The sequence below is a fragment of the Ruminococcoides sp. genome (assembly GCF_057037865.1).
In genome coordinates, this window is sequence record NZ_DBLZMS010000002.1 from 1 (window position 1) to 57671 (window position 57671).

Sequence of the window (57671 nt, forward strand, 5' to 3'; positions counted from 1 at the left end):
AAAACAGCTCCTTCATTTGCTATTTTCTTGCCATTTATTTTATCATAAAACTGTATACTATGTCTTTGCACTGTTGTATACTATGTTACTACACTGCACAATTAGACCAGCCCTTGATTTCATTATAATGGATAAAAAGATATTGAATATATGCACGGTAAAATGACTATTCTCAATAACGATGTTGAAAAAAGTAACTTTAGTGCTGTTGAAAAAATCACCATAGTTCTAATGAATCTTCTGCATCAACCCATATCTGCATTGTTCCATCAAGATATAATTTTGCATATTCCAGCGGTTTATCAATAGCAAGTGCATTTAATGCACAATCTGATCCGGGTGTTGTTTTTAAATTCTTTTCTGTTTCCCACAGTCAATGCGGAGCATATAGCCAGCACTGGTATATACATCAATGCTGTTTCTGTGTGGATTGTATTCTGCAAATATCGTTCTCATCGTATCAAATCTCCTTATCGTTCTGTCAATCATTTGCAATAAAATTAGAAGCATTTTAATCAGTTCACCATGTCACTTTTATTTTGTGTTATACTGTTTTATAGATTTTTCTTGCCCTTGTATTTGCCCTTACCAGAGTTCGTAAACACTGGTGGGACGATATAACACAAGGGAAACAATAAGGGAAAACTCACCTGTGACAAATCCAGTGTTTTCAAGGGTTTGCGGAGAATTTAATAACAAAATATAACAGTTATTAAATCTCTTAAAACAGGTGAAATCTCAATTTGAATTTTTCACAAGCAACTAAACAGAAAAGTAAAACGATTTTGCTAAAATTTTTTTGCCTTTTATGGAAGAAATTTTCCATAAAAGTATTGATAAAACCCGATTAAAGCTAAGGTGTTTAATTTTAGTGTTCAAACAGTCTTTACGGGGAGCCGAACTGCACTCAAAAAAGCTGAGAAAGTAAAAATCGTCCTCAACTTTTAGTTATTATCAGGGGTACTTTTTTGTGATTTTTAGGTGACTTTTAAATATTATGCATTGGCAGTTTTCTACTAAAGTTCATTTAAAAAGTGCGGATATCTAAAAAAGCCAACCTATGAAAGGTCGGCTTTTTGTAAATAATTTAGCATCACAAATATAATCATTCATCTTCCGCAAGTTCTCGGCGGATTTCGCTTCCTAAGAAGCCGTAGTCGGGGGCGCATCCATCTGTATATGATTGTCGGCAATCTTCACCTTCATAGCCTTGTGCGTCAATATCAGACACATTAATTACGAAGCCGTTTTCATCGAATGTGATCCACAGGCTGTAGTTAATTATTTCTTCATCGTAATCCTGAAATTCAAAATAATGACTTCCGGAATTTTCGCCTGAATATCTCTTGCACTGAACATCGCTTAGACATTTTGCGAATCTCGTTGCCTCGCCGGGATCATCAAAAGTGAAATCCTCGTATAAATCATCCTCTATATGCCATTTGCATGCCTCTCTGAATTCCTGAAGATGTTCTTCGTATTCTTCTTCGGTGGCATCAGGATCATCCTCAAAAAAGTACTTGCGATCCTCTTCAAGTGCCTTTTCATATGCCTCATCGCTGTCATAATCACCACGCCACGGCATACATCACAAGCAAATTGTGTCACATAGTTCTCATAATGCTTTTGTGCAAGCTTTTCAAGCTCCTCACCGACTTCACCGCTATGGACAGGAATACCGTTTTCTATGTTTTCCTGAATTTTCTCGTAAAGTTCATCGGTAATCTCCAAATCAGCTGAAACATAATCGACTAATTCATACCTCTGAACCTGATAATACACACACCATTTTTTCATAAATTTTCCTCATGACATTTTGATATTTTGATAAAATTTTATTTTTGCCCGATGTTCCCATCTGTCAACTATATTATACCAAAAACCACTGTCCCATTATCTACCCTGTGGTTGATGAATTTTGTTTTTTGTAGCTAAATTAAAATAACAGGACGGTTTCATTGAACATTTCCGCCTTTTTGGGCTATAATTTTCAATGAAAGTATTGATGACAAACAGCGTTATATAAATTATTCTGTATTTCAAAATCGTTTGTTTTTGCATCTAAAACCGTGATTTCCGTTTTTATCCTTGAATAATTGCATTTATAGTGGTATAATACACTTATAAAAACATATATTGCGTAATTAGTAGGAGTAATTCACATGAAAATTTTAAAAATAGCAGCCAAAGATCTTCCTTTATTTAACGGAATATGCGAAATTGATTTTTTACCTCAACAAAGAGTTAATAGTGAAAATGCAGAAAACATGAGCGAACTATTTTCTACACCATCTAACACTTTTTATAAAAATAATGTTATTTCATTTACCGGAATCAATGCTTCCGGTAAAACTTCTGTGCTAAAATTAATAACTTTTGTTTTTGGTATGTTAAACAATACCCCGATAAACAGTATTACATGTTCAGAAGTTTTAGATGGTATAGCCGATAATAATACAGTTTCTTTCGAAACTTTCTTTTTCTCTGAAACTCAAAACAACAAATCGATAAATCTTCTAAATACTGTTATTGCCAAGGAAGATAATAAGTTAAAAATTGTTTCCGAAACACTGAAATCAAAGGATGTATCCAAAATTAGGACAAAAAAAGCCTTATATGATTTCTCAGATATAGAAACTAATTTTACTCGCGATGTTAATTCTGAATTTCTTTTAGATGATGTTAGTATTATGGTTGCCTTCAATAAAAGAAACAAAGAATCTATTAATTATACAGATATGCTCCGTTATACTAACATTAATGAATTAGATATATCTGAAGACTGTCCTGTTGAATTAATTTCTTTTTTTGATCCGAGCATAGAATATTTAAAAATAAATAAAGAAAAAAATAAATCAAATATTCATTTAAAGTTTAAGTCAAAAAACGAGATGATTTTGAATCAATTTTCTGAATTAAATCGTTATCTCTCTTCCGGTACGATAAAGGGCATCAATACATTTTTATACGCTATTCGCATATTTAATAACGGAGGATATCTAATAATAGATGAATTAGAAAACCACTTTAACAGAGAAATCGTATCAACTTTAATTCGTTTTTATATGGATAAAAAGGTTAACAAAAAAGGCGCTACCCTTATTTTTTCAACCCACTATTCTGAATTGCTTGACGAATTTGAGCGCAACGACAATATATATATTGTCAGAAATCGTCAAGGAATAACTATAGAAAACTTATCGAAAATTTTAAAAAGAAATGATATAAAAAAGAGTGAAGCATATCAAAGCGGTCTTTTGGGAGGTACACTTCCCATGTACGATGCATATATGGATTTGAAAAATGCTATTATCAGCGATAGCATTTAGGAGGAAACGATGGATTTTTCTAAATATATAGCATGTATATGTGAAGGCACTGCAGAACAAGTTATTATCAACATTTTGCTGGATAACAATAAACTTATTTTTGACAGAAAAGATTTACTCGAAGAAGATGTACTTAGAAGTCGTAGTGGTCAAAAATTTGAACAGCAATATCTGAGAAAAGGTTTTGATGACAAAATAACGGTATTAAGAATCCTGGATTCACGAAACGAAAACTTCAAAATCAGCAGAGCCTACCAACATAAGATTGATGTAATAAATATAATTACTGCGCCTGAAATTGAAATGTTAATTATCTGTAACGAAAACAAATATGAGGATTACAAAAAATCTAAAAAGAAACCAAGTAGCTATTGTAAAGAAGATTTATCTTATAAAAATGTGAAAAGTAAAACTTTTATAACGGAATATTTTGAAGATGTTGACTCTTTAATTAATGCAATTAAAGAATATAAACGAGTATCAAATATTCCTAATCATGAATCCTCCCTTTTTGATTTATTAAAAAAAGAATAAACAGAAAAAATAAAGCTGAGGATATGAAAATTGTCCTCAGCTTTTGGTTGTTTTAGGGGTTATTTTTCGATGATTTTTGGGGTTGATTTTGAATATTATGCATTGGCAGTTTTTTGACTGATGAAATCTTGTAAGGGTTTTCTAAAAATTTTTCTAAAAAACTTTCTGAATTTTAGAAAATAAAGAACAATATATTAAATATTGTTTAATGCTGCAAAATCCTGAGATTGCTGGTAGTTACTGCATTTTTTGGACTTTGTGGCATTATGTGATACAAGATAATACCACTTCTGAGCCGCTCCAAAACCGCGTGCCGAGGGTTCAAGTCCTTCTGCCCCTGCCAAGGTATGATGTCTCAAAAATGGCTTAGATAAGCCGTTTTTGAGACTTTTTCTTTTTGCAGAAATTTTCTCTGTCGGCAACTTTTTTCGGATTTTCTAAAAATTGTGATTTTCGACTTGAAAATTAACGGCACAAGATATCAGTAATCATCAGGATTTTCGCACCTTTTTTACCGCAAAATCCGTTCTAAAAATACAGTAAATTTTCCGAAAAATGAAAATTTATTCACGGAATTACAAATCAATTTTCAGCTTTGTATCAAGAGTGCGTGAAATGTTCAGTTTGCTTGTTTTATCAACATGAGCATAAAAGTTCAAGCACTGTTTGCCTGAGTGTGTCAATCTCTTTTATCCTAAAGGCATATTTTGGATGGAGCTTGATAATTTCGCAGGTATCGAGTCCGTTCTCGATTTCTTCAATCAGAGCAGACATATCGGGAGAATTTTCATCAACAGGCTTTGGAACATTACCAATCTCTTCAAAAGTATCAATAAGGTTTGTCTGTTCCTTATCAGAACCCTGCCACTTGCCCTCCTTGCGGAGATAGTCACGATTTTCCATTACACTGCCGTTAGCTTTATCAATATGTGCAACAGGGAATCTGTTCTTCAATGTTGAAAAGCGAATCGGCGATTTTGAGTAAATGAAAATGTGCATATGCTTTGTGCCTGTGGTTGCAATTTCATCCACAAAAAACTGTTTTAACTTGCTATTGCAATTTGCAAATTTATAATTCTTTCAACCTGTTATCAACATTATACCAAAAGCCACTGTACCATTATCTACCCTTTGCTTGCAAAAACAGCCCTGCAAATGGGTACAGGGCTGTAAATTTAAAGATTTATTCATTGCTTATCAGATTTAATCGTCTGTAGCTTTGAAATTTATTTTATTTTCGGTCGCAAAGGTGTGTGCATAGGAATCTGTCGGGGCGTGGATTGTTAGGTCTTTTGAGTCTTTGAAGGCAGATTTTCCTATGTAGGACACATTTTTGGTCAGGTAGATATCCTCAAGGGAGTAGGATTCTTTGAACGCATTATCTGCTATGAATTTTACTGTGTCGGGAACGACTGTTTCCTTTGCACCGCCGTAATTTATTGCGTCATCTGCAATTGAAATCACATCCAAGCCGTCAATATGTGCAGGAATTTCAAGCTTTTCCTCTGATGACATTGTGTTATAGTTAGTTATTACGCACACGGGCTTGCCGTCATCATAGATAACATCATAATTATAATATTCGCCGTAATACGCACCGTTTCTGATTTTTGAATAATCGGTATTTTTAGCCTCCGGATTTTCAGGCTCGGTCGTATAGTTTTTATAATTGATTTTATTTTCAACCGCAAATTTTTCAGCATAAGAACCCTTTTCGGCATATATCGTAAGGTTGTCAATGCCGTCAAAAGCGGTTTTTGCAATCTTATTTACGGAGGGCGCAATATAAATTTCCGTTATATTTTTTGAATCCTTAAATGCGTCATCCTTGATTTCACAAATGCCGTTGGGGATAACAACTTTTTTCAGACAATCAAATTCGCTGAAAGCTTCCTTTTCAATAGCGGTTATTTTTGTATTTTCATCATATGAAGTAGGAATATACGCATCGTCCAAGCCGTAATATCCGCCCTGAAACAAGCCGACAGTGGCATAAAAATTTCCGTTTTCATCGTCTTGAAACTGAATTACAAACTGACCGTCAGCTGAAGCCTTTAGGCGATATTTTTCATCAACAGCCATTTGTTCAAATCTGTTATTTACAATTGTCGCCCTGGCAAGGAAAGACAATCCGAGCAAAGCGGCAACCGAGATGCAAAGAACAATGAAAAATTTATGAATAAACAGTTTACTTTTCATGCAGCTCACCTTCTGTCATTTCCAAAACAACATCACAAACTTCTTCCAAATCCTCTTTGTGATGAGTTGTGATAACTACGAGCGCACCTCTTTCTTTTTCTTCTTTAAGAAGCTTGTAAATCAGCTGTACACCGTCATTATCAAGTGCATTTGTCGGTTCATCAAGCAGGATGATTTTCTGCTTTTCAAACACAGCCTGAGCAATATTCAGCCTCTGTTTCATACCAAGCGAAAACTTTTTCACCTTTAAATCGGACTTTAATCCAACACGCTCAAGCGCTGTTTTAATATCCTCATCGGTGGCGGTTTTCTTGATTTTGCCGAGGATTTTCAGATTGTCAAAAGCATTGTACTGGGGCAACAGGTTCATATTTTCAATCACGATGCCTATGCTCGGAGGGAACGACATATCCTTGTGCAAAACCTTTCCGTCAATCACAACAGAGCCGCTGTCGGGAACAAGCAAGCCTGCAATTGCTCTCAAAAGCATAGTTTTGCCCGAACCGTTGTGTCCGTAAAGTCCGTAGATTTTGCCGTACTCAAAATTGTAACTTACATTATTTAAAATTGGTCTTGATTTGATACTTTTACAATAATTTTTTATTTCTACCATAATATCACCTCAAAAAATATCGGTTTTCTTAAATCTCAAATTCAGAATGAAAATGCACAAAGCATTTAACGCAACTATGAATAACAGGTATCCGTAGTAAATGCTCTCGCCCGACACAGCACCGTTCTGCATTCCGAACATCAAACTCGGGAAGAGAATCATTTTCCAAATCGGTGCGTCAACAAAATTCTGAACCAAATAGTACGCAATAAAGCAATAGATGAAAATTCCTATGTTCACAACGTGTGCAGGAATACTGATTTCAAGCAAAGACTGAATAACTATCAGCGAAAAAATTGTCAGAAAGTACATAATCAAAGATTTAAGAGTTCCGCTTTCAACGGGAGTCATACTTTCTCTTGCAACAAAAAAGATTATGAACTGGAACAAAACAATGCAAATCAATGCTATAAAATTGTTAAGACAACGCTTTAAAATCAGCACTGTTTTTGAATAATTGCGTACAATCAACATCTTGCCGTAGCCTTGTTTAAGGTTCTCAATTGAGCCGCTTGTAAAGAAGAGAATAAAACATAGGGGCAACAAAAGCAGCATAAATTTTGTAATTTCAAAGCCGTAATTGTTTGGGGCTAAACCAATCATAAAGGCATTTTGAAAGTTCCCCTGAAATACACAACTGAACAATTGAGCAAGGCACGCAACAATTAGTATTATCGACAAAACAAGCTTACTTTTTAACATTACTCAAAACATCCTTTTTCTGATACAAAAAGTAGGAAGAGAAGATAAGCAAAAACATCATAAGCAATGCTCTTAATATAATGCCCCACATATCCGACAGAACCATTTCACCGTTCATAAGTCTTGACACCACTATGGCATCTCTGAACGGAAGCCACACCCTGCTTATCATAAAAGCTACATCTGCAAAAAACTCTGTAAAAATCAGAGATATGGTGATAATTGGAGCAACTTTCGGAGAAATGATTATTCCGAATGAGAGCATAACGAGTCCTGCTCTGAAATAAAACAAAAACAAAGTCAAAAGTTCAAGTGCCGAATATTGCAAAAAATTCGATTCTAAAATCAGGTTAATGTCAAAGCAGATGAGTGCCGCAACTACGCTGACTGCTTCTATAAAAAACGAAAACAGAAAAGCAAATACCGCACAATCAGCAATTCTTCCTGTCACAAAAGAGGCTCTCGATTTCAGTCTTACAATGTAGCTTACATTCTCATCGGTAAATATGTAAAACAAAAGCAGAACAAACACTACTATGAAAATGCAAACAACATTACCTGATGCAGTAAAATCTCCGTTACCTGCAACTCTGTAAAAAACACCTTTTGGGCTTAACTTCTCAGCATAATCCGAATTAAAATAATTATAAAATCGTAAATATGTGTATGTGCATAGCAGAGTAAAAAACACTGCACAAAGCGGAAGTATGATTGCATACTTTTTTAATTTACACCTGATCATACTTAGTCACCTTAAAGAACGAAAACAGAACAGCAATCACATTTATGGCTAACACTAAAATAACTCCGGGGAAATATTTTGACAGGGGATATTCGGTAAATGGTTGAAAAGCACCTCTGACCGACGATTCCATAATACACGGTATATACCACAATATGAAATCTAACGGATAAAGGATAAATCTGTTAGGAAACGCCATTGCAAGTGCCGTTGCACCGCTTCCCAAAAAAGCACCAACAAATGAAAATAGGAAAATACAAAGCAGATTATAAAACATCGGGTGACTGAACTGCTCAGCCATACTTGGTATTACCTTTATAGATTCCGGATCCATAAATAAATATGTACCTCCTGCAAAAACGATATGCACCATAAGAAGATTAAGCAAAAGAGGGATTACAAGTATCAAAAATGAAACAGTAAAACTTTTAAGCATATTTAATGCAAAATACTTATTCTTGCCTCTTTTGGTGACAAGAATATTTTTGTATCCTATTCTGTAATCTTCAATGCAATCGTCCGCAACAATAATTGCCAAGAACAACGGTAAATACCCTTTCAACACGCCTTGAAGTCCTGTCGTCATAAAAGACCCCAAGAAAGCAGCCAATGCCGGAAAAGGAACAGCCGCTCCTTTGCTCACATCTATAAGAGCCTTCAATACATCTAAAATCGGAGCTACAAAAATAAAAAGTATAACTCCTAATTTAAGTTTGTTATTAAATATTCGGGTAATGTAATATGACATATTTTTCACCTCAATTTTTACTAAACACATTTTTTGATTTGAACAATTACAATGAATATGCCGATTTTTTAATTTATTTGCTATTTGTTTTAATCAACCGATTCCTTTTATATTCAAATTATACAAATGCAAAGTGACTGTAAAATGACTATAGCCCTTTTACAAAATAAAACAGGAAAACAAAGTGACAAATACGCATTTTGTTTTCCTGTTTAAATTATTTGATATTTTATTGTATTGTTAAAAGTTTCCGCACATCAGAGCATTTTCCAATTTTCCGCATCAAACACACCTTTGGTGGTTATTCTCAAGCTTGGGATAACGGGCAGACTTAGAAACGAGAGAGTCATAAACGGATCAATGCTTTTATCCGCACCGAGTTCATATGCAGATGACTTTGCATTTTCAAGCTTTTCGTTTACGGTTGTCAGCGGTTCATCGGACATCAAGCCTGCAATCGGGAGTTCAAGCAGAGCCTTAATTTTGCCGTTTTCAACAACTGCGATACCGCCCTTGCTGTCCTTGATTGCGTTCACGGCAACGGCAATATCATCATCATTACAGCCGACTGTGATAATGTTGTGCGAATCGTGGGCAACCGAGGTTGCGACTGCACCCGATTTCAGCGAATAGCCTTTAACATAGCCGACACCGATATGATTTGTGCCTTTGTGACGCTCAATGCAAGCAATTTTCAAAATATCGTTTTCCACATCAATTTTATCTGCTGTGCCGAGATTGCGTGTGAGCAATTCACCGCCGACAAGACCGATAAGCCCGAGTTTTCCGTCAACCTTGAAACTGCTCGGCGTTACGCTGTCAAGGTGGAAAGTGTCAAAGCATTTTTCGGCAAGCTTTTCATCTACTGTGGGAGCAGAAAAGTCCTTAACTTCGCCGTCAAAAACAAGCTTGCCACACTTGAAAACAGTTTCAACATTGAAATCTTCAAGATTATCGACAACAACAATATCGGCAAGATAACCCGAAGCAATCGCACCTTTGTTATTGAGCAAAAAGTATCTTGCGGCATGGTGGGTTGCTGTTTTGAGAGCAACAATCGGATCTGCACCGTTTTTCAGCGCCTGTTTTACGATGTAGTCAATATGACCGCCGTAGAGCAAATCGTTTGGATGCTTATCATCTGTTGCAAACATACACCTTGAGTAATACTGCTGAGTCAAAAGCGGCATAAGCGCCTTGAGATTATGAGCGGCAGTACCCTCTCGTATCATAATAAACTGACCTTTTCTCAGCTTTTCAAGGGCATTTTCAAAGGTGGAACACTCATGGTCGGAATAGACTCCTGCGGCAATGTATGCGTTGAGGTCATTGCCCGAAAGCTCAGGAGCGTGACCGTCAATTTTCTTGTGATGAGCCTGCGAGGTAACAATTTTTGAAAGCACATTTTTATCGCCGTTGATAACACCGACATAGTTCATCATCTCTGCAAGTCCGAGTACCTTTTTATTATCCAAGTACAAGTCAATATCCTTGCAGTCAAGCTCCGCACCGCTCTCGTCAATTTCTGTGGCAGGCACACATGACGGCATCATAAAATGAACATCAATCGGCAAATTTTGTGATGCCTGAATCATATATTCAACTCCGTCAATGCCCATTACATTTGTGATTTCGTGAGGGTCGGTTATGACTGTGGTTGTACCGTGGGCAACAACTGCCTTTGCAAATTCAGCAGGAGTCACCATTGAACTTTCAAGGTGAATATGTGCGTCGATAAAGCCCGGGAGAACGAGTTTTCCGCTGACATCAATCTCTGTTTTACCGTCATATTTTCCGACACCGGCAATCAGTCCGTTTGCAACGGCTATGTCACCGCACAAAAATTCATTAGAAAACACGTTAAGATACTTTGCGTTTTTCAAAACGAGGTCTGCCTTTTCTCTGCCTGCCGCAACTGCAATTATTCTCTGCTTTGCTGCAAGCTGTCTGTCTGTTTTCTGTCCGTATATTTCCTGCATAAAAGCACCGCCCTTCTTATATATATTTACAAGATTATAGCACTTTGCAAAAGCCATTTCCATAAGTATTTTTCACGAATATTCTTCGCAATTTTTTGCTAAATTGCATAAGATGTGTGCATATTTTCATCTGTCAGGCAATAATAATTTTAACAATTTATTGTGATAATGTATTGAAATGCACAGACTGCGGTGATATAATTTATTTATAAGTATTATTTTCGGAGGGATAAATTATGTCACACACATACAGCGAATTTTTACCGAGTTACAGCGTGGGAGTTGATTGCTACAAGGCAATTCCCGAAATTGTGAAGCCGTACGGCAAAAAGGCGGTTGCAGTCGGCGGTAAAACAGCTATGGAAAAATCAAAAAAGGCTTTGCTTGAAGGCATCAAAGCCTCTGACATTGAAATCATTGATTTTGTATGGTACGGCGGTGACTCCAGCTATGAAAATGTTGAAAAAATAAAGAACAATCCGTCTGTGCAAAAGGCTGATATGGTGTTCGGTATCGGAGGCGGACGAGCTGTTGACACGGCAAAAACCTATTGTGCTTTATATAACAAACCGTTGTTCACATTCCCGACAATTGCATCAAACTGTGCGTCATGCACCTCGCTTTCGGTAATGTACAATCCCGACGGTACTTTCAAGGAATATTCGTACCACAAAGCCCCTGCAATTCACACATTCATCAACACAAAAATTATTGCCGAATCACCCGAAAAGCTCATGTGGGCAGGAATCGGTGACGCACTTTCAAAGGAATATGAAGTAATTTTTGCGTGTCGTGAAAAGAATATGATTCACACACCGTTGCTTGGCAAGGCAATTGCCTCCGCAAGTACCGAACCGCTCATAAGCTTTGGCAAAAAAGCTCTTGAGGACTGCAAAAACAATGTGCCGACAGAGGCAATTGAGCAGGTTGCGCTTGACATTATTATCACGGCGGGACTTGTTTCAAATTTTACCGTACACGAAAACAATCCTAATCCCGAGGAGGATTATTACTACAATTCATCGCTCGCACATTGTGTTTATTACGGTGCGTCACTCTTTCCGCAATGTGAACGGCAGCATCTGCACGGCGAAATTGTTTCATTCGGTGTGCTGTGTCTGCTGACATATGACGGACAATTTGAGGAGCGAAACAGAATTTTTGAATTTAACCACAGTATCGGACTACCTTGCACTCTCGGCGAAATTGCACTTACTCCGGATGATGTGCCTGCAATTGCGCACAAAGCCGCAAGCGTTGTTGAGTGGAAGTATGTCCCGGGTAATCCGACCGAGGACGCATTCATCAATGCAATTCTTGCAACCGATAAAGCCGGCAAGGAATTTTTAGCTGATAAATAATGAAGTTTAATTGTAACTGACTGCTACATCATTTAGGTAAATGTATCCCATTTATACAGTTTATTTTCATCATAAATTTTCTGCAATTACTTAGCGGGCGGATGATATCCGCCCATACGGAATTGTGCGAACGGTTGCAATGTTAGGCTCGGGCATAATATGTCATTTTTTATACCATACTATCTTCACGAACTGGGAACGGTGGTTCACCGTAAAACTAAGCCGCCCTCGGCAGTGCATGCGCTGTCGAGGGCGGTTTGGTTTTACAAGGGGTTTCCGGAAGTTATCTTACTGAAATCAGTTGTTTTTAGGGGTTTTGCTGTTATAGATTTCTTTGTTAAGGCAATGTTCTTTTGCACAAACTATAACATTGGTAGCGGCGTCACCGATAACATTAAGTGTGATAACAGCCATACCAGGGAGGTAGTTCATGGCAAGGATGAGTGAGTAGCCAATCATACAAAGATCTGAGTTCAAGCCAAGTCCCATCATTACAACATAAACCATTGTTGTGCCTGCAACAGGGATTGCCGGAGTACCGACTGCCGTGCAGATTGAGAGGAATGCTGTAAGACAAAGGGTTGCAGGAGTAATGTTGACGCCTGCGGCTGTGGCGATGAATGTAATGGCGATCATATGCATTGCGGTTGTACCGTTCATATTGATTGTCATACCTGTTGGAAGAACAAAGCTGCTGATTTCTTCGGAACAGCCGAGTTCGTTAATACAGGTTTCCTTATTAAGCGGAAGCGTTGCGGCAGACGAGTTTGTTGCTGCTGCAAACATACCGATTTTTGCCGCCTTTTTAAGGAAGATAAACGGATTAAGTCCTGTTGTAATGAAAATGCCGATTGGGTAAATTGTGCAAACAAGAACGAGGCTTACAACAATTGTTACAACAATCCACATCATTGTCGGTGAAATGTACTCAATTCCGTAAACGGCGAGTGCTCTTACGATCATACAGAAAATTGCGATAGGAGCAATCTTGTTGATAAGGAAGTTGAGGAACATCTGAACGATATCGTTGATGTTTTCAAAAACTTTCTTGAGCGGATCTGCTTTTTCGCCCATCTTTGTCATACAAAGACCAAAGATAATTGCGATAACAACAACGCAAAGAATTGTGTTGTTAGATGACATTGCGTTAATCATATTGCTCGGAACAGCGTTTACAATTGTAACGAGCGGGTTGTAACCCTCCATTGTAACGATGTCCTGAGCCTGTTGTGCCGGAAGATTGACTGTGAACCAACCAAGACTCTTTGCAAGATAAGCTGCTGCGCCTGCAAGAGCTGCTGCTACGATATAGAAGCAAAGGTAGGACACAAATGTTTTACCTGCGATTCGACCGAGCTTTTTTGGGTTTGCAAGGCTGCAAAGTGCAAGTGTCAGCGAACAAAGGACGAGAGGAACAATCATCATCTGAAGTCCCTTCATAAACAGCTGACCTACGATGTAGAACAAGCCGAGTCCTTCGATATCTTTTGTTGCGGTGATATCCTGGAATAAAATTGCCTCAACAACTTTCCAGGCTCCTTCGCCGTCTGTTCCCATTACCGCACTTTTAATCAGCAGACATATAAAGCCGACTACAAAACCTGCGACAACGGCAATCATCATTTTCTTGACAATTGAAGCTTTCTTCTTCTCCTTTTGTTTTGTCATTTTTACATCTCCTTATCTGTGAATTTGGGTAACCCCTTTATTGCGGAACTGCCGAATAAACTGTATCAAGGAATATTTGCACATCCTATCCTCATATTTAATCGGTGTGTCCTTAATGTGACGGGAACCGTCTCCGATTGGTCTCCCGTCTGCAAAAATAACCGTAATTAATAGAATTTCCATAGTGATATATAAAATAATTACTATGTTTAAAATTCAACTCAGATTTAACAACACTATCCAATAATAACAAAAATATTTTCGATGCGTTCTCAAAACTGTTAAATCTGCTAAAGTTTTGACAGCGCAAAAGCTCCTGCTGTTTTTGATTAAAAAGAACAGGAGCTTTAATGGGTAAAATTATAAAAAGCACTGACTCAAACTATGTACCGGACAAGGTAAATCAGTACATGAGTTTTATTTTCATCTGCTCACAAAACTCAAGCCATTCCTGTGACGGCTTTTCGTCGGTAATCAGATAATCGATCCTATCCCAATCCAAAAAATTGACAAACGCAGTATGGTTGAATTTTGAATGGTCTGCAAGTAATACCACACATTCGGCACGGCTTGCCATCTCAGACTTCAAATCAGCCTCACCTTCGGAAGAATCAGTTATGCCTCTTTCCATATCAAGCCCTTTGCATCCGAGGAGAACAAGGTCAACATTGTACTTTTTCATAGCCTCTTTTGCAGGTTTTCCGTAGAAAGAACGGGTTTTTTCATCATAAAGTCCGCCGGTTGAAACCAGCTTCATTTTACAAGTGTCGAGTTCCTGAAAAATCTGTGCAGAAAATGTAATTGCGGTAAGATTTTCATTGTCCTTAAAAAGCTTAACAGCCTCAAGAACAGTTGTGCTGTTATCAATCATCATCGTGTTCACACCGATAAATTTATCAACAAGCAGCTTAGCAATTTTCTTTTTGCCCTCAAGGTTAATTCCCTTGCGTTTAAAGAAATGCACTCTGTCATTCTGAGAAGTTGTATTAAGAACAGCTCCGCCGAAAGTTCTGGTAATGATACCGTCATTCTTCAGCTTTTCAAGATCACGCCTGATAGTTTCTTCGGTTACATTATATATTCTGCTTAAATCCGAGACGAAAACCTCGCCTTCGGTTTCAACCTTTTGTCTGATTTCGTCAATTCTCTTTGCCATAAACATTTCCCTCAACTTTTATTACATACTAACATAATTATCAACAAAAGTAAAGGGAATTCGACTGTTTTTACAATAATTTTAACAATCGGGAGCGGATTTCTTCACCCTATACACAAAGGTGTATTAAGCAACCCTTAATTATTTGTCGATAGCCTCAACCATATCACGCATCATTGCAACATCAGCGGAATCAAGTTCAAGTTCGGCTGACTTAACATTCTCGGCAATCTGATCTACAGTAGTAGAACCGCTGAGAAGGTTGATAAAGTCACCCTGAGCAAGAATCCATGCAAGAGCAAGGTTAGCAATTGTACAGTTATATTTTTTACAAAGAGGCTTCCACTGATCCATAACATCCATAGCCTTCTGCATATTTTCGGGCTGGAACCATTTCTTTGGAATCTGTGCGCCTACAGGCTTGTAATCTCTTGGGAATGTACCCGAGAGAAGTCCCATTTCGAGCGGTGAGTAAGCCTGAATTGTAACACCGTTTTCACGACAGCAAGGAATGATTTCATCCTCAATGCCACGGTCAAGAATTGAATACTTAGCCTGAACGATATCAAGCTCGCCCCACTTGAGGTACTCCTGAATCTGCTTGATATCTACATTTGCAGCACCGATAGCCTTGATTTTGCCCTGAGCCTTGAGATCGTTGAGAACCTCCATAGTCTTCTGAATCGGAACATAATACTCGCTACCCTCAATTGACTGCCAGTGTGTCATATATACATCAACATAGTCTGTGCCCATTCTCTTGAGTGATTCTTCAATTTCTCTCTTGATTGAAGCACTGTTGAGGTTCTTATAAAGCTGAATGCCGTTTACCTTGTTGAAAAGGTCGCCCTTCATCTCCTGATCCCATGTAACACCGCACTTTGTAATGATTACAACATCTTCACGGTTCATGCTCTCAAGAGCCTTGCCGAGGATTTTCTCGCTGTTGCCAAAGTTGTAACCGGGAGCTGTGTCGATAAGGTTTACACCGAGCTTTGGAGCTTCACGGATTGTATCTACAACAACCTGAAGGTCGTGGTCGCCGCCCCATGCCGAGCCGCCGCCGATTGACCAGGTGCCGAGTCCCATTCTTGAAATATCAATGCCTGTTTTGCCAAGCTTCATCGTCTTCATTTTGCATCTGCCCTTTCTTTAATAATATATTGGTGGGGGGTTGCCCTGCATTCTTACGAACACAGGGCGTAATGTCACAGATTTATTACTATTACAGGATATAATCTTTTTTATACTTTTCAAGCATTTCTTCAACCATTTCTTTGTTCCGAACGCCTGTTGTTGCACCGACATACTGAACCGAAATAGCCGCTGTGCAGTTAGCATAGATACCGCAGTCACGGATATCCTTGCCCTGAAGAAGTGCCGAAATAAAGCCTGATGCAAAGTTGTCGCCTGCACCGATTGTGTCGATTGCGGTTACACCCTTGCAGGCAGGAACAATCATTGCTCCTGCGGCATTGCGGATGTAACATCCACGCTTGCCTATCTTCATGATTACATTCTTAACGCCGCATTCAAAGAGCTTGTCCGCAACCTTTGATTCTTCGGTTTCGCCTGTCATAAGGCAAGCCTCGTCAAAGTTCGGGAAGAAGTAATCCACATAGCTTAATGCTTCTCTGATATCGTCAAGCGTTTCACCGAGTCTTGGCTTTATCATATCGGCGGTAATTGTCATACCTGCCGCCTTTGCCTCTTTAAAAATCTTTACAAGCGTCTTGCCGTCAAGAAGAGGACAGTTAAAGATACTTGCGAGGGAAAGGATTTTTGCCTGCTTCATTTTTTCAAAGTCAACATGCTCAATGTTTTCTTTCCACAAGCTGCCATTGCGGTTTGTAACAAAGGTTCTTTCACCGTCATCGGTTACAAGACCAATGTTCATTGAGGTGTCGATTGTCGGATCAATCTTGATGCCTTCAACATCTATGTTGTCCTTCTCGCAGGAGCGAAGGATAAACTGACCTGCAGCGTCATCACCGATACAAGCGATAATGCCTGTTTTAAAGCCTAAACGGCTGATGATTGTTGCCTCGTTCATTGCGTCACCGCCGACAGACATTGCAATTCTGTCAACCGGATATGACTCGATATCAAAAATATCTCTTGATACCGGACGAAGTGGAATGTCAACTACCGCTGCGCCAAGACAGATAACATCAAGTTTTTTCTCTGTATTACTCATATTACTCATCTGCTCTGCCGTCATCGCCAAAGAGTTTAATCTTGTACATTGCACGCTCTTTAACAGCCTTTCTTACTTCACGCTCAACAGCAAGGAATGGCTCGTCCTTGTGAGCATTAATAGCTTCCATAGCAGCCTGGCAAAGCTCTGTGTGAATGTTGATTTTAGCGATACCGAGTGAGATGGCCTTTTTAATGTCCTCGTCACCGATACCCGATGCACCGTGGAGTACGAGCGGAACATCTACTTCTTTGGCAACTTCCTCGAGTACATCGAAAGCAAGCTTTGGCTCTGAAGAATATACGCCGTGAACATTACCGATTGCAACTGCAAGTGAGTCACAGCCTGTTCTCTCAACAAATTCCTTAGCCTTTGAAGGATCTGTGTACTGGTATTCTGAAAGTGCCTCTTCATATACTGTTTCGTTACCTACATGACCAAGCTCAGCCTCAACAGGAATGTTGTAAGCGTGGAAGTAGTCAACGCATCTCTTGATTTCAGCAACATTTTCTTCATAAGGAAGAGCTGATGCGTCACGCATTACCGAATTCATGCAGTGATTAACAGCGTTCTGAAGAATTGTCATGTTTCTGCCGTGATCCCAATGCTCAATTACAGGAACAGTAGCCTTCTTTGCCATTGAATCCATCATGTAGCAGAAGTCTTCAAAAGAAGTGTTGCCTGTGAAACCTGTACCGAATGAAATAATGATTGGAGCACGGAGCTCTTCGGCTGCGTCAATAACACCCATGAGCATTTCTGCATTCCATACATTGAAGTGAGGAATAGCGTAGTGTCCCTCTGTTGCCTTCTTTTCCCAATATCTGATATCTGATAACATTTTAATCACCTTTCCTTATGAAAATTTTTAATAAATCTGTGTATATCAGTCGGCTACCTTGATAACGCCCTTAACCATATTGGCTTTCTTTTCGGGGTCGATAGCGTCCATAAATGCCTGCTGAACATCTTTGTAATCATAGATGTTTGTAACCATATCCTTAACATTGAACTTACCGCTTGCGATTGCCTCGATTGTCTGCGGGAAGTTGTTGCAGTAACGGAATGATGTCTGAATCATAACCTCACGGTTAATCTTGAGGAAGTCAATCGGAACAGGCTTTGACTGTGTGCCGACCATCATAATCTTACCGCCTCTTGCAACGATCTGAACAGCCTGCTGAGCTGTGAATACAGAACCCGCTGCCTCGAATACGAGTTCACAACCGTGATCGCCGAAATATTCGGGTGAACGGAGAAGTGCAACCGTATCCTGCTCCTTGCCGTTGATAACTCTGCTTGCACCAAGCTTTAATGCAAGGTCAAGACGATTCTGCATAATATCAACAACGGTGATGTCTGTTGCACCGAGGCTCTTACAAGCCTGAAGTACCATAAGACCGATTGTACCGCCGCCGAGGATAACAATGCTCTTACCAAGCTGTGCGCCGCCGAGGATTGCTGCGTGCATACCGACTGCTGCCGGCTCAACGAGAGCTGCTTCCATTGTTGTCATACCCTCGGGAATGTGGTATGTCCACTCCTCCGGATGTGTCATATACTGTGTGAGTGCGCCCTTGTAGTTAGGCTGTGTAGCCATAAAGTCAACATCAGGGCAGATGTTGTATCTGCCTGTACGGCAGTATTCGCATTTGTCATCCGGAACACCGGGTTCGATGAGAACCTTGTCGCCTGCTTTGAATCTTGTAACCTTTGAGCCAACCTTTACAACCTCGCCTGCAACCTCATGACCAAGACCGATTTTCTGGTTAGGATCCTTAGGTGGGATGAAAGGACCGAATTCAAAGCCGTGGATATCGGAACCGCACATTCCGACATATTCAACCTTCATAAGAATCTCGTGATCCTTTGGCTCGGGAACGGGACATTCCTGAATTTCAAACTGCTTTGGAGTAACTAAGATAGCTTCTGAATTTTTCATAATAATCTCCTGCACTTTCCTTATAATAATTATTTAAGCATTTGCACCCGATGTGCTTTCTGCGTATATTCAAATTTATTTGCCTGTGATTAAAAAATTGATGGTTTAGCTGTTAAAAATTTAAAGATAAGTTTTGAATGTTTTAAAATTGCTGTATTTCGTTTTCCATTACTAATGATTTTAGTTTGCGGTGCCAGATGCACTCAGGCACCGCATCTAAAATTTTTGGTTGTATGTATTAGAGGGTTTTGCAGAATTACTCTACATCACCGATGTTCTCAACGGATTCGCCTCTGGTTTCAACACCGAGGAAGATAACTGCAACAGCGATGATTGCTGCAACAATTGCGATAAGAATGAATACACCGCCTGAGCCCATGCTGCTTGCAGCAACATTTGTAACGAGGAATGGGAAGAAGATGTTACTTACACGACCCATTGCGTTACTGAAGCCCGAACCTGAAAGTTTTGCCGATGTAGGCCACATCTCAGGAACATAAACTGCTGATGCGTAGCAAACATACATATAGATGATTGTGTTAAGAAGGAATGTCATAACAATGAGTCCTGTCATTCCGAGTGTCGGAGCAAGAAGACCTGTTGCAACACCAAGACCTGCCATGCCTGCAAGGAGGATAACGCCCATTACACGGCGAGGAATCTTATCCATAATAAGAGATGCGATAAAGATACCAAACGGAGCACCGAAGAGTCCGAACATTGTCATAAACTGTGACTTTGATGTATCATAGCCAAGACCTGAAAGCATTGACGGCATCCAGTTCATAAGTGTGTACTGGATTGTGTTCATACCGATGAGTACGAGAGAACCAACGATAGTTCTTCTGAGGAGTTTGCCTTTGAAGAGAGCTGTGAATGGGAGCTTCTTAACAGGCTTTGGATTTGTAACTTCAACGGGTGGGAGTGGTTTGCCTGTTGATTTTTCAATTTCTTTCTCAATGCTTGTCATAATTTTATCAGCTTCATCAAGTCTGCCCTGTGATTCGAGCCATCTCGGTGATTCAGGGAACTTAACATAGATGAAGATACAAGCGATGATTGAAAGGATTGAAGGAATCATAAACTGGATTCTCCAGTTCATATTCATGCTTACGCCTGTTGAAACGATAAGAAGAGCAATACCGTTGCAGATTGGGTGAGCCCAGTTGCCGATGAATGATGTACGGCTTGACCATGTACCACGGTTCTTACCGGGAACATACTCTGTGAAGCCTGCGAAAAGAACTACAAGGAGAGCGCCGAGTGCAAGACCCTGGAGGAGTCTGAACACATAAAGAACTGCGATGTTCGGTGAAAGAGCGCCGCCGATCATAGCGATGATATGGATAATTTCGTAAAGAAGGATACTCTTTTTACGGCCGATTTTATCGCCGATAGGACCGCCGATGAGTGCGCCGAAGAGCTGTCCTGCTGTGTAAGTTGTACCCCACATTGCGAGAAGTGTTGAACCGGGTTCGAGCCAATGAAGTTCGTTCAAAAGAATGTTCTGAACGGAACCGCCGATACCGTTTGACCAGCATACCAAGAGTGCAAAAGCTGTAACCAGCCAGATCTTAACATGCCATTTTGATTGAGGCAAGCGGTCAAGTCTTGCGCCAATGTTGACAGAAGTTTTGTTAGCCATTTTTCTTCTCCTTTTAATTTCCTCTTTGACTTTTTATTTAAATCAGATTTTTCTCTCAGCACCGTCAAGCTCTCGCTCAAGCTCACTTTCCATTATGTCCCAAGCCTTATTGAAATCCGTGTCCTTGTTCCATAATGCCGGAGGTCCCAGAATTACGAGATCTGCACCTGCCTCGTAAAGCGGACGGTAAAGACTGCTGTTCATTGAACCGTCGGCTTCAATTAAGAAGTTAAGACCTCTTTCCTTTCTGATCTTAGCGAGTTGGTTGATTTTTACGAACATTTGCGGATCAACCGGCTGACCTGCGATGCCCGGATCAACAATCATGATTGTAACCTTATCAAGCAACGGGAGGTAATATTCAATAGTAGAAAGCGGAACCGAGGGACTTAATGCAACGCCTGCCTTACATCCAAGCTCTTTGATCTTGTGAATCGTTACAAATGCGTCACCTTCGATGCAGTCTGTGTGAGGTGTTATGTAAGCAGCTCCTGCCTTTGCAAAGGTTTCAAGATACTGCTGAGGATGTTTTACCATAAGGTGAGCATCCATTGGTTTGAGATTCTCAACATGCTTGTTAAGGTAGTCGAGATAATCAGGACCGATTCCGTAACTCGGAACATAAACACCGTCTTTAATGTCCATGTGGAGGTAATCTGATTTTTCGTTAATCAGCTTAACCTGTTCTTCAACATGGAACAAATCACAGCAACCCACTGACGGGGCAATCATAAGCTTTCTCATTAGAAAATCCTCCCTGATGCATATTTTCTTTAATTAATCTTCGTAATCGTAGTGGAAGATAACCTTGATAGCCTCTTTCTTAGCCATCTTGTCGAAACCTTCCTGCCACTGTGAAAGACCGAGGCGATGAGTAATCATCGGCTGAACCTTAATCTGACCTGACTGGAGAAGTCTGATGCAATTTCTCCATGATGTTGAGTCATAAGCCATGTGACCGATAATGCTCTTGTTCCAAGCTGTAATGTCGTTGATTGAGAATTCAAGAGGTTTGAAGCCCATACCTACACGAACGATTTCAGCGTTTGGTCTTGTCATTTCGATTGCCTGCTTGAGAGCTATGTTAGCACCTGAACATTCAATTACGAGTCCGAGGTTATCTCTGCCGCAGATTTCTGTACATCTTGCAACTACATCTTCCTTAGAACCGTTTACACAGTGTGTAGCGCCAAGCTCTTTTGCAACGCCGAATCTTACTTTTACATCATCGTCAAGACCAACCATTACGATGTTTACGGCACCCATAAGCTTTGCAACCTGTACCGAGAAGAGTCCGAGAGGACCTGTACCGAATACTACAACATCCTGTCCGGGGATAAGATGTGACTGCTGAGCAACTGCCTTGTATGCGTTACAGATAGGATCGAGTACACAAGCTTCTTCGTACTTGATGCCCTCAGGAATTTCCCAGATTGCGTGTTTGTGAATTGCGAGGATTTCGCCCGGTACTTTACAATACTTTGAGAAGCCGCCGCCCCATGTGTTGTTGTCAAGTCCAAGGTTTACTTTATGTTCGCAACAGAGGAAGTCGCCCTGCTCACAAGCCGGACATACGCCGCAAACATGTGCGCTGTTGTCTGAAACAACTCTCTGACCGATATGCCAGTCTTTTACATTTTCGCCGACCTTAACGATTTCGCCTGCGAACTCGTGACCACGAACCGACTGCTGCTGATCGGGAGTGATGTTTGTGTCATCGTAACCGTTGTCAACACCCCAGTGTTTCATGTCGGCACCGCAGATAGCGGCTGCCTTGATTTCAAGAATAATGTCGTCCGGACCGCATTCGGGAACGGGGTAGTTTTCCATCATTTTATATCCGCCGAAAGCTGTACCAAATCTTTTTAAAGCATGCATAATATTTTCTCCTTTTCTTTATTAAATAAGATTTAATGTTTCCGATTCGTTTGTTTGATTTCCGTTTTCCGAATCGGTTATTTCCTTTGACACCTATATAATACAACACAAAAATGTGGATTTCAAGCATTATTTTCTGTTTTTCGCAGATTTGTAGCAATGCCTAAAAAACAACACCGTTCTTTGTGCAATTAGCACATATACATATTTTTATTTCACATATCTGTTATTTTTATCAAGATTGAACAGTTGAATAGCAATAATCAGCCCATATTCCGACCTATAACCGCTAAACGGGCGTGCTTCTGTACAAATTTTGCTACATATCGTACGAAACGGATAATTTGGATTTCGGAAGAAATGTTCTTTATTTCACAGATTTTACTTTTAAAGCGGACAATTCTGCGTTTTGACTTTTCCTGACCGTTTCGGATGTTATTTTTGTTCATGGAGCAAACCATAGTTACGGATATTTTGTAGCGGCGAACCGTGTTCGCCATTTGTTTTGGTTGTAAAACCAAAACAATTGGGAAACAATGCGTTGCATTTTGCAAACTGTCTTCCCGACTATAATTTTCCATTTTCAATTTTCAACTTTCAATTTAAAAAGCTTACTCTCTCCCTATTAATACTATCTGCACAAACATAAAAAGGCTGAAAGAACAACTATGCTCTTTCAGCCTTTGATTATAATTTTATTCTGTTTTATCGGATTGCCGAATTATTTGAGTGCGGCAATTGCGGCTTCGATAAGAGCAATCTGCTCTCTTTCCTTTGCGGCCTGTCCCTTAACCTTTTCAATTACAGCCTCGGGAGCTTTTGCAACAAAGCCCTGATTGTTAAGCTTGCCCTCGCTCTGTGCAAGACGCTTTTTAACCTGTTCAAGCTCTTTGTTGAGTCTTGCAAGCTCCTTTTCCCTGTCAACAAGCTCGTCCATAGGAATGTAAATCTTTGCATCTGCCGTTACAATGTTTACAGCACCCTCAATTTCAAAGCTTTCTGCAACTTCAACCTCGCTTGCTGATGCAAGCTTCTGAATGAACTGTGTGCCGTCTCTGAATGTGTCGGCAAACTTTGTTGCAACATAAACCTTTGCTTTTCTTGACGGCGGAACATTCATCTCTGCACGGCGGTTACGGATTGCACGGATTGCAGCCATAATTTTTTTCATTTCATCCGATGCCTCGGGATAATCAAGCTCTGCGTTGTATTCAGGGTACTTTGCGAGCATTACTGTTTCGCCCTCGTGAGGAATTGTCTGCCAGATTTCTTCTGTGATGTACGGCATAAACGGATGGAGAAGTCTAAGAATCTGATCAAGCACATAAAGAAGTACCTGTCTTGCATTCTGAGCGTCCTCACCGTCACTTGAAAGTCTTGTTTTAACAAGCTCAATGTACCAGTCGCAGTAGCAGTCCCAGATAAATTCATAAATCTTCTGAACTGCAATGCCGAGTTCAAACTTCTCAAGATTTTCGTTTACTTCTTTTGCAACTGTGTTGAGAGTTGAAACAATCCACTTGTCCTCTGTTGTGAGAGTTTTCGGAAGTTCATTCTTAACATCGTGGTCGTCAATGTTCATGTGAACATAACGGGATGCGTTCCAGAGCTTGTTTGCAAAGTTAGCGCAAGCCTCAACACGCTTGTCGGAATAACGCATATCGTTACCGGGTGTGTTGCCTGTTGCAAGGAAGAAACGGAGTGCGTCTGCACCGTATTTGTCAATAACTTCAAGCGGATCAATACCGTTACCGAGAGATTTTGACATCTTGATACCGTTTTCATCTCTTACAATACCGTGCATAAATACGGTCTTGAACGGAGCAGAACCCATATTTTCACAAGCTGAGAAAATCATTCTTGCAACCCAGAAGAAGATGATATCATAACCTGTTACAAGAGTGCTTGTGGGATAGAAATACTCAAGTTCGGGAGTTTTGTCGGGCCAGCCGAGTGTTGAGAACGGCCAAAGTGCCGAACTGAACCATGTGTCGAGAGTGTCCTCGTCCTGATGAATGTGTGTACTGCCGCACTTACAACACTTTTCGGGTGCGTCTTTGGCAACCATAACTTCGCCGCAGTCATCGCAGTACCACGCCGGGATTCTGTGTCCCCACCAAAGCTGACGAGAAATACACCAATCCTTGATATTCTCCATCCAATGGAAGTAAACCTTTTCAAATCTTTCGGGGATGAACTTTGTGTCGCCCTTGCGGACAACATCAATTGCAGGCTTTGCAAGCGGAGCCATTTTTACAAACCACTGCTTTGAAACCATAGGCTCAATTGTTGTGTGACAACGGTAGCAAGTGCCGACATCGTGAGTAAGCTCTTCAACCTCTTTGAGAGCGCCGATTTCTTTAAGGTCGGCAACAATAGCCTCTCTTGCCTCCATTGTTGTCATGCCTGCGTATTTTCCGCAGTCGAGAACCTCGGGTTCGTTTTCGGCAAGCTGTCCCTTTGCCTTTAATTCGTTGTATTCTTCAACATCCTTTGCACCTGTAAGGTGACCGTCATATGTAAAGCAACGGACAATCGGAAGATTGCAACGCTGACCGACTTCAAAGTCGTTAGGATCGTGTGCAGGAGTGATTTTAACAACACCCGTTCCCTTTTCCATATCTGCGTGTTCATCACAAACAATCGGGATTTCCTTGTTAAGAAGCGGAAGGATTACATGACAGCCGTGGAGGTGCTTGTAACGCTCATCGTCCTTGTTGACGGCAACAGCAGTATCACCGAGCATTGTTTCGGGACGGGTTGTTGCGATTTCAAGGTACTCGCCTGTCTCCTTAACCTGATAGAGCAAGTGCCAGAAATGACCGTTCTGCTCCTTGTATTCAACCTCGGCATCCGAAATTGATGTACAGCAATGAGGGCACCAGTTTACCATACGGTTGCCACGGTAGATTTTTCCGTCATTATAAAGGCGAACAAAAACTTCTTTAACAGCCTTTGAACAGCCCTCGTCCATTGTGAAGCGCTCACGCTCCCAGTCACAGCTTGAACCGAGCTTTTTAAGCTGACTTGTGATTCTTCCGCCGTACACCTTTTTCCATTCCCATGCACGCTTTAAGAATTCTTCTCTGCCGATATCCTCTTTAGTGATACCCTCTTTACGCATTGCCTCAACGATTTTAGCCTCTGTAGCAATTGACGCATGGTCTGTACCGGGGAGCCAAAGTGCGCTGTAGCCCTGCATTCTTCTCCAACGGATAAGAATGTCCTGAAGTGTTTCGTCAAGTGCGTGTCCCATATGCAGCTGACCTGTGATGTTTGGCGGCGGCATTACGATTGTATAAGGTTTTTTATCTTTGTCAACCTCTGCATGAAAGTAGTTACCTTTCAGCCAGAAGTCGTAAATTCTGTCCTCAAACTCTGACGGGTTGTAGGATTTAGCAAGTTCCTTTGCCATAGTCATTACTCCTCTTGATTTATTGTTCGGATAAACCGAGTTCATATACCTTTTTATTATCTCATTTATGTGTCGATTTGTCAATTATCAGCAAATAAAATGTGGCATATAATTTCAATTTTATAACATTTAAAGTTTGACGAATAAAGCGTAAAATGGTAAAATATACTGCGTAAGAGGAACAAACAAATTCAAGGGTGTGTATTATATGAAAGTCAGGGTTATGTGCCTTGTGCTGTGCGTGTTTGTTTTCGCATCAATTTTCTGCGGATGCGGAAGCAACGGAAATACCGAAATAATCGGCAAATGGGTACCGACAACAGCAAAGACAGACGGCGAAACAATTTCATACAGCGAGCTTGGAATTGACGAGGATCAGTTTGGTCTTGATTTCAAGGACAGTAGTAACTGCACGGTTACCCTTGCAGGAATTTCGTGTGATTCAGCCTACACATTCAACGGAACCTCCGTTGACCTGACAGTAAACGGTACGGCATACAAGCTGAGCTATGACAGCGGTGTGCTGACAATGGTGCTTAATTACGACAACAACAGAATTGAGTTTTCATTCACAAAACAAAGATAGTTTTACAAATTAAAAATTGAAAATGTAAAATAAAAAATTTCGGTCGGGCAGTTGCTTTGCAAAACGCATAGTTATGTTGCCCGACCGTTTTTTATATATGAAATTTTCGGTTCGTTTGCAACATTACTTATTTGCCAAAGCATAAACCTTAATCGGCACATTTTTTCTTTTGCAATTCTCTATAACAAACCGTGTTCCGTGTGACATACCGTCCCAAAATGCAATAACTTCATCGGCATAATCAATTATTTGCAAATTTCTTTTCAAAGGTGCTGACCGCCCGTATCGTTCGTATTCGGGTAAAAATTCTTTTAGTTTTATATTATGTGTCTTAGCGTAATTTCTCGCACTTCTGTCAACTCCAATAGCACCACCGCTTACTATTTCAGTTGTATTCTCAGGTAAATAATCGCCTAAATTATTCACTGTAATACTTCTTGAGCCTACTATCGCAATTTTCATTTTTTCACACTCCTAAAATTATGACACCATTATGACATCATAATAGCACCATTTTCGTTTTGACGCAATAATTACATTAAAATAGTGTCATAATAACATTTAGGAGTACCGATTATGGATGATAATATTTTACGATACACTCTGAGAGTTAACCGCACGCTTTTTCAGAAATTCAGATATGTTGCCGACTATGAAGGTCGTTCCGCAAATCGTGAAATTGAGCAGTATATAAAGCAAAGGGTTAAGTCCTTTGAAGAAGAACACGGCGAAATTGAAGTAAAAAAAGATTAAACATACGCATAGATTAACCCCCTTTCGGAGTATTTCCGAAAGGGGGTTTTTAATCAAACAAAACAATTTTCAACTTTCAATTTTCCATTTTCAATTTACACAAGAAACTTTCCTATCACCGCAACTGCATCGGCATGACACAACAGGTTTGCGTTTTCACGCACTCTTGCCGCTGCGTTGCGGGATTTTTGCCTTTCACCGTATTCCGACAACACCCGTATCATATGCTTCGGCAATGAAAAATAATCAAACACAAGGTAATAATTTCCCGACATTTCGTATGCGGAGCTTTTTCTGCAACATATGTTACTGCGGTACAAAGCCTCTACTGCATTCAGAAAATCCGACGCATTCGCCATTTTCCAGCACAGACCGCTGTCGGACTTTTTCAGCCTGTATTTTCGTTTTTTCGGATTTGCCGTAACAAGGATACAACATTCATCGCCGAGCAGAAAAGCCTCTATTCTCACATTTTTACCGTTCGTGTCAAGTCCCGCCCTGCAACAGGCAAGTCGCATAAGTCCGATAATCACCTTTTGATTATCCTCGTTTTTAAAGCTCATCTTTCCGAAATCAAGCTCAAAATTCTCCATATCCGATTCATCAAGCTTAATCAGCAGTTTATTATCGCCGAGTTTGTCAACAGTCAAAATACTCCCTCCCCTAAATTCCGATACACATACATCTGTTTACATATTATGATGAACGAAGCACTTTTGCAAGTAAATATTAATGGAATAAAATTTGGCTGTTTTTTCACACATAATTCTCAGATTTTGTGTGTGCAATACAAAAAGGTTGCCAACATAACAATTTAATGCTACAATGATGCCGTAAGATACAGCCACAGAAAATAAAAAGCAAAAGGAATGATTTTTATGCCAAACTGGCTTAATGACGCTGTTTTCTATGAAATTTATCCGCAGAGTTTTTGTGACACCAACGGTGACGGAATCGGTGACATCGAGGGTATCATCAGCAAGCTTGATTATGTAAAAAGCCTCGGTTGCAACGCAATCTGGCTCAACCCGATTTACGATTCACCTTTTATGGATGCAGGCTATGATGTTCGCAACTACAAGAAGGTTGCAGAGCGTTACGGCACAAATGATGACCTTGTTCGTCTTTTTGACGAGGCTCACAAAAAGGGAATCAAGATTCTTCTTGACCTCGTTCCCGGTCACACATCAGACCAGCACGAATGGTTTTTAGAGGCTAAAAAAGCCGCAAAGAGCGAATATTCAAACCGTTACATCTTTACAAAGAGCGTATGGGACGCACCGCCGCAGTACCGTATGATGTGCGGACTTTGCGAGCGTGACGGCAACTATATGGTAAACTACTTCAGCTCACAGCCTGCTCTTAACTACGGTTTCCACGAAATCACACATCCCGAATGGCAGTTGCCGTGTGATCATCCCGACTGTCTTGCAACGGCAGAGGCTATGAAGGATGTTATGCGTTTCTGGCTTGACAAGGGTGCTGACGGTTTCAGAGTTGACATGGCTGACTCACTTGTTAAGAACGATGACGATAAAATTGCAACGGCAAAAATCTGGCGTGGGGTGCGTGATATGCTCGACACGGAATATCCGAATGCCGCAATGGTTGCAGAGTGGTGTAATCCCGAAAGAGCAATCAACAATGCAGGTTTCCACATGGACTTTTATCTTGACCACTACGGAAACGGCTACAGCAGACTTTTCCGCTACGGTGAATTTGGCGATCAGGCTGTTTTCAATCCTAATGGCAAGGGTGATATCAAAGCATTTGCAGACGAATATCTTCCAAACTACGAAAAGACAAAGGACAACGGCTACATCAGCTTTATGACAAACAACCACGATATGCCGAGAGTTACGGCATATCTTGACAAAGAGGCTATCAAGCTTGTGAACGCATTCATTTTCACAATGCCGGGTGTTCCGTTCCTCTACTACGGTGATGAAATCGGCATGAGATATCAGAAAGGCATCGTAAGCAAGGAGGGCGGTTATTCAAGAACAGGCTCCCGTACCCCTATGCAGTGGAACAGCGGTAAGAACCTCGGTTTCTCAACAAGTGACGAGCCGTATCTTGCAGTTGATAAGAGTGCCGACGCTCCGACTGTTGAGGATCAGAAGGACGACCCCGACAGCATCTACAAGGTTGTAACAGACATCATTGCACTTCGTCACAAGTATGATGACCTTAAAGGCAACGGTGAGCTTGAATTTATGTATGAAGAAGGCAAAATTCCGTTTGCATACAAGAGAGGCAACCTCGTTATGTACTTCAACCCCCTCGGTGAAAGTGCAGTAATGAACGCAAAATATACAGGCAAAACAGTATATGCCCTCGGCAACGCTGAATTTGCAGACGGCAAGGTAACAATGTCACCGCAAAGCTTCGCCCTCGTAGAAATTGACGGCTGATTAAATATAATTTTATAGTTTAAGCATAAAAACACCCTTTCGGAATTTACCGAAAGGGTGTAATTTTTTGAAATTGAACAAATCAATTGTAACATTGTGCGAGCGGTTGCAATGTTACGCTCGACCATAATTTTCCATTTTCAATTTTCAATTTTAATTTAATTAAGCAACTATTTCTCCATATTATGCGACAAGACCGACAATATATTTCTGAATAAGAGTTGCATCGACAACAGAAATTTCGTTGTCATCGTTTACATCTGCCGATTTTTTCTGCAAATCTTTGAGATTTTCCAGACCAACGATATATTTCTGAATAAGAGTTGCATCGACAACCGAAATATCACCGTCACTGTTTACATCGCCAATCGCAAAAATTTTAGCATTCCGTATTACATCGGAATTTGCAACTATGACCGTGTATTCTCTGTCTGCATGGGCATTTTTTGAAACCTTCATCGTGTATGTTCCGCTTGCAACACCCGAAATTGAATATTTGGCGTTGTTGCCTTTTACGGTTGTTTCATATGCTACCTCACCCGATTTTATAAGCTGAATTGTAACCGTATCACTTTCGGACAGATAGCTTTTTACAGTACCTTTTACAGTTCTCAGCTTTGCCGTAGTGGGTTCTACAGTTGTGGGTTCCTCTGTAGTAGGTGCTACAGTAGTAGGCTCAGTAGTTGTTGGAGCTACTGTTGTAGGCTCAGTAGGCTTTTCACCCCTTGATGTGATTTTTACATCATAAGAAAGGTATGAATAATCATTATTGTAATTATTATCTTTGTTGTCATAAAGCTGAAGCTCAGTAAATGAAAAATCAAGATCACTTACCTTTGTTTCTTTTATTACTTCATACGTAATAGAAACAATTTTTTCACCTGCTTTTACTTCAGGGCCATAGGCTGTAAAAGCTGAAGCTGTTACATCATAATAGTATCCATCATCTGCAGTAACCATAGGCCACAATACCCAATGATTTTCAAAAGAACTGTATTTTACCATTTGAAACGGATAATTCGTTCTAAACAGATAGCAAGGACAACCCGCCGGGATATCTTTTGCAAAGCTGTAAGTAATGGTTATTTGATCCCCAGGATAAACCGTATCGTCTTCTGTGTCAAGTGCCTGACAAACCGTTGTCAAACCCGACAGGCTTGCTATAATAAGCAAAGCCGATAATAAAATGCTTGTGATTTTTTTCATTTGAATTTCCCCTTTTTGTTTTATTTTATTTGATATATAAACAAATAATTTTTCTGCCGTAAATTCACTATTAGAAAACTTTTATATAATTTAGTTTTTGTTTTGTGAACACTTGTATTATACAGTTTTTGTTTACAAAACGCAAGTGTTTTAAAATATTCTTATCAAAAACTTTTTTTGAGGTGAATATAATGTTTGATTTCGGATTAAGAATACGAGAGCTGAGGGAGTCAAGACATATGTCGCAGGAAAGCTTGGGCAGGAGAATCGGCAGAAGCAAGCCTGTCATAAGCAATTATGAAAACAACATCAAATATCCTCCGCTTGAAGTTTTGATTTCAATTGCAAATGTGTTCAATGTTTCGCTTGATTACCTTGTTGGCATAGAAAAGAAAGATGCTCTCTATATAAATAATCTGAATGAAATGCAGACAAATATAATGAAACTGCTCTACGAAGAATTTACCGATTGCAATCTTAAAGGCAAAGAGCTTTCATCACGCCAACAAAAAATATTAAGCCTGCTCTTAATTGAGTTTTTGAAATGAAAACCAAATCAACATTTTGACATATAAAAACACCCTTTCGATAAATTCCGAAAGGGTGTAATTTTTTGAAATTGAACAAAACAATTGTAACATTGTAGTCGTTCGCCGTGCGGTTTATTTAATCGGGAACTCGGGTTCTGCGTAGTTGCCCAAAAAGCTGAATTCGGGCATCTCTTCGCTAAGCTGACTTACAAGTTCAATAACATTTTCACTTCTGACATTTCCCGAAAAGTCGAGGTAGAACAGATATTCAAACTGTCTGCCCTGACGGGGACGGGATTCGATTTTTGTGAGGTTAAGACCGAGCGAATTGAATCTGCACAAAAGGCTGTACAGCGATCCCGTAACATGAGGAAGCGAGAAACAAAGGCTGATTCTGTTCGCATCTTCGGGAATGTACAGCTTTTTGGAGATGACAATAAACCTTGTTGTGTTCTCGTCATTGTCCTGAAGATGATTGTCAAGAACCTTCAAGCCGTATTCCTCACACGCTTTGTATGAACAGATTGCCGCAACATTGAGGCGCTTTTCCTTTGCAACATCACGGGCGGCAATTGCCGTGTTGGAGAATGGAACAGAATCAAAGCCGTGGTCGGCAATATACTGCGCACATTGTGAAAGTGACTGCGGATGCGACCACACAATTTCAATGTCCTCAAAAGCAGATTGTTTAAGACCTGCAAGGCAGTAGTCAATAGGCAAATCAAGTGCCTTTACAATGTAAAAACGGTGCTTGAGAATAAGGTCATAAACTGCCGAAACAGAGCCTGCGCTTGAGTTTTCAACAGGAAGAACACCGAATGCAACCTCACCGTTGTCAACGGCAGAAAATACATCTGCAAAGCTTTTGTAATTGACAGCCTCGCCGTTCGGGAAAAGTCTTAAAGTTGCCTCATGACCGTTAGCACCCTTGATTCCCTGATACGCAACCTTGATTCCGCTTGACGGAATATCCGTGCTTGCATTGTTGATAACGCTTTTAAGCTCTTTGCCGCTGCCGACAATGTTGTGCTGGAGCGCCCTTGAAAGCTCCATAATGTTTGAGTAGAGAAGTCTTGCAGATGCGCCGTATTCGCCTCCCTTTTCTTCAACGGCATCAAGAATTTCATTCTCTCTGCCCTCGTTAAGAACGGGAATGTTGTTTGCCTGCTTGTAGATGCCGACATCCCTTGCGCAATCCATTCTCTGCTTAAAAAGCTCAATAAGCTGATTGTCTATTTTGTCAATATCTTTTCTGATTTCTTTTAAATCTCTCATAAAGGCCTCACATAAGGTTAATAATTGCAACAGCCGTAACAGCCTCAATAACGGGGACTGCTCTCGGCACAATACACGGATCGTGTCTGCCGTGAATAACAAGCTCTGCATTTTCTTTTGTCTGAAGATTTACAGTCCTTTGCGGTTGTGAAATTGACGGTGTAGGCTTTACGGCGGCACGGAAAATAATCGGCATTCCGTTTGTAATTCCGCCCAAAATACCGCCGCAGTTGTTTGTTGTTGTAACGACCTTGCCGTCTTTGTATTCAAACGGATCGTTCGACTGCGAGCCTCTCATTGTTGAAAGCTCAAAGCCTTTGCCGAACTCAATGCCCTTAATTGCTGGAACACCGAAAACAGCCTTGGCAATAACGCCCTCAACACCTTCAAACATCGGCTCACCGTAGCCTGCGTCAATGCCCGTTACGCAACATTCAATTGTTCCGCCGATGCTGTCCTGTGCCATTCTGGCATCTTCAACGGCGTCTCTCATAGGTTTTTCGGCAGTTTCGTCAATGAGTGCAAACGATGAGCTGTTCAGCTTTTCAATGAGTGCGTCATCAATTTCCGTCGGAGAGAAGGAGCTGTCAGAAACATTGCCTATACTGCTGATATGGGCGGCAATTTTAACGCCCTTTGATTCAAGAATCTGACGGCAGACAGCACCTGCAAAAACAATCGGTGCAGTAAGTCTGCCCGAAAAATGACCGCCGCCGCGAATATCGTTTGACGCATTATATTTTACAAAGGCTGTGTAGTCGCTGTGACCCGGACGGGGGCAGTCGAGAAGATTGCCGTAGTCACCGCTTTTTGTGTTGGTGTTTTCAATTACGGCACAAAGCGGAGCACCTGTCAGCTTGTTGCCGAGCATACCCGAAAGAACCTTTGGGAGGTCTTTTTCTTTTCGGGGAGTTGCTGTTCTATCCTTGCCCGGAGCACGGCGTGCCATTTGAGCGAGAACCCTGTCAAAGTCAACCTCAAATCCTGCCGGAAGTCCGTCAATTACAACTCCGATTCCGTTGCCGTGGCTTTCGCCGAAAACGGAAATTTTTATCTTATCACCGTAGGTCGAGGACATTCGCCTTACCTCCAATATTATTATAATCTATGTAAAAATCAGGGTAACTTTTGTTGATTGAAAGCGCATAGCTTGACTCAATTTCACCGCCAAGTCTTACTGCGCAGACACCTGCCGACATTACAATTCTGTGGTCATTAAAGCCCTCACAGAATCCGCCCTTGAGGGTGTCAATTCCCTCTATGACAAGTCCGTCAGGCAACTCAGTCACCTTACCGCCGAGATCGTTTATCAGCTTAGCGGTTGCCATAAGACGGTCACATTCCTTTATGCGAAGTCTTTCGGCATTGTAAATTCTGGTTGTTCCCTTTGCAAATGCGGCACAAACCGTCAGCACGGGTACAAGGTCGGGAATCTGCGAAGCATCAATGTCAATTGCATTAAGCTCTGCCTTTTCAACGGTTACGGAAGTATCCGTCTGCGTTACCTTTGCACCAAACCGTGCAAGCAACTCGGCAATCTTCCTGTCACCCTGTGCGGAATTTCTGTTGACGCCGTTCACAGTCACCTTTCCGCCGAGTGCGCCTGCAACCATAAAGAAAGCCGCCTGCGACCAGTCGCCGTCTGTTGTGTAATCATGCGGAATGTATGACTGACCGCCCTTGATGTGCCAGCCGTTGTCGGTTGTTTCAATTTCAACACCAAACTGTGCCATAGTGTGAATTGTCATATTTATGTAGCCGACGCTCTCAATCGGAGATGTCAGCACAATGTCGCTGTCGCCCTCAACAAGCGGAAGAGCAAGCAGAAGTCCCGTAATGAACTGCGAACTTACATTACCGGGAATTTCAAAAGTTCCGCTTTCAAGCCGACCGCTGATTTTGAGCGGCAGACCGCCCTCGGTTTCACACTTTACTCCTGCTTTTGGCAGAGCCTCCGTAAAAATTCCGATAGGTCTTTCGGGAAGCTTTCCGTGACCGACAAAGGTGGCATTAATACCGCCGGCTGCGGCTACGGGTATGAAAAATCGCAAAGCACTGCCGCTTTCGCCGCAGTCAAGCGTTACATTATCTGTTTTAAAAATATTTGTACCGTCAACAGTCAGCACTCCGTCCTTTATTGAGGCGGTACATCCCATATCCTCAATCACGCCGATTGTCGCCTTGATGTCATTTGACAGAGCAACGGGTGCAATTGTGCATTTGCTCCTTGTGAGGGCGGCGCAGATTATTGCACGGTGAACATCGCTCTTTGACGGGGGAATGTTCACCTCGCCGTTTGGTACAAACGGAAGATACCGTACATACGGCTTACTGCTTTTGTCGGTTGACAAAGCCATACTTCCACAGCCTTTCATTAAAATATGTTTACCGTGTTACGGTGTGATGAAGTCGAGCAAATCGGAGATTGCAACTTTCTTGGTAAAGCTTGTGCCGATTTTCTCAAGCAAAACAACATTGATTGACGAGCCCGAAGTTTTCTTGTCTGTCTGAGCCGCCTCGGCAATTTTTTCAAGGCTTGCGTCATCGGTAGTCGGCAAGCCGTAGGTTGCACAAACTTCTTCAATCTTGTATGCAGTTCCTGCCTCGGTAAGTCCGTGCTTTTCGCTTGCCTTTGTCATCATTACCATACCGACGGCAACTGCCATACCGTGTGTGATACCTGTATAGTTGTAGATTTTTTCGATTGCGTGACCGAGTGTGTGACCGAAGTTTAAAAGCATTCTTTCCCCTGCTTCCTTTTCGTCACGGTTTACTACATCACGCTTAATTTTTACACAGGTTTCAATTACATCGTCAATGTGTTCAAGAGCGTCACCGTTTGCAAGCATTTCAAAAAATTCGCTGTCCTTGATACAGCCGTACTTGATAATCTCAGCCATACCGTCTGTGATGAACTGGTCGGGAAGAGTTGAAAGAGTGTCGGGATCAATCAAAACAGCCTTTGGCTGATAGAATGCACCGACAAGGTTCTTGCCCTGTGCAATGTCAACGCCTGTTTTTCCTCCTACGGATGAGTCAACCTGTGCAAGCAGAGATGTCGGAATCTGAACAAAGTCGATTCCTCTCAGATATGTTGCGGCGGCAAAGCCTGCCATATCGCCCGTAACACCGCCGCCGAGCGCAACGATAAGGTCTTTTCTTGTCATCTTAAAATCTGCAAGTGTGTCATAGATATCTGCGATTGTGTTAAGATTCTTTGACTGCTCGCCCGCCTGAAAAACATGGGCGGTAGTCTGGTAACCCTGCTGTGAAAGAGAGTTGAGAACTCTCCATTTGTACAGCGGAGCAACATTTGTATCTGTTACAATAGTGATTTTTTCTGCATTTGAAAGCTTTTTGATAATCTCGCCGCAATTATCAAGGATACCTCTTTCAATCATAATGTCATAGGGACTTCCCGTGGAAACATGAATAGTTTTCATAAAAGTTCTCCTTCCTCTTTATTCTCCGAGTGCCTGTTTGACCTCTCTGCCCTTTTCAAGAAGTGCCTTGAGAGTGTCGGCATCTTCGGCACTTATTGCATCTTTAATTTTTGTAATATTATCTATAAGTATATCAAGCTCGGAAATAAGCGGATCCTTGTTTTCAAGGAAAAGCTCGCTCCAAAGCGTTGAATTTATATTTGCAACTCTCGAAACATCTCGGTAACTTCCTGCCGAAAAGCCTTTGTGGTTCGGACAGCACGGACTTAAAACATATGAACACGCAAGCACATGCGGAAGCTGTGATGTGAAAGCAATCATTCTGTCGTGTTCTTCGGGAGTTGTGATTTTTACTGTGCCAAAGCCGATTGATTTTGCAAAGTCAGACAACATATTTACAACGCTGTTATCAGCCTTGCACGGAACGATAATGTAGCTTGCGTTTTTGTAAAGGTCGGCGTCTGAAACATCAAAACCGTTTGTTTCCTTGCCTGCCATCGGATGACTGCCGGCAAAAACAAAGCCGAATTTTTCGGAAAGCTTTGTCATCTGCGGACAAATTGCCCTCTTGATGCCTGAAACATCGGTTACAACCGCACCTTTTTTTATGTGTTCTCCGTACCTTGAAACATAGTCAACAACCGCCTGCGGATACATTGAAAGGATAATTAGGTCTGCGTTTTCAAGGCTTTCATGTGTGCCGATTTCATCAATCGCACCTTCTTTTAAAGCCTTTTCGGCAGTAGATTTTGTTCTGTTGATACCGATTACACGGTGGTCGGTGTACTTTTTTATCGCCTTGCAAAAACTGCCGCCGATAATTCCGAGTCCTACAACTGCAATATTCACTGCATTAGCCTCCGTTTGTGTATTCTTTAGTAAAGTTAATTAAAGTCCAAATCGGTACGGCTGAAAAACCGTACCGAAAGTAAAAATCTTAATTTAATTTGTCAACAGCCTTTTTTAAGCCGAAAACCTTCTTTGCAACTCCGTCAAACTGCTTTGGAGTAAGTGACTGCGCACCGTCAGAAAGTGCGTGCGGCGGATCGTTGTGAACCTCTATGATAAGACCGTCTGCACCTGCGGCAACTGCTGCCATTGCAAGCGGTTCAACAAGCCATGACTTGCCCGATGCATGGCTCGGATCAACAATAACAGGAAGGTGGGAAAGCTTTTTGATAATCGGGATAGCCGAAATATCAAGAGTGTTTCTTGTAAATGTTTCGTATGTGCGGATACCTCTTTCGCAGAGCATAACCTTATCGTTACCGCCTGCCATAATATATTCGGCACTCATGAGCCATTCTTCGATTGTTGCGGAAAGACCTCTCTTGAGAAGGATAGGCTTGTCAATTTTGCCGAGCTCCTTGAGAAGCTCAAAGTTCTGCATATTTCTTGCACCAACCTGAATAATGTCAACATTCTCGAACATATCAATGTGTGATGCTCTCATAATTTCTGTTACAATCGGCAGACCTGTTTCTCTTCTTGCTGTTTTGAGAAGGTCAAGTCCTTCTGCCTTGAGTCCCTGGAAAGCGTATGGTGAAGTACGGGGCTTGAATGCGCCGCCTCTGAGAAGTGTTGCGCCCGATGCCTTAACATCCTTTGCAATCTGAACAATCTGCTCCTCGCTTTCAACAGAGCAGGGACCTGCCATAATGTGCAGACTGCCGTCACCGATTGTTACATTGTCATTGATTTTAATGACTGTATTGTCGGGGTGGAACTTTCTGTTAGCCTTTTTGTATGGCTCCTGAACTCTCTTTACATTTTCAACAATATCCTGAGCGTCAATATACTCAATGTCAATCTTTGTTGTATCGCCGATAAGACCGAGTACGGTTGAATGAACACCGTCCCACTTATTAACCTTTACATCATAGCTCTCTTTGAGCATATTTGTGAATTTTGTAATCTGCTCCTCTGTTGCAGACGGTTTTAATACTATAATCATTGCTTTAATTTCCTTTCAATTCACTTTTGACGAAACGAATCGAAGTTCGTCATATTTCTTTAGTCATTTTAGCACTTTAAAGCGTGATAGTCAATAGAATAAATGCAGAATCAAGCGTTTTTATGCGGTTTTTCAGCCACATCTGTTCCGCTTACTGCGTCGATTATCGCAAAAGCGGTTTTTAACGGCGTATTTTTGCCCTTTACCACAATGTCGGCAGCGGCATGATAAATCGGATATCTGCTGTCATAAAGGTCTTTCATAACCCTGTCCCTGTCCGGACGCTGAAGCAGTGGTCTTGTTGTGTCATTTTTAAGACGGCTTTTGATGATTCCCAGCGGAACATCAAGAAAAACAATCTTGTCCTTGCCCTTGAAGGCCTCAACATTTCTCTTGAATGTAAACGCACCGCCGCCTGATGCAATTACAAGACCTTCAAGCCCTGCAAGCTCAACACAGGCATCATGTTCCATATCACGAAACTTTTCTTCGCCGTATTTTTCAAATATTTTGGAAACTGTCATTCCTGCTTTTTCTTCAATGTATGAGTCCATATCAAGGAATTTTCTTCCCGATTTTCTTGCAATATTTTTGCCTACGGTTGATTTTCCGCAACCCATAAATCCGCATAAAACTATGTTGTTCACTTTAAATTTCTCCGTTCATCAGAAATTCTTTTCAAGCTCTTTTGCAGAGTCGATACAAAGCTGAGCAATGTCGCCCTTGTCATAAACAGAGCCGTCCCAATGTTCGTGAGAAACAACTGCCTGCCATACGAGCATTGCCATTCCGCTTTCGGCTGTTGCACCGTTTGCCCTTGCCTTTTTAACAAGCATTGTTTCAAGCGGATTGTAAACAGCGTCAAATACATTTGTACAACGGTTTATTACACTGTCGCTTACAGGCTGATTTTCAATCTTAGGAAACATTCCGATAGGAGTTGCGTTGATAAGCACATCAATGTCACCCGAAAGTTCGTCAATAAGGCAGAAGCTTACATCGCAACCTGCAACTGTTTTTCTGATTTCATCGCATAAAGCCTCGGCAATTTTCAAATCCTCTTTTCTTACGGCAAAGAGGAGGGGCCGTTTTTTGAGAACAACCTCATACGCCATTGTTCTTGCAACGCCGCCGCAACCGATGATTACGATTCTGCCGTTAAGCATAATTCCTGCCGCATCAAGAGCCTTTAAAAATCCGTCCGGATCTGTTGTGTAACCCTTTGAAATGCCGTTTTTGTTTGAAACCGTGTTCACACTGCCGTACATCTCGGCCTTTGCGTCAATTTCGTCAAGAAACGGAATGACTGCCTGCTTATGCGGAATTGTAATGTTAAATCCGTCAAGTTTTGAAAGGGTATTTTTAAATTCATATTCAAGATTTTCGGGAGCAATGTCAAGCTTTGTATATTCGGCTTTGACGCCCTGAAGTTCAAAAAGTCTTGTGTGTATAAACGGTGACATTGTGTGACCGATTGGGTGACCGATTACGGCAAATTTCTTGGTTTCCATAATAAAGAATACCTCCGAGGTTCATATTTTTAGCTATGCAGAAATAAACTTAAAAGAAATTATTTATGCAAAAATCAGAAATTTTTCAAAAAAATTTCAAATATATATTGACAAAGGGGTAAATAATCAATAATATAAGGGAAGTGAAGCAATCCGTTTGCTTTCATACCATTGTAGCATAAACTAAGTGCTTTTGTCTATAATTTACTTTGGACAATCAATATTTTTACCGGGAGGAATTATTAATGGTATTAGAAAAAGTTAAGGCAATTCTTGCTGAACAGTTCGATGTTGAAGAGGATAAGATTACTGCCGACACAGATCTTCAGGAAGATCTCGGCGCAGATTCACTCGATGTTGTTGACCTTCTTATGTCAATCGAAGACGAGTTTGAGGTTGAAGTTCCCGATGAGGAAATCGAAAACATCAAGACAGTTGGTTCACTCGTTTCTTACATCGAGGCTAACTCATAATTTGCTCTTGTTTTTTCGCACTTAATTTTTGAGAGGTCGTTTTTACGGCCTCTTTTTGTTTTGCTCAAAAAGGTTGAAAATTTGCAGATTTAGTGTATATTGAAAAGGCTGAAAATTTAAAAATTCAGGCTGTATCAAAAAGGTTGAAAAATAAAAGAATTAGTGTATAATAGTAATGTTATAGATGTTATGACAGCCGTGTATTCGGCATTTTGAAAATGCAAAAAAATATGTTAAAAAATAAGTAAAATTTTATTTTACGGAGGGAATATAATGGCAAACAACAAAAAAATGGTTGAAGCTATCACAAGCAGAGATGAGGACTTTGCAAAATGGTACACCGACATCGTTAAAAAAGCTGAGCTCGTTGACTATTCGGGCGTAAAGGGCTGTATGGTTATCCGCCCCTACGGCTATGCTATCTGGGAAAATATTCAGGCTGACCTTGACCGTCGTTTCAAAGAAACAGGTCACGAGAATGTTTATATGCCTATGTTTATTCCCGAAAGTCTTTTACAGAAAGAAAAAGACCATGTTGAGGGCTTTGCCCCCGAATGTGCATGGGTTACTATAGGCGGTCAGGAAAAGCTTCAGGAGCGTCTTTGCGTTCGTCCTACATCGGAAACTCTTTTCTGTGAACATTATAAAAAGATTATCAACACATACCGTGATCTTCCGAAGCTCTACAACCAGTGGTGCAGCGTTGTAAGATGGGAAAAGACAACCCGTCCGTTCCTTCGTACATCGGAATTCCTCTGGCAGGAAGGTCATACAATGCATGAAACCGAAGAAGAAGCAAGAGAAGAAACGCTCAGAATGTTACATGTTTATTCTGATTTCTACAAGGAAACTCTTGCTATTCCGGCAGTAATCGGCAGAAAGACAGAAAAAGAAAAGTTCGCAGGTGCCGAAGAAACCTACACAATCGAGCCGATGATGCACAACGGTGTTGCTCTTCAGGGCGGTACATCACACTACTTCGGCGACGGCTTTGCAAAGAGCTTTGGCATCACATACACAGGCAAGGACAACAAGCTTCATTATCCGCATCAGACATCATGGGGTGTTTCTACAAGAATGATCGGTGCGCTCATTATGGTTCATTCTGATGATGACGGTCTTGTTCTTCCGCCGAAGATTTCCCCTATTCAGGTTGCACTCATTCCGGTTGCACAGCACAAAGAGGGTGTTCTTGAAAAGGCAGAGGAGCTTAGAAAAGCACTTGCCGAAAAGTTCAGAGTAAAACTCGATTCTTCAGACCACGCTCCCGGATGGAAGTTTGCCGAGTATGAAATGAAAGGCGTGCCTGTAAGAGTTGAAATCGGTCCTAAGGATATTGAAAAGAACCAGTGCGTGGTTGTCCGCCGTGATACCCGTGAAAAGGCATTTGTTTCAATTGACGAGCTTGTACCGTTTGTTGAAAACCTTATGGTTACAATCCACAACGATATGTATGACCGTGCTCTTAAAAACACACAGGAAAAGACATTCACGGCAACAACATTTGATGAGTTCGTTGACACAGCCAAGAACAAGCCCGGCTTTATCAAGGCTATGTGGTGCGGCGATACAGCCTGTGAAGAAAAAATCAAAGAAGTTACAGGCGGTGTAAAAAGCAGATGTATCCCGTTCAACGAGGAGCATCTCTCGGATGTTTGCGTATGCTGCGGCAAGCCTGCAAAGCATATGGTATTCTGGGGCAAGCAGTATTAATTTGTAAATAAAGTCAATAATATTTTCTGAGGTGACGGGAATGCAGTCGGTTGATTTGAAAAAGCGTAGGCGTGCAGTAAAAATTGCAAATGCCGTAAACAGTATCGAGGGTGTTCCTGCCTCTGAAAGTTCAAAATTGTTGTCAGACCGTTGGTCAAACGGTGAAATAACAACCGAACAGATGAAGACAGAGTTGCTTGTAAAATATAAGACATCAATAGTACAATGACAGGTTCGGGACGCTAAGGTATGATATAAGCCTTACTGTCTGCTCGTAAGAAAAAATAAAGGTGGTGAGAAAATGCCAATCAAGGTACAAAGTAATCTTCCGGCAATCAAGGTGCTGGAATCGGAAAATATTTTTGTAATGCCGAACGAGGTTGCTCTCAGACAGGATATCCGTCCGCTGAAAATTCTTATTCTGAATCTGATGCCGACAAAAATCGAAACCGAAACCCAGCTTTTAAGGCTGCTCGGCAACAGTCCTCTGCAGGTTGATATCGAGCTTTTGCAGATGGCATCACACACCTCTAAAAACACCTCTCCTCATCACCTGACAACTTTTTACAAGACATTTAATCAGGTGAAAAACGAAAGCTTTGACGGAATGATTATCACGGGTGCGCCTGTTGAACAGCTCGACTTTGAAGAGGTCGATTATTGGGGTGAGCTTTGTGAAATTATGGAGTGGTCAAAGCATAATGTGTGTTCAACATTCCACATCTGCTGGGGCGCTCAGGCAGGTCTTTATTATCACTACGGCATAAAAAAGCACCTTTTGCCCGAAAAATTAAGCGGAATTTACACCCACAGGGTGCTTGTTCCGCATCACAAGCTTATGAGAGGCTTTGACGATACATTCACAATTCCGCATTCAAGACATACGGGAATTGATGAAGAGGCGTTGAAAAGATGCAGAGGGCTTGAAGTACTTGCGGTTTCCGAGATTGCAGGTTCATGCGTAATTTGCAGTCGAAACGGCAGACAGGTGTTTGTTACAGGTCACGCAGAGTATGACCGTGACACCCTTGCCAAGGAATATTTCAGAGATAAAAACAAGGGACTCAATCCGCATGTTCCTTACAATTATTTCCCGAATGACGATGCGTCAAAAACTCCGCCGATGATTTGGAGAAGCAACGCAACCTTGCTCTACACAAACTGGCTCAACTATTTCGTTTATCAGGCGACTCCGTATGACCTCCGTGAGCTTATCAACAGATATCCTCACTAAATTAAATACAAAATCAACCCCGAAGTGCCAAAACTTCGGGGTTTTGTTATGTAAAGTGTTGTATTTATCGTGTACATTATGTTATAATTATTTTAATTGTACATAATGAAAAAGTGCAAAAATGAAAATCTGCAATGAAACAGGTGTTTTTATGGAGAAAAAGCGTACCGTAATCAAGGTTGGTACTTCAACGCTGACTTATGAAAACGGAAAAATAAATTACAGAAGAGTTGAACAGCTTTGCAAGGTGCTTTCTGATTTGCAGAACCGCGGAGAACAGGTTATCTTCGTTTCTTCGGGTGCTATTGCTGTAGGAATGGGCAAGGCAGGTCTTGACAAGCGACCTACCGAGACCAAGAAAAAACAGGCTCTTGCCGCAATCGGTCAGTGTGAGCTTATGTTTATGTATGACAAACTTTTCGGCGAGTACAACCACTCTGTTGCTCAGCTGCTGCTTACCCGCCACGCTGTTGAAACAGAGCAGAAAAGGCAGAATGTTATCAACACAATTGACGAGCTTCTCAGAATGAACATTATCCCTGTAATCAACGAAAACGATACCGTTACAATTGATGAGCTTGAGGGCAACAATTTCGGTGATAACGATATGCTTTCCGCAATTGTCGCAGGACTTGTTGCCGCAGACAGACTCATTATTCTTACGGATATTGACGGTCTGTACGATTCAAACCCACGAACAAATCCAAATGCCAAAAAGCTTGATATTATCGAAAAAATCAATGCGGAAATTTTTGAAATGGCGGCAGGTACAGGCTCAAACCGTGGTACAGGCGGTATGATTACAAAGCTTCAGGCGGCTGATTATGCCACAAAACGAGGTGTTGAGGTCAGCGTTATCAACGGCTCAAATCCCGAAAATCTTTATGAAGTAATTGACGGAAACAAAATCGGAACAAAATTTTTACCTGTTAAATAATCGGAGGAAAATTATGACTACACTTGAACAAATGGGCGCAAAGGCAAAAGATGCGTCAAGATTTCTTATGACAGCCGGTTCAAAAAAGGACATTGCCCTCGGTGCAATTGCAGACGCACTCTGCGAAAACTGCGAAGAAATTCTTGCAGCTAACAAAATTGACCTTGAGAACGGCGAAAAAAGCGGTCTTACGGCGTCACTTCTCGACAGACTCAGATTGTCTGAGGATAGAATCAACGGTATGGCTGACGGGGTAAGACAGGTTGCGGCTTTACCCGATCCCGTGGGCAGAGTTCTTGACGGCAGAACCCTCAAAAACGGCTTGCAGATTGAAAAGGTAACAGTTCCGATGGGTGTTATCGGAATCATCTTTGAGGCAAGACCTAATGTAACTTCCGATGCGGCGGCTCTTTGCCTTAAAGCAGGCAGTGCCGTAATTCTTCGTGGCGGTAAAGAGGCTTTTCATTCAAATATGGCAATCGCAAGGGTTATGCGTGACGCACTTGAAAAGTCAGGATTTCCCCGTGACTGCGTAGCACTTGTTGAGGATACAACAAGACAGAGTGCAACAGAGCTTATGCAGCTTTCCGATTATCTCGATGTACTCATTCCCCGTGGCGGTGCAGGACTTATCAAAAGCGTTGTTGAAAATGCAAAGGTTCCCGTTATCGAAACAGGCGTGGGTAACTGCCATATCTATGTTGACAAGAGTGCAGATATTGAAATGGCGAAAAATATTGTTTTCAACGGCAAAACCTCTCGCCCATCTGTGTGCAATGCGCTTGAAACATTGCTTGTACACAAGGATATCGCAGAAAAAGCTCTGCCTGTAATCAAAGCAGAGCTTGATAAAAAGAATGTTGAAATCAGAGGCTGTGACAGAACAAAACAGATTCTCGGTGACTGCGTTGTTTCTGCAACGGAAGAAGATTATAGAATAGAATTTCTCGATTACATCATTGCCGTAAAGGTTGTTGACAGCCTTGATGACGCAATTGCTCACATTCAGAAGTACAGTACAGGTCACAGCGAATGCATTGTGACAAGCGACTACAACAGTGCAAACGAGTTCACGGCACGAATTGATTCTGCGGCGGTTTATGTAAACGCATCAACTCGCTTTACCGACGGCGGAGAATTCGGACTCGGTGCAGAAATCGGAATTTCAACCCAAAAGCTCCACGCAAGAGGACCTATGGGACTTAACGAGCTTACAAGCTCAAAATATATCATCAGAGGAAACGGACAAATCCGATAATCACATCAGAAGATACATCAGCGCAAGCAGAACTGACGGATCGGTGTTTTCCTCCATAAGCAGTATCACAAGCAAAAGAATTAGGCTCTGTTCCTTGTTTTTGAACATCAGATTCAAAAGGCCGTCATCCTTTTTCGGAACGGGCGGTTCGGGAATTTCGGACTTTGGTTCTTCCTGCTTTTCGGGTTGTTTCGGAACTTCCCTTCTTGGTGCTTCACGATTGAATTGCGGCTTTCGGTGCATCTGCTGTGCTCGGTTAAAAGCCTCCTCTTCAAAACTCGGCAAAAAATCACCTCCTGTCAGAACAATCCGTTTTCACGCAGTAACGGCATAAGGCGGAATAATTTCAGCATCTTTTCGGCTTTGTCAAGCTTTTCCTGCCGTTCATGTGAAAGAAACGGTCTGAGCGAATCAAGCAGTCGTGTGGTGTCATCGCTGTTGTTCAGCGAGCTTAAAAGCGGTGCAAATTTGGCAATTGTGCCGATTGTGTCGTCACCGCCCAGCACTGACATAAGGTTATTTTCGGGCGGTTTCGGCTTTGGCGGTTGTTTTTGCTCACCTGTCAGACCAAGCTGTGCCCCAAGACTTTGCACCTGTTTCATTGCCTCGGGGTTCTGCAAAATCTGATTGAGCTTATCCTGTAAATCAGACATATCATTCACCGCCGAGCAGTTTCATCAGCGCCTGAGCCTGAGGACTTTGCAAAAGTTTCTTTGCTTTTTCGGGATCCGACAGAACGCTCTCAATCTGCTTCGATTGATTCGGATTTGTATTTTTCAAAAGATTTTCTATGTTACCGCTTTGTGCGGCACTTTCAAGCTGTTCCTTAGAGATACCGTACTTTTTCGATACCTCACCGAGCAGTTTATTAACTTTTTTATTATCAGACATACCAACACCTCAACATATACTATGCGGAAATTTTATTTTTAGAACGGAGAATTTTCAATGCGTATTTTGGTAGTTTCGGACACTCACGGAGATCTTCGCAGTCTTATCAAAGCCGTTGACGCACAGCGCAAGGCGGAAATAATTGTTCATTGCGGTGACGGTGAAGAACAACAGCGGTTTTTAAAAGATAATTACAAAGACAAAATGATTGTTGCCGTAAGGGGCAACTGCGATTGGAACAGCTTTTTTCCGTCAAAGGAGATTTTTAAAGTCTGCGGTAAAACCATCTTTGTAACACACGGACATCTCTATGACGCAAAATCGGGACTTTACCGCATTACCTCCGCCGCAAGAGAAGCAGGAGCGGATATTCTCCTCTTCGGTCATACACATATGCCTCTCACACTCTATGAGGACGGTCTGTATATTATGAACCCCGGTTCATGCCACGGATACTATGCGTCCTACGGCATTATCGACATCACCGACAAGGGCGAAATTGTTACCAATACCGTAGCCTTAAAATAATTGTGGAAATTGCAAAAATAAAATGATATAATAAATGTGATAAATAAGCGGAGGTGGGATTTTGAATTTTGACGGTTTTGATTTTGACGACAATATAAAACAAACCTTCAACACCCTTGATATTCAGGACAGAGTTCCCCACGCTGTTGTAATAGAAAGCAGGGACAGCGAAAAGGCGATGAACCTTGCCGTGTTTCTGTCAATGTATGCGGTGTGTACCGAACCGGTAAAGCCTTGCGGTCATTGTGAGCAATGTCACAAGGCAAAGAATAAGGCACACGCCGACATTAAATATGTTGAACTTCCAAATGACAGAAAACAAAATTCAATTGAGCAGATGAGAGAGATAATCGGTGACTCTGTCATAAAGCCGAATGAGGCAGATGCAAAGGTGTATATCTTCCCTTTTGCCGACACAAGGCTTTCGGACATCGTTCAAAACTCGTTTTTGAAACTTCTTGAAGAACCTCCGCAGAATGTATATTTCATTATGCTCTGCGAAAACTCCAAGAAACTGCTCCCGACAATTCTCTCCCGTTCAAGTGTATTCCGTCTGAAAACAAAAGATGTTTTCAGCGAGGATGCGGTTGCAGGGGCAAAGAAAATTGTAAAAGGAATTTTATCGACACGGGAGTACAACCTTATGCAGGCACTCTATGCCCTCAGCGACAAAAACCTTGCAGACGAAATTCTGCTTGTCGTAAAGCTGATTCTGCGTGACGGAATGGCAAAAAGCGTTGGAGCGGATGCGGTTTTTGACGAGGAATGTGCCGGGGAGCTTGCAAGACGATTTACTCGGGCAAAGCTGATTTCTATGATTGAGCTTACCGAGGACGCAAAACTGAAAATACCGAAACACATAAATATAAATCTTCTCACAACTTGGCTGTGCGGAGAATACAGGAGGATTTCATGGCAGAGATAATCGGAGTACGATTTAAAGAAGTCGGCAAAGTGTATTACTTTGATCCGCTTGACAATAAACTTAACACAGGCGACAGGGTAATTGTTGAAACGGCAAGAGGTCTTGAGTGCGGAGAGGTTGCAACTCCGAACAAGACCGTTGACGATGCGGAGATTTCGCATCCGCTCAAGCCGTTAATCAGAATTGCAACCGAAAAAGACCTGAATCACCTTGCGGAAAACAAACTCAAAGAAAAGGAAGCATACAGAATCTGTGAACAGAAAATTGCCAACCACAAGCTTGAAATGAAGCTTGTAAATGTTGAATACACATTTGACAACAGCAAAATTCTTTTCTACTTTACGGCTGACGGACGAGTTGACTTCCGTGCTCTTGTAAAAGACCTTGCAAGTGTATTCAGAACAAGAATTGAACTTCGCCAGATAGGCGTGCGTGATGAGGCAAAAATGCTCGGGGGACTCGGCATCTGCGGTAAGCCGTTCTGCTGTGCAAGCTTTATGGGCGAGTTCCAGCCCGTTTCAATCAAAATGGCAAAGGAGCAGGGCCTGTCACTCTCTCCCGTTAAAATTTCGGGAACCTGTGGCAGACTTATGTGCTGTCTTAAATATGAACAGGAGGCATACACAGACCTTCTTAAACACACCCCCAAGGTAGGAGCAATTGTAAATACTCCCGAAGGCAGAGGTCTTGTTGTTGAAAACAACCTGATTGCAGGAACTTTAAAGGTTAAGCTCAACAACACTCCCGAAGACGCCGCTCCGAAATCATTCACAGTCAAGCAATGCAAGCTTGTTAAGGACGGCTACATCAAGCTTGACAAAAAGGAAATGGAAAAATTCAAGGGACTTGAATAATTTTTTGTAATGCGTACAGCGTTCGTCAAGTTGCAGTAAAAAAGAACTGTTTTCAGTTTAAAATATAAAATTCTTTCCAAAAGGTTGCTTTTTTCAAAATTTATGTTACAATAAAGGTGAAATTCATGAAGGAGGTATTTCCCTATGGCATATACTATCAGTGACGATTGCATCATGTGTGGTGCTTGTGCAGACAACTGCCCTTGCGACGCTATTTCAGAAGGCGACGGCAAGTATGAAATCAATGCAGACGCTTGTGTTGATTGCGGTTCATGTGCTGAAGTTTGCCCCGTCGGCGCTCCACAGGAAGGCTGATTAAGGGTTAATCCACAAAGACAGGCGGCAGGGATTTCCTTGCCGCTTTTTAATTACTGTTTTCAGGGGAATACCGATGAACAATAAACATCTTGAACCGCTTGGCGGCGGTATTAAAATATATGTGTCAGACAGCTACCGTTTTTCAACGGACACAATTTTACTTGCCGATTTTTCAAAGCAAATCGGTGCGAAAAAATGTGTTGACCTCGGCACGGGCTGCGGAACTATTCCGCTTTTGTGGTACAAAAACAACAACCGCCTTGACATCACAGCGGTAGAAATACAGGAGAATGCCTGCAAGCTGTTTTCACAAAGTCTTGAATACAACAATCTTCAGGACAAAATCAGAATTGTAAACTCGGACTTAAACAAGCTTGACGGTGCATTACCGCTCGGCTCGTTTGACCTTGTTGCCTGCAATCCGCCCTACAAAATCAGCGGAGGCGGAATTACAAATCCCGAAAACGCAAAGCTTGTTGCAAGGCACGAATCCGAATGTACGCTTGACGATGTGTGCCGTTGCGGTTCGTCGCTTTTGCAGTTTGGAGGACGGCTCTGCATTTGTCAGCGCCCCGAAAGACTTGCCGACGCAATGGAGGCAATGCGTAAATATTCGGTTGAGCCGAAAAAATTAAGGCTTGTTCAACAGCGAAAGTCAAAAGCCCCGAAGCTCTTTTTGCTTGAAGGCAGAAGGGGCGGCAAAAGGGGATTTCTTGAGGTTATGCCAACCCTGTTTATTGAGGACGAAAGCGGAAACTTTTCCGAAGAAATGCTGAACATCTACGGCAGTTACAAGGAGGACTATATAAATTGAGCGGAATTTTATATGTAACGGGAACGCCGATCGGCAACCTCGGAGATTTTTCACCGAGAGCCGCAGAAACCCTCGAATCGGTTGATTTCATTGCGGCAGAGGACACAAGGGTAACGCTTAAGCTCTTGAATCATTTCGGTATAAAAAAGCCTATGGTAAGCTATTTTGAACACAACAAGCGTGAGCGTGGCGAAATCATCTGCAACAGAATTGAACAGGGCGAAAATTGTGCAATTGTAACGGACGCCGGAATGCCGTGCATTTCCGATCCGGGTGAAGATTTGATAAAGCTCTGCGAGGAGCGTGGAATAAAAACCGTGGTGATTCCCGGTCCGAGTGCCGTGATTTCCGCACTTGCGGTTTCGGGACTTGAAACAGGCAGATTCACATTTGAAGGCTTTTTGAGCGTGAACAAAAAGAGCCGCAACGAGCATCTTGACAGTCTGAAAAACGAACACAGAACAATGATTTTCTACGAAGCGCCACACAAGCTTCCGCAAACTCTGCGAGATTTGTACAGCTTTTTCGGTGACAGAAAGCTTTCGATTGTTCGTGAACTCACCAAAGTTCACGAAGAAGTAATCCGCACCACAACAAAATATGCTGCGGAAAATTATGCAGACGGCAGTCTGAAGGGCGAATTTGTGCTTGTGCTTGAGGGCAAAAAACAAGAGGAAAAATCCGAAGAATACACCCTTGAATTTGCGGTTGAAACCGCCCGCAAGCTGATTGAAAACGGTGCAAAGCCCACCGAGGCGGCAAAAGAGGCGGCAAGTATAACAGGCTTTAAGAAAAATGAGATTTACAGGGAGCTGTTGTAAATGACATACGAAAACGCTGTTGAAAAAATTCATTCACTTTTGACATTCGGTTCTCGTCCGGGACTTGACCGAATGAGAATTTTGCTTGACAGGCTCGGAAATCCGCAGGACAGGCTGAAATTTATACACATTGCAGGTACGAACGGCAAAGGCTCGGTTTGTGCTATGCTTTCATCCGCACTTGTTGCGGCAGGCTACAAAACAGGCTTGTTCATTTCACCGTATATCACGGATTTTCGTGAGAGGATACAAATAAACAATTGTATGGTTAGCGAGTCCGTTCTCACGGATGCGGTTGAAAAAACTTTCCCTATTATCGAGCAACTGCGTGAAGAGGGCACGATCATCACAGAATTTGAGTATGTCAACGCTCTTCAATTTTATATACATGCAAATGCAGATTGTGACATTGTTGTTCTTGAAACAGGAATGGGTGGTCTGCTCGACTGCACCAATACTATAAAATCACCGCTTTGTGCCGTTATCACCACAATCGGACTTGACCACACAGCAATTCTCGGTGATACAATTGAAAAAATTGCACAGCAAAAATGCGGCATCTTCAAGCCCGACTCAATGGCGGTTACTTCAAAGCAGGATATCCGTGCAATGAAGGTTATTGAATCAACTGCAAGAGAAAAGAAAATTCCGCTTGCAACGAGCGAGAGCGTTAATATTGATGTCATCGAAACCACCTTAAAGGGCAGTCGCTTTATGTTTAACGGTGTTGAAATTGATCTTCCGCTTTCGGGTGATCATCAGCTTGAAAATGCAAAAACCGCACTTGCAACACTTGATATGCTCCGTTGCAATTCTCTGATTTCAATAACAGATGAGCAGATTGCAAACGGTTTTGCAAAGGCTGTCAACCCTGCAAGACTTGAGCTGTTGAGTGAAAAGCCGATTGTTCTGCTTGACGGTGCTCACAATCCTAACGGAATTGAGGCACTTAAATCGGCAATCCAAAAATTCCTTCCGAATAAGTATATAATTGCAATCACGGGTATGCTTGCCGACAAGGATGTCAGCACTTCGGTAAAACTGCTTGACGGAGTTTTTGACAGAGTTTACACAGTTCCCGTTCACAATCCAAGGGCAATGCACCCTGCAAAGCTTATGCAACAGTATGCAAGATTTGTTGACGATACGGTAACCTTTGAAAGTGCCGAACACGCTTTTGATATGGCTTTTGAACAGGCTGAAAAGACCGATTGTGCAGTTGTAATCTGCGGTTCGCTCTACCTTGCAGGCGAAATCCGTCCGTATATCATCAATAAAATTAAGGCTGAAAACGAATCAGCCGAAAAGTAAATTTTTCGTTACAACAGAATAAAACAAATTTTTTGCTCCGCACTTATTATCATTAAGATAACAGGTGCGGAGCTTTTATTTTTTAGAAGGACTGATAAAATTGCTGAAAACGGAATTTAAAAATAATATTCTCACGGCATACATTGACGGCGAAATTGACCACGATTCGGCGGCAGGAATACGCACAAAAATTGACGCCGCCGTTCAGACAAACAAACCGAAACTTTTGTGCCTTGATTTTTCAAAAGTATCGTTTATGGACTCATCGGGCATAGGTCTTGTAATGGGGCGATACCGCCAGATGAAGCTTGTCGGCGGAGCATTGCGTGTGATTAATATTCCCGACAGATTGTACAGGCTTTTTTCAATGTCGGGACTTGAAAGTTTGGGGGTATTGAGATGAAAACAGTAAATGAAATGAAACTTTGCGTGCCGTCAAAAAGCTGTAATGAGGCTTTTGCACGGTGCGTTGTGTCGGCATTTGTAATGAGCCTTGATCCTACCGTAAACGAACTCAGCGACCTAAAAACCGCTGTATCCGAGGCTGTGACAAACTGCATTGTTCACGGCTACCGCCACCAAAGCGGAACGATTTACATAAACGGAAAAATCACCTCCGAAAACAAGGTGATAATCACAATCCGTGACAAAGGCTGCGGAATTCCCGATATTAAAAAGGCAATGGAACCGTTGTTTACAACCGCTCCCGAGGAGGACAGGGCAGGACTCGGCTTTGCAGTTATGCAGAGCTTTTGCGACAAGGTGCGTGTCCGTTCAAAGCCCGACAGCGGAACAACCGTAACTCTTGAAAAAAATATAGGTTCGGAAAATGACCGATAAAAATAAACTTGCCGACAAAAATATGGGACTTGTCCATGCCTGTTGCAAACGATTTTCAGGCAAAGGAATAGAGTACGAAGAACTTTTTGCATCGGGTTGTCTCGGACTCGCAAAGGCGATTAATAACTTTGACGAAAGCCGTAACCTGCAGTTTTCAACCTATGCCTTTCCTGTAATTATGGGCGAAATTAAGCGACTTTTCCGTGACGGCGGTGCAGTCAGGGTAAGCCGCACATTAAAGGAGCTTTCGCTTGCAATATCAAGGCTTAACAATGAAAGCAAGCTGAAAAACGGCAGAGAACTCACCGTGAGCGAGCTTGCCGAAAAGCTTGATACAAGCAAGGAAAAAATCATTGACGCACTCAACAGCACAAGAGTTCCTCTCTCCCTGACTGCCGAATATGACAGCGAGGGCAACCCACAGCTTGATGTCCCGACAGATGATATTCAAGACGAAATCTCGGAACGATTGTCGCTTGAACAGGCAGTAAAATCCCTCTGTGAAACCGACCGAAAAATAATTCAACTGCGGTACTACCGGAGCAAAACACAAACTCAAACCGCCAAAATTCTTTCCATGACGCAGGTTCAAATCAGTCGGCAGGAAAAGAAAATCCTCACCGCCATTCGGGACAAAATGTCGGTTTAGCACCCCGATTTTCCGAATACGGCGTTCAATGAATCCCTGCATATTTTTATTTATGAAAATTTTCATATTTAACAACAAAAGCGCCCGAATAACGGACGCTTTTACTTTTTCTTTAATTCTGTTTTTCAAGCTTCAGCTTTTCAACAATTGCATCAACCGTGGTTTCGATACTGCTCAGCTCCATTGACACCGTGATATCGGCATACTTTTTATAGAGCGGATAACGCACTCTGTACACATCATCAAGAGTTTCACCCTTACCGAATGCAATGCCTCTTGTTTTGATATTTGTAACTCTGCGCTTGATTTCATCGAGGCCAACATCAATGAAAACGACCTTGCCGTTTTTTCTGAGGTTTTCCATGGCATTTTCGCTGAGAACCATTGAACCGCCTGTTGCGATAACGGTCTTGTCGCAGTCAAGCTCTGCACCGATTCTTCCCTCAAGGTGGAGGAAAAAGTCAAGACCTTCATTATCAAGAATCTCCTGCAACGGCTTTCCTGCCTCTTTGCAGATTATCAAATCTACATCAACAAAGGAATAGCCCAGCGCCTTGGCAAGCAACACACCGACTGTGCTTTTGCCCGATCCAGGCATTCCGATTAAAACTATATTTTTCATATTAAAGAATCCTTACATTAAGTGAATCTGTGCTTGAAGTCGGGCAGGTTTTGTTTGACGAAAGCACAACAACCGTGTCGCCTTTTTTGACAACGCCTGTGCTGAGTGCCTTTTCCATAGCCTGTTTCGTAATTGAATCAGATGTGCGTTTTTCTTCGCCCATGACAGCCATAACACCCCAGTTAAGACACAGCTTTCTGCACACAAGCTGTGATGTTGCAACTGCAATAACGGGACAATCAGGTCTGTAATGAACCATCGCTCTTGCAACTCGACCTGTTGCACTTTCAACAATAATAGCCTTTGCGCCTACTGCCTGCGCAATATTCTTTGCAGCTTTACAGATACTTGATCTGATTGGGTTAGTGTCCTTCATTCCGTGTTCTTCCACATACTCATGAAGTGCGGTAAATTCACCGTTTTCCTCAGCCTCCGAACAAATTGCGTCAAGTGCCTTTACGCTTTCAATCGGGTACTTACCTGCGGCGGATTCTGCCGAAAGCATTACTGCGCTTGTACCGTCATAAACTGCATTGGCAACATCGCTGATTTCGGCTCTTGTAGGACGGGGAGCCGTTGTCATACTCTCAAGCATCTGGGTTGCAGTGATTACATATTTACCTCTTGAAACAACCTTTCTGATGATTGTTTTCTGAATTTCAGGCAGTTTGATAAACGGAATTTCAACACCCATATCTCCTCGAGCAACCATAATACCGTCTGCGTAATCAATGATTGCGTCCATATCGTCAACACCGCTCTGATTTTCAATCTTTGCGATAATTTCAACATACTCATAGCCGAGGCTGTCAATAAAGTCACGAAGAGTTCTAACATCATCGTGATTGCGGACAAATGATGCGGCAACAACTGTTGCACCGTGGTTAAGACCGAACTCAATGTCCTTTCTGTCCTGAGCGCTTACATACGGCATATTGATAAAGTAGCCCGGAATGTTGATACTCTTGCGGTTTTTAAGCACACCGCCCTTGTTTACGGTACAAACGATTGACTCGGGATTTACCGACTTAACGACAAGCGAGATAATACCGTCATCAAGCAAAAGCTCTCTGCCGATTGCCTCCTGACCTTCGGATTCAAAAATATCAACAAGCTTAGGGAACGAAAGGCTTACACCTGTTTCGTCGCCCTCTTCTTTGTTTTTAAAAAGACTGAACTCTGCACCCTCGACAAGTTCAACAGAACCGTCCTTGAATGTGCCGACTCTGACCTCAGGACCCTTTGTATCGAGCAGAATTGCAACATTTTGACCACTCTCTGCAATTGCCTCTTTAAGGTTTTTGATTGTAACCTCAAGTCGGTCATAAACACCGTGTGACATATTGATTCTGGCAACATTCATACCTGCGTCAATCATTTTACGCATCATTTCTTTTGAATCGCAGGCAGGTCCGATGGTACAAACTATCTTAGTTTTTCTCATGTTTTCTCCGTCCTTTTAAAATGCTTATGTTCTGTTATTGTGCATATGTATAAATCTGTGTAAAAATTTTGATTACACTCATTATATATTATTCACAACACAATTTCAATCTTTGATTTGTAAAATTTTACATTCTGTGGCTTGTACAAAAATTTTCAAAACAATAACAAAAAATCGGGCAGTTTCCTGCCCGATTCTGTGCTTGAATTATACAAGATTTACGACAATCTTCTGAATTTGTGTTGCGTCAATAACGCTGATTTCACCGTCACCGTTTACATCGGCAACATTGAGCTGACTGTCTGTGAGTGTTTCAAGACTTACAATGTACTTCTGAACAAGAGTTGCGTCCATTACAGTAACTTCGCCGTCACCGTCAACATCACCGATTTTAGCGAAAGGAGTGTACTCGCTAAACCACTTACTGCTGATCCATGCCGCACGGCTTGTCATCCAATCAGCTGCATAGTTATACATATCCGTAAAACTGCCCTGATTGTAGCTTGTCTTAGTGTTACTTACGGTATATGTACCTGTTGTCATATCAAAGTCAGCCTTGTTCATTGATGTGTGGTCACAAATCCAACTGCTCGTTCTTATATGCCAGCCGCTTTTGTAATTCATCGCACCGCTGTCCTTGAGAAGGTCAAAATACTGTGTTTTTGTATAGAATTCGTCAGAGCCCTTGTAAGATGCGGTCTTGCCTGCAAAATAGTTGATTGCAGGAACAAACTGCTCAAACCAGATATTTACGGCAGCTTTATTAACCTGAGTGTTTCTGGAAATATTGTTAATGATATTACTGCTATTCTGAGAGCGTTTTTGTCTGTCCTTGAATCTGCACCACCAGCCTGAATACTGTGTGTAATCCTTAACACCGAAGTTCTGAAGATCCCAAGCACTGCCTGCAGCATTACCGAGCGCATTATCGTAGTCCCATACAGGTGAACCGAAGAACTTATAGTTACCGTCGGAATCCTGCTTATAAACAAAGTAAACGCTTGAAACACCGGAATCCCAGTTTTTACCAAGCTCATTTATGAGCCACAGCTTTGCACATGAATCAACATCAGCGTACTGTGAAAGGTCGGAGTCTGCTTTTTTAGCAGCTCTGTAAAAAGCATTGTACTTTTCACGGACATAGTTCTTAACTTCATTATAGCCCTTGTCGCCTTCCGAAAGCTCAGGAGCTTTAATTGTAACCTTGATACCGTCATCACATTTTACATAGTAATCTTCACCGTCTACAGCACCGGAATCAACTTCACAAAGGAACGGGAAATCCTTGTTTACATTGCCGTCAGCGTCAAGATATGCAGTATCGTCAATATCGTTGACAAGGGCATTTTTTCCGACCTCAATCTTTTCGGTCATCTGATATGAACCCCAGTAATAACCGTCTGAGTAGAAATCAACATATCTTGAATCCGAAGCATATGGAGTTCCTACTGCATCTGCAAGGTCATAAAGAAAACGGTTTCTTGTGAGTGAATCATCCTGATAGTTTGCAAGAAGAGAGAACTTTTTGCCCTTTGACATACCGCCGATTGAAACCTTATCGGAATATGTGATGTTGTAAGGCTTCTTAGCCTTGCCCCATGTTGAATTGCCTCTGCCCTTGATTTTCTTGATTGAAGTATTGTCAATCTTGCCGTTCCTGTCAACAATAGCGCCTGTTGCAGAGGAATAGTTGCTCTTATCCTCGTTAAGATAAGAGATAAGTTCCTTACCGTTGCCGTCAGCGTTGCTGTTGTTTACATAGATTGCAGACTCGGCAGAGGACTTTAAGAATGTGAGGGAATAGGTTTTTCCGTCAGCAGTAACATTGCCTGCCTTATCAATTGTGTACGAAACCTCCCTCGACTCGCCTGACGGTATAGTTACATTATTAACCGTAACGCTTTTTGAATATGCGTTATAAAGCTCAACACTTGTTGACGAAACACTGCTTGGAAGGAAGAAATACTTCCTATTAGTATTTAATTCCTCCATATCCTCGTTGTGTTTACATTGCCATGCAACCCATGCGTCAGAATCGTCAGAACCGCTTACTGCGTGTGCATAAAGTGCATTCTGAGTTTTAAATGAAAGAGTCGGTGTTGATGTTTGAGCGGCAGAAACAGAAAATACCGACATACCGCCAACGGTCATCACACCAGCAAGTACAATTGAAAGCGCCTTTTTTGTTGTCCTCACTATAATCACTCCTAAAAAATCATATCAATAAGGAACTTTTAGATATATTCACAAAAAGTTCAC

At 41.6% G+C, this 57671-nt stretch carries 58 protein-coding genes and 1 pseudogene; 23 read left to right on the forward strand and 36 right to left on the reverse strand.

The genetic code is table 11. The features are described from left to right. Window positions 1-217: 217 nt before the first annotated feature. Both AC2HW8_RS01720 and AC2HW8_RS01725 read right to left on the reverse strand, forming a co-directional pair. Window positions 218-489: pseudogene (locus tag AC2HW8_RS01720) on the reverse strand (DUF6061 family protein). 616 nt (window positions 490-1105) lie between these two features. Beyond that, complete coding sequence (locus tag AC2HW8_RS01725) at window positions 1106-1585, reverse strand: hypothetical protein (RefSeq protein ID WP_484327073.1); 480 nt, start codon at window positions 1583-1585, stop codon at window positions 1106-1108. A 577-nt stretch (window positions 1586-2162) separates the two neighbouring features. On the opposite strand from AC2HW8_RS01725, the gene AC2HW8_RS01730 reads away from it, so the two are divergent. Then, the gene (locus AC2HW8_RS01730; RefSeq protein ID WP_484327074.1) at window positions 2163-3329 is read left to right on the forward strand and encodes an AAA family ATPase; all 1167 of its coding nucleotides are present in this window, start codon (window positions 2163-2165) and stop codon (window positions 3327-3329) included. A gap of 9 nt (window positions 3330-3338) precedes the next feature. Beyond that, window positions 3339-3863 (forward strand): hypothetical protein, encoded by a 525-nt coding sequence (locus AC2HW8_RS01735; protein WP_302770584.1) that lies wholly within the window; start codon window positions 3339-3341, stop codon window positions 3861-3863. A gap of 636 nt (window positions 3864-4499) precedes the next feature. Here AC2HW8_RS01735 and AC2HW8_RS01740 read toward each other — a convergent pair. The 7 genes from AC2HW8_RS01740 to ade form a co-directional block, all read right to left on the reverse strand. Beyond that, complete coding sequence (locus tag AC2HW8_RS01740; RefSeq protein ID WP_482617627.1) at window positions 4500-4895, reverse strand: hypothetical protein; 396 nt, start codon at window positions 4893-4895, stop codon at window positions 4500-4502. Window positions 4896-5066: 171 nt separating this feature from the next. Further along, window positions 5067-6062, reverse strand: coding sequence for a leucine-rich repeat protein (locus AC2HW8_RS01745; protein ID WP_484327075.1), 996 nt, complete (start codon window positions 6060-6062; stop codon window positions 5067-5069). Then, complete coding sequence (locus AC2HW8_RS01750) at window positions 6052-6675, reverse strand: ABC transporter ATP-binding protein (protein ID WP_117521492.1); 624 nt, start codon at window positions 6673-6675, stop codon at window positions 6052-6054. The genes AC2HW8_RS01745 and AC2HW8_RS01750 overlap by 11 nt, the downstream gene beginning before the upstream one ends. A 9-nt stretch (window positions 6676-6684) precedes the next feature. Continuing rightward, window positions 6685-7377 carry a DUF2705 family protein gene (locus AC2HW8_RS01755; RefSeq protein WP_309372597.1) on the reverse strand — a complete coding sequence of 231 codons (693 nt, stop codon included), beginning with the start codon at window positions 7375-7377 and terminating at the stop codon, window positions 6685-6687. Beyond that, complete coding sequence (locus AC2HW8_RS01760) at window positions 7364-8119, reverse strand: WxPxxD family membrane protein (RefSeq protein ID WP_484327076.1); 756 nt, start codon at window positions 8117-8119, stop codon at window positions 7364-7366. The genes AC2HW8_RS01755 and AC2HW8_RS01760 overlap by 14 nt, the downstream gene beginning before the upstream one ends. Continuing rightward, a complete protein-coding gene (locus AC2HW8_RS01765; RefSeq protein WP_484327077.1) occupies window positions 8106-8867 on the reverse strand; it encodes a hypothetical protein in 762 nt (253 codons plus the stop codon). The genes AC2HW8_RS01760 and AC2HW8_RS01765 overlap by 14 nt, the downstream gene beginning before the upstream one ends. A gap of 257 nt (window positions 8868-9124) precedes the next feature. Further along, the gene (gene ade / locus AC2HW8_RS01770; protein WP_484327078.1) at window positions 9125-10846 is read right to left on the reverse strand and encodes an adenine deaminase; all 1722 of its coding nucleotides are present in this window, start codon (window positions 10844-10846) and stop codon (window positions 9125-9127) included. A 236-nt stretch (window positions 10847-11082) separates the two neighbouring features. Here ade and AC2HW8_RS01775 point away from each other — a divergent pair, with 236 nt between their 5' ends. After that, on the forward strand, window positions 11083-12207 hold the full coding sequence (locus tag AC2HW8_RS01775; protein WP_484327079.1) for an iron-containing alcohol dehydrogenase family protein: 1125 nt from the start codon (window positions 11083-11085) through the stop codon (window positions 12205-12207). A gap of 297 nt (window positions 12208-12504) precedes the next feature. On the opposite strand, the gene AC2HW8_RS01780 is transcribed toward AC2HW8_RS01775, so the two are convergent. The 10 genes from AC2HW8_RS01780 to AC2HW8_RS01825 form a co-directional block, all read right to left on the reverse strand. Further along, on the reverse strand, window positions 12505-13875 hold the full coding sequence (locus AC2HW8_RS01780; protein ID WP_021883444.1) for a dicarboxylate/amino acid:cation symporter: 1371 nt from the start codon (window positions 13873-13875) through the stop codon (window positions 12505-12507). Between the two features lie 403 nt (window positions 13876-14278). Next, a complete protein-coding gene (locus tag AC2HW8_RS01785) occupies window positions 14279-15031 on the reverse strand; it encodes a DeoR/GlpR family DNA-binding transcription regulator (protein WP_101070490.1) in 753 nt (250 codons plus the stop codon). Window positions 15032-15172: 141 nt separating this feature from the next. Further along, the gene (gene ydjG / locus AC2HW8_RS01790; protein ID WP_021883446.1) at window positions 15173-16165 is read right to left on the reverse strand and encodes an NADH-dependent methylglyoxal reductase; all 993 of its coding nucleotides are present in this window, start codon (window positions 16163-16165) and stop codon (window positions 15173-15175) included. Window positions 16166-16256: 91 nt separating this feature from the next. Further along, window positions 16257-17228 carry a carbohydrate kinase family protein gene (locus tag AC2HW8_RS01795; protein ID WP_046431327.1) on the reverse strand — a complete coding sequence of 324 codons (972 nt, stop codon included), beginning with the start codon at window positions 17226-17228 and terminating at the stop codon, window positions 16257-16259. 1 nt (window position 17229) lies between these two features. Further along, the gene (locus tag AC2HW8_RS01800) at window positions 17230-18069 is read right to left on the reverse strand and encodes a class II fructose-bisphosphate aldolase (RefSeq protein ID WP_484327080.1); all 840 of its coding nucleotides are present in this window, start codon (window positions 18067-18069) and stop codon (window positions 17230-17232) included. Window positions 18070-18114: 45 nt separating this feature from the next. Beyond that, window positions 18115-19170, reverse strand: a complete 1056-nt coding sequence (locus tag AC2HW8_RS01805; RefSeq protein WP_046431330.1) for an NAD(P)-dependent alcohol dehydrogenase — start codon at window positions 19168-19170, stop codon at window positions 18115-18117. 256 nt (window positions 19171-19426) lie between these two features. Next, the gene (locus AC2HW8_RS01810) at window positions 19427-20815 is read right to left on the reverse strand and encodes an MFS transporter (protein ID WP_046431332.1); all 1389 of its coding nucleotides are present in this window, start codon (window positions 20813-20815) and stop codon (window positions 19427-19429) included. 42 nt (window positions 20816-20857) lie between these two features. Next, entirely contained in the window at window positions 20858-21559 is a 702-nt protein-coding gene (locus AC2HW8_RS01815; protein WP_015523246.1) for a beta/alpha barrel domain-containing protein, read from the reverse strand. A gap of 33 nt (window positions 21560-21592) precedes the next feature. Further along, the gene (locus AC2HW8_RS01820; protein ID WP_015523245.1) at window positions 21593-22693 is read right to left on the reverse strand and encodes a zinc-binding dehydrogenase; all 1101 of its coding nucleotides are present in this window, start codon (window positions 22691-22693) and stop codon (window positions 21593-21595) included. Between the two features lie 721 nt (window positions 22694-23414). Further along, entirely contained in the window at window positions 23415-26108 is a 2694-nt protein-coding gene (locus AC2HW8_RS01825) for a valine--tRNA ligase (protein ID WP_304001754.1), read from the reverse strand. A 208-nt stretch (window positions 26109-26316) separates the two neighbouring features. On the opposite strand from AC2HW8_RS01825, the gene AC2HW8_RS01830 reads away from it, so the two are divergent. Further along, complete coding sequence (locus tag AC2HW8_RS01830) at window positions 26317-26694, forward strand: hypothetical protein (RefSeq protein WP_015523243.1); 378 nt, start codon at window positions 26317-26319, stop codon at window positions 26692-26694. 123 nt (window positions 26695-26817) lie between these two features. On the opposite strand, the gene AC2HW8_RS01835 is transcribed toward AC2HW8_RS01830, so the two are convergent. Next, window positions 26818-27156 carry an SLOG family protein gene (locus AC2HW8_RS01835; protein WP_015523242.1) on the reverse strand — a complete coding sequence of 113 codons (339 nt, stop codon included), beginning with the start codon at window positions 27154-27156 and terminating at the stop codon, window positions 26818-26820. Between the two features lie 114 nt (window positions 27157-27270). Between AC2HW8_RS01835 and AC2HW8_RS01840 the strand changes: the two genes are divergently transcribed. Continuing rightward, the gene (locus tag AC2HW8_RS01840; protein ID WP_015523241.1) at window positions 27271-27447 is read left to right on the forward strand and encodes a hypothetical protein; all 177 of its coding nucleotides are present in this window, start codon (window positions 27271-27273) and stop codon (window positions 27445-27447) included. A 95-nt stretch (window positions 27448-27542) separates the two neighbouring features. Here the strand turns inward: AC2HW8_RS01840 and AC2HW8_RS01845 are convergent, their stop codons facing one another. Further along, window positions 27543-28097 carry an adaptor protein MecA gene (locus AC2HW8_RS01845; RefSeq protein ID WP_484327081.1) on the reverse strand — a complete coding sequence of 185 codons (555 nt, stop codon included), beginning with the start codon at window positions 28095-28097 and terminating at the stop codon, window positions 27543-27545. Window positions 28098-28325: 228 nt separating this feature from the next. On the opposite strand from AC2HW8_RS01845, the gene AC2HW8_RS01850 reads away from it, so the two are divergent. Then, window positions 28326-29861: an alpha-amylase family glycosyl hydrolase gene (locus AC2HW8_RS01850; RefSeq protein WP_484327082.1), complete on the forward strand. Its 1536-nt coding sequence runs from the start codon at window positions 28326-28328 to the stop codon at window positions 29859-29861. Between the two features lie 183 nt (window positions 29862-30044). Here AC2HW8_RS01850 and AC2HW8_RS01855 read toward each other — a convergent pair whose 3' ends face one another. After that, the gene (locus tag AC2HW8_RS01855; RefSeq protein ID WP_484327083.1) at window positions 30045-31067 is read right to left on the reverse strand and encodes a dockerin type I repeat-containing protein; all 1023 of its coding nucleotides are present in this window, start codon (window positions 31065-31067) and stop codon (window positions 30045-30047) included. A gap of 191 nt (window positions 31068-31258) precedes the next feature. Here AC2HW8_RS01855 and AC2HW8_RS01860 point away from each other — a divergent pair, with 191 nt between their 5' ends. Beyond that, window positions 31259-31615: a helix-turn-helix domain-containing protein gene (locus tag AC2HW8_RS01860; RefSeq protein WP_101105935.1), complete on the forward strand. Its 357-nt coding sequence runs from the start codon at window positions 31259-31261 to the stop codon at window positions 31613-31615. 114 nt (window positions 31616-31729) lie between these two features. Here the strand turns inward: AC2HW8_RS01860 and AC2HW8_RS01865 are convergent, their stop codons facing one another. The 8 genes from AC2HW8_RS01865 to AC2HW8_RS01900 all read right to left on the reverse strand — a co-directional run bounded on the left by AC2HW8_RS01865 (window position 31730) and on the right by AC2HW8_RS01900 (window position 39780). After that, complete coding sequence (locus AC2HW8_RS01865) at window positions 31730-32872, reverse strand: bifunctional chorismate mutase/prephenate dehydratase (RefSeq protein ID WP_117837830.1); 1143 nt, start codon at window positions 32870-32872, stop codon at window positions 31730-31732. Window positions 32873-32879: 7 nt separating this feature from the next. Then, window positions 32880-33950, reverse strand: coding sequence for a chorismate synthase (gene aroC, locus AC2HW8_RS01870; RefSeq protein ID WP_484327084.1), 1071 nt, complete (start codon window positions 33948-33950; stop codon window positions 32880-32882). Continuing rightward, the gene (gene aroA, locus AC2HW8_RS01875; protein ID WP_484327085.1) at window positions 33931-35229 is read right to left on the reverse strand and encodes a 3-phosphoshikimate 1-carboxyvinyltransferase; all 1299 of its coding nucleotides are present in this window, start codon (window positions 35227-35229) and stop codon (window positions 33931-33933) included. The genes aroC and aroA overlap by 20 nt, the downstream gene beginning before the upstream one ends. A gap of 36 nt (window positions 35230-35265) precedes the next feature. Next, window positions 35266-36315, reverse strand: coding sequence for a 3-dehydroquinate synthase (gene aroB, locus AC2HW8_RS01880; protein ID WP_015523233.1), 1050 nt, complete (start codon window positions 36313-36315; stop codon window positions 35266-35268). A gap of 18 nt (window positions 36316-36333) precedes the next feature. Continuing rightward, on the reverse strand, window positions 36334-37164 hold the full coding sequence (locus AC2HW8_RS01885) for a prephenate dehydrogenase (RefSeq protein WP_306526278.1): 831 nt from the start codon (window positions 37162-37164) through the stop codon (window positions 36334-36336). A gap of 88 nt (window positions 37165-37252) precedes the next feature. Further along, a complete protein-coding gene (gene aroF, locus AC2HW8_RS01890; RefSeq protein WP_015523232.1) occupies window positions 37253-38269 on the reverse strand; it encodes a 3-deoxy-7-phosphoheptulonate synthase in 1017 nt (338 codons plus the stop codon). A 110-nt stretch (window positions 38270-38379) separates the two neighbouring features. Continuing rightward, a complete protein-coding gene (locus AC2HW8_RS01895; protein ID WP_242989266.1) occupies window positions 38380-38916 on the reverse strand; it encodes a shikimate kinase in 537 nt (178 codons plus the stop codon). A gap of 18 nt (window positions 38917-38934) precedes the next feature. Next, window positions 38935-39780 carry a shikimate dehydrogenase family protein gene (locus AC2HW8_RS01900; RefSeq protein ID WP_484327086.1) on the reverse strand — a complete coding sequence of 282 codons (846 nt, stop codon included), beginning with the start codon at window positions 39778-39780 and terminating at the stop codon, window positions 38935-38937. 245 nt (window positions 39781-40025) lie between these two features. On the opposite strand from AC2HW8_RS01900, the gene acpP reads away from it, so the two are divergent. The 6 genes from acpP to AC2HW8_RS01930 all read left to right on the forward strand — a co-directional run bounded on the left by acpP (window position 40026) and on the right by AC2HW8_RS01930 (window position 45395). Next, the gene (gene acpP, locus AC2HW8_RS01905; protein ID WP_015523230.1) at window positions 40026-40253 is read left to right on the forward strand and encodes an acyl carrier protein; all 228 of its coding nucleotides are present in this window, start codon (window positions 40026-40028) and stop codon (window positions 40251-40253) included. A 273-nt stretch (window positions 40254-40526) separates the two neighbouring features. Continuing rightward, window positions 40527-41966 carry a proline--tRNA ligase gene (proS, locus tag AC2HW8_RS01910; protein WP_117965977.1) on the forward strand — a complete coding sequence of 480 codons (1440 nt, stop codon included), beginning with the start codon at window positions 40527-40529 and terminating at the stop codon, window positions 41964-41966. Window positions 41967-42006: 40 nt separating this feature from the next. Beyond that, window positions 42007-42195 carry an antitoxin VbhA family protein gene (locus AC2HW8_RS01915; RefSeq protein WP_021883462.1) on the forward strand — a complete coding sequence of 63 codons (189 nt, stop codon included), beginning with the start codon at window positions 42007-42009 and terminating at the stop codon, window positions 42193-42195. Between the two features lie 72 nt (window positions 42196-42267). Then, window positions 42268-43200, forward strand: coding sequence for a homoserine O-acetyltransferase MetA (metA, locus tag AC2HW8_RS01920; RefSeq protein WP_304005308.1), 933 nt, complete (start codon window positions 42268-42270; stop codon window positions 43198-43200). 121 nt (window positions 43201-43321) lie between these two features. After that, entirely contained in the window at window positions 43322-44137 is an 816-nt protein-coding gene (gene proB / locus AC2HW8_RS01925; protein ID WP_015523227.1) for a glutamate 5-kinase, read from the forward strand. Window positions 44138-44150: 13 nt separating this feature from the next. Then, a complete protein-coding gene (locus AC2HW8_RS01930; protein ID WP_443707155.1) occupies window positions 44151-45395 on the forward strand; it encodes a glutamate-5-semialdehyde dehydrogenase in 1245 nt (414 codons plus the stop codon). On the opposite strand, the gene AC2HW8_RS01935 is transcribed toward AC2HW8_RS01930, so the two are convergent. The 3 genes from AC2HW8_RS01935 to AC2HW8_RS01945 are packed head-to-tail and all read right to left on the reverse strand — an operon-like array spanning window position 45396 to window position 46286. Beyond that, entirely contained in the window at window positions 45396-45680 is a 285-nt protein-coding gene (locus tag AC2HW8_RS01935) for a hypothetical protein (RefSeq protein ID WP_021883466.1), read from the reverse strand. A 14-nt stretch (window positions 45681-45694) separates the two neighbouring features. After that, window positions 45695-46048 carry a hypothetical protein gene (locus tag AC2HW8_RS01940; RefSeq protein WP_021883467.1) on the reverse strand — a complete coding sequence of 118 codons (354 nt, stop codon included), beginning with the start codon at window positions 46046-46048 and terminating at the stop codon, window positions 45695-45697. Window position 46049: 1 nt separating this feature from the next. After that, on the reverse strand, window positions 46050-46286 hold the full coding sequence (locus AC2HW8_RS01945) for a hypothetical protein (RefSeq protein WP_015523224.1): 237 nt from the start codon (window positions 46284-46286) through the stop codon (window positions 46050-46052). A gap of 57 nt (window positions 46287-46343) precedes the next feature. On the opposite strand from AC2HW8_RS01945, the gene AC2HW8_RS01950 reads away from it, so the two are divergent. The 10 genes from AC2HW8_RS01950 to AC2HW8_RS01995 all read left to right on the forward strand — a co-directional run bounded on the left by AC2HW8_RS01950 (window position 46344) and on the right by AC2HW8_RS01995 (window position 53346). Next, window positions 46344-46814 carry a metallophosphoesterase gene (locus tag AC2HW8_RS01950; RefSeq protein ID WP_117519783.1) on the forward strand — a complete coding sequence of 157 codons (471 nt, stop codon included), beginning with the start codon at window positions 46344-46346 and terminating at the stop codon, window positions 46812-46814. Window positions 46815-46875: 61 nt separating this feature from the next. Then, on the forward strand, window positions 46876-47739 hold the full coding sequence (locus AC2HW8_RS01955) for a hypothetical protein (protein WP_443707156.1): 864 nt from the start codon (window positions 46876-46878) through the stop codon (window positions 47737-47739). Beyond that, entirely contained in the window at window positions 47727-48593 is an 867-nt protein-coding gene (locus AC2HW8_RS01960) for a PSP1 domain-containing protein (protein WP_015523222.1), read from the forward strand. Before AC2HW8_RS01955 ends, AC2HW8_RS01960 begins: the two co-directional genes overlap by 13 nt. 144 nt (window positions 48594-48737) lie before the next feature. Beyond that, window positions 48738-48908: a DUF362 domain-containing protein gene (locus tag AC2HW8_RS01965; RefSeq protein WP_015523221.1), complete on the forward strand. Its 171-nt coding sequence runs from the start codon at window positions 48738-48740 to the stop codon at window positions 48906-48908. A 76-nt stretch (window positions 48909-48984) separates the two neighbouring features. Further along, entirely contained in the window at window positions 48985-49725 is a 741-nt protein-coding gene (locus AC2HW8_RS01970) for a tRNA1(Val) (adenine(37)-N6)-methyltransferase (RefSeq protein ID WP_117837843.1), read from the forward strand. After that, a complete protein-coding gene (gene rsmI / locus AC2HW8_RS01975) occupies window positions 49722-50546 on the forward strand; it encodes a 16S rRNA (cytidine(1402)-2'-O)-methyltransferase (RefSeq protein WP_101105932.1) in 825 nt (274 codons plus the stop codon). The genes AC2HW8_RS01970 and rsmI overlap by 4 nt, the downstream gene beginning before the upstream one ends. Next, complete coding sequence (locus AC2HW8_RS01980; RefSeq protein WP_015523219.1) at window positions 50547-51857, forward strand: bifunctional folylpolyglutamate synthase/dihydrofolate synthase; 1311 nt, start codon at window positions 50547-50549, stop codon at window positions 51855-51857. Window positions 51858-51957: 100 nt separating this feature from the next. After that, on the forward strand, window positions 51958-52260 hold the full coding sequence (locus tag AC2HW8_RS01985; protein ID WP_021883474.1) for an STAS domain-containing protein: 303 nt from the start codon (window positions 51958-51960) through the stop codon (window positions 52258-52260). Further along, the gene (spoIIAB, locus tag AC2HW8_RS01990) at window positions 52257-52697 is read left to right on the forward strand and encodes an anti-sigma F factor (protein WP_443951858.1); all 441 of its coding nucleotides are present in this window, start codon (window positions 52257-52259) and stop codon (window positions 52695-52697) included. The genes AC2HW8_RS01985 and spoIIAB overlap by 4 nt, the downstream gene beginning before the upstream one ends. Continuing rightward, entirely contained in the window at window positions 52687-53346 is a 660-nt protein-coding gene (locus tag AC2HW8_RS01995; protein WP_303671849.1) for a sigma-70 family RNA polymerase sigma factor, read from the forward strand. The genes spoIIAB and AC2HW8_RS01995 overlap by 11 nt, the downstream gene beginning before the upstream one ends. Window positions 53347-53458: 112 nt before the next feature. Here the strand turns inward: AC2HW8_RS01995 and AC2HW8_RS02000 are convergent, their stop codons facing one another. The 3 genes from AC2HW8_RS02000 to AC2HW8_RS02010 form a co-directional block, all read right to left on the reverse strand. Beyond that, window positions 53459-53968, reverse strand: a complete 510-nt coding sequence (locus AC2HW8_RS02000; RefSeq protein WP_118101706.1) for a shikimate kinase — start codon at window positions 53966-53968, stop codon at window positions 53459-53461. A gap of 1 nt (window position 53969) precedes the next feature. Further along, window positions 53970-55412 (reverse strand): pyruvate kinase, encoded by a 1443-nt coding sequence (gene pyk / locus AC2HW8_RS02005; RefSeq protein WP_015523215.1) that lies wholly within the window; start codon window positions 55410-55412, stop codon window positions 53970-53972. Between the two features lie 207 nt (window positions 55413-55619). Beyond that, complete coding sequence (locus tag AC2HW8_RS02010; protein ID WP_484327087.1) at window positions 55620-57608, reverse strand: CotH kinase family protein; 1989 nt, start codon at window positions 57606-57608, stop codon at window positions 55620-55622. Window positions 57609-57671: the final 63 nt, after the last annotated feature.

Bases quoted from the DNA above. Each gene is read 5' to 3' on its own strand.
- AC2HW8_RS01850 (WP_484327082.1), top strand. From the start codon at position 28,326: ATGCCAAACTGGCTTAATGACGCTGTTTTCTATGAAATTTATCCGCAG.
- AC2HW8_RS01825 (WP_304001754.1), bottom strand. From the start codon at position 26,108: ATGGCAAAGGAACTTGCTAAATCCTACAACCCGTCAGAGTTTGAGGAC.
- AC2HW8_RS01970 (WP_117837843.1), top strand. From the start codon at position 48,985: ATGAACAATAAACATCTTGAACCGCTTGGCGGCGGTATTAAAATATAT.
- AC2HW8_RS01835 (WP_015523242.1), bottom strand. From the start codon at position 27,156: ATGAAAATTGCGATAGTAGGCTCAAGAAGTATTACAGTGAATAATTTA.
- AC2HW8_RS01815 (WP_015523246.1), bottom strand. From the start codon at position 21,559: ATGAGAAAGCTTATGATTGCCCCGTCAGTGGGTTGCTGTGATTTGTTC.
- metA (WP_304005308.1), top strand. From the start codon at position 42,268: ATGCCAATCAAGGTACAAAGTAATCTTCCGGCAATCAAGGTGCTGGAA.
- AC2HW8_RS01945 (WP_015523224.1), bottom strand. From the start codon at position 46,286: ATGTCTGATAATAAAAAAGTTAATAAACTGCTCGGTGAGGTATCGAAA.
- AC2HW8_RS01900 (WP_484327086.1), bottom strand. From the start codon at position 39,780: ATGGAAACCAAGAAATTTGCCGTAATCGGTCACCCAATCGGTCACACA.
- aroA (WP_484327085.1), bottom strand. From the start codon at position 35,229: ATGGCTTTGTCAACCGACAAAAGCAGTAAGCCGTATGTACGGTATCTT.
- AC2HW8_RS01780 (WP_021883444.1), bottom strand. From the start codon at position 13,875: ATGACAAAACAAAAGGAGAAGAAGAAAGCTTCAATTGTCAAGAAAATG.
- AC2HW8_RS01775 (WP_484327079.1), top strand. From the start codon at position 11,083: ATGTCACACACATACAGCGAATTTTTACCGAGTTACAGCGTGGGAGTT.
- AC2HW8_RS01860 (WP_101105935.1), top strand. From the start codon at position 31,259: ATGTTTGATTTCGGATTAAGAATACGAGAGCTGAGGGAGTCAAGACAT.
- AC2HW8_RS01735 (WP_302770584.1), top strand. From the start codon at position 3,339: ATGGATTTTTCTAAATATATAGCATGTATATGTGAAGGCACTGCAGAA.
- AC2HW8_RS01785 (WP_101070490.1), bottom strand. From the start codon at position 15,031: ATGGCAAAGAGAATTGACGAAATCAGACAAAAGGTTGAAACCGAAGGC.
- AC2HW8_RS01795 (WP_046431327.1), bottom strand. From the start codon at position 17,228: ATGAGTAATACAGAGAAAAAACTTGATGTTATCTGTCTTGGCGCAGCG.
- spoIIAB (WP_443951858.1), top strand. From the start codon at position 52,257: ATGAAAACAGTAAATGAAATGAAACTTTGCGTGCCGTCAAAAAGCTGT.
- pyk (WP_015523215.1), bottom strand. From the start codon at position 55,412: ATGAGAAAAACTAAGATAGTTTGTACCATCGGACCTGCCTGCGATTCA.
- AC2HW8_RS01760 (WP_484327076.1), bottom strand. From the start codon at position 8,119: ATGATCAGGTGTAAATTAAAAAAGTATGCAATCATACTTCCGCTTTGT.
- AC2HW8_RS01915 (WP_021883462.1), top strand. From the start codon at position 42,007: ATGCAGTCGGTTGATTTGAAAAAGCGTAGGCGTGCAGTAAAAATTGCA.
- proB (WP_015523227.1), top strand. From the start codon at position 43,322: ATGAAAATCTGCAATGAAACAGGTGTTTTTATGGAGAAAAAGCGTACC.
- AC2HW8_RS01805 (WP_046431330.1), bottom strand. From the start codon at position 19,170: ATGAAAAATTCAGAAGCTATCTTAGTTACTCCAAAGCAGTTTGAAATT.
- AC2HW8_RS01730 (WP_484327074.1), top strand. From the start codon at position 2,163: ATGAAAATTTTAAAAATAGCAGCCAAAGATCTTCCTTTATTTAACGGA.
- AC2HW8_RS01750 (WP_117521492.1), bottom strand. From the start codon at position 6,675: ATGGTAGAAATAAAAAATTATTGTAAAAGTATCAAATCAAGACCAATT.
- AC2HW8_RS01930 (WP_443707155.1), top strand. From the start codon at position 44,151: ATGACTACACTTGAACAAATGGGCGCAAAGGCAAAAGATGCGTCAAGA.
- AC2HW8_RS01840 (WP_015523241.1), top strand. From the start codon at position 27,271: ATGGATGATAATATTTTACGATACACTCTGAGAGTTAACCGCACGCTT.
- AC2HW8_RS01725 (WP_484327073.1), bottom strand. From the start codon at position 1,585: ATGCCGTGGCGTGGTGATTATGACAGCGATGAGGCATATGAAAAGGCA.
- AC2HW8_RS01950 (WP_117519783.1), top strand. From the start codon at position 46,344: ATGCGTATTTTGGTAGTTTCGGACACTCACGGAGATCTTCGCAGTCTT.
- aroF (WP_015523232.1), bottom strand. From the start codon at position 38,269: ATGATTATAGTATTAAAACCGTCTGCAACAGAGGAGCAGATTACAAAA.
- AC2HW8_RS01940 (WP_021883467.1), bottom strand. From the start codon at position 46,048: ATGTCTGATTTACAGGATAAGCTCAATCAGATTTTGCAGAACCCCGAG.
- AC2HW8_RS01800 (WP_484327080.1), bottom strand. From the start codon at position 18,069: ATGTTATCAGATATCAGATATTGGGAAAAGAAGGCAACAGAGGGACAC.
- AC2HW8_RS01965 (WP_015523221.1), top strand. From the start codon at position 48,738: ATGGCATATACTATCAGTGACGATTGCATCATGTGTGGTGCTTGTGCA.
- AC2HW8_RS01865 (WP_117837830.1), bottom strand. From the start codon at position 32,872: ATGAGAGATTTAAAAGAAATCAGAAAAGATATTGACAAAATAGACAAT.
- AC2HW8_RS01855 (WP_484327083.1), bottom strand. From the start codon at position 31,067: ATGAAAAAAATCACAAGCATTTTATTATCGGCTTTGCTTATTATAGCA.
- AC2HW8_RS01995 (WP_303671849.1), top strand. From the start codon at position 52,687: ATGACCGATAAAAATAAACTTGCCGACAAAAATATGGGACTTGTCCAT.
- AC2HW8_RS01830 (WP_015523243.1), top strand. From the start codon at position 26,317: ATGAAAGTCAGGGTTATGTGCCTTGTGCTGTGCGTGTTTGTTTTCGCA.
- AC2HW8_RS01745 (WP_484327075.1), bottom strand. From the start codon at position 6,062: ATGAAAAGTAAACTGTTTATTCATAAATTTTTCATTGTTCTTTGCATC.
- ydjG (WP_021883446.1), bottom strand. From the start codon at position 16,165: ATGAAGACGATGAAGCTTGGCAAAACAGGCATTGATATTTCAAGAATG.
- AC2HW8_RS01980 (WP_015523219.1), top strand. From the start codon at position 50,547: ATGACATACGAAAACGCTGTTGAAAAAATTCATTCACTTTTGACATTC.
- AC2HW8_RS01765 (WP_484327077.1), bottom strand. From the start codon at position 8,867: ATGTCATATTACATTACCCGAATATTTAATAACAAACTTAAATTAGGA.
- AC2HW8_RS01810 (WP_046431332.1), bottom strand. From the start codon at position 20,815: ATGGCTAACAAAACTTCTGTCAACATTGGCGCAAGACTTGACCGCTTG.
- AC2HW8_RS02000 (WP_118101706.1), bottom strand. From the start codon at position 53,968: ATGAAAAATATAGTTTTAATCGGAATGCCTGGATCGGGCAAAAGCACA.
- AC2HW8_RS01755 (WP_309372597.1), bottom strand. From the start codon at position 7,377: ATGTTAAAAAGTAAGCTTGTTTTGTCGATAATACTAATTGTTGCGTGC.
- proS (WP_117965977.1), top strand. From the start codon at position 40,527: ATGGCAAACAACAAAAAAATGGTTGAAGCTATCACAAGCAGAGATGAG.
- AC2HW8_RS01960 (WP_015523222.1), top strand. From the start codon at position 47,727: ATGGCAGAGATAATCGGAGTACGATTTAAAGAAGTCGGCAAAGTGTAT.
- aroC (WP_484327084.1), bottom strand. From the start codon at position 33,950: ATGTCCTCGACCTACGGTGATAAGATAAAAATTTCCGTTTTCGGCGAA.
- acpP (WP_015523230.1), top strand. From the start codon at position 40,026: ATGGTATTAGAAAAAGTTAAGGCAATTCTTGCTGAACAGTTCGATGTT.
- aroB (WP_015523233.1), bottom strand. From the start codon at position 36,315: ATGAAAACTATTCATGTTTCCACGGGAAGTCCCTATGACATTATGATT.
- ade (WP_484327078.1), bottom strand. From the start codon at position 10,846: ATGCAGGAAATATACGGACAGAAAACAGACAGACAGCTTGCAGCAAAG.
- AC2HW8_RS01820 (WP_015523245.1), bottom strand. From the start codon at position 22,693: ATGCATGCTTTAAAAAGATTTGGTACAGCTTTCGGCGGATATAAAATG.